This is a genomic window from Candidatus Clostridium helianthi, from assembly GCF_045310795.1.
GTDB lineage: Bacteria > Bacillota > Clostridia > Clostridiales > Clostridiaceae > Clostridium > Clostridium helianthi.
Window position 1 is genome coordinate 57,672 of record NZ_JBJIAB010000005.1, and the last position, 57,671, is coordinate 115,342.

The window sequence follows — 57,671 nt, forward strand, 5'->3', positions numbered from 1 at the left end:
TTGACGGATCACCTATAACCTCATCTGGAATAGTTGGATCAATTATTGTATAAAGCTGAATTCCTTTTTCCAAAGTTTTGGGAACAAAAAGTGAAACAGCATCTTCTATAATAGTTCTTAAATTAAAGCTTATGTTTTCTAGTACTAATTTTTTAGCCTCAATCTTTGAAAAATCCAATATATCATTAATAATATTTAATAAAATATCTGAAGCAGATTTTGCTTCGCGTACAAATTCTTTTTGTTCCAAGGAGAGATTTGACGATTCCAATAATTCTAAAAATCCAAATATTCCATTCATTGGAGTTCTAATTTCATGTGACATATTTGCAAGAAACTGACTCTTTGCTATATTTGCCGATTCAGCCTCTACTTTTGCCTTATATAATTCAGCTTCTGCAATTCTTTGTTCCGTAATATCCTGTGCTGTGCAAACAAGATATTTAATGTTACCATAGTCATCGTTAATAGGTTTACTTTTAACTTGAAGAAGCCTGTCCTCGCCTTTCCAATTCTTAATTTTAAGCTCTTTCTCTGCTGGTTCATCATTCCTAAATAATTCCCAATTATTTTCAGATAACTTATTTGCAGTATTAATATCAAATATGTCATATAGGTCTTTATATTCTAAATCGCTTTTTTTCTTTCCAAAAAATTCTGCATGAGCCTCATTAACAGTAGCATATGAAGTAACATTGCTTAGTGCCCAAATCTGTGAGGCAGCATTATCAAGTAAAATAGTCTGGCCATTAAGAAGTGATTCGTATTCTTTTAATTTTGTAATCCTAGCTTTTATGAATTCTAAAAACTTTGAAATATTATTTAATATTTTTACCTGTTCCGATTGCCATATTATCGATTTCGATAAGGTTTCAAATCCTATAAAACCTATTAATTTGTTTTTATCTTTTAATGGAATTATAAGAGACGATTTTATTCCCTCTATATTAAAAGCTTCTAATTCAAATGTTGCATCAACCGGAAATTCAGTTATATTATTTAAAGCAATAAAATCCTTACTTTTAATTTGACGAATTAACCAAGGAAAAGCGTAAACTACTTCATCCTCTATAATTTCCCTTTTTGGTTTTATTAACTTTTTATTCCATTGACATTCTATTTTCATAAAAGTTGGGTCTTTAGAAAAATGATATATATATATTCTATCTAAATCAAAAAATTCTCCAATTTCCTCTAATGATTTTCTTAATAACTCATTATAATTTATAGAATTCACCTCTAAAAATCTCACATGAATACTATTCATTAATTTTAGGAAATCATTAGAATAAATATTTATTTCATCCTTGTTTTGATTCTTCATGTTATCCTCCTAAAATTAAATTTCACTAGTCTTTGTAATAAAAAGTGTTAATTCTTTCAATAGATCGACTTCATAAGGTTCAGATAGTAAACTTCCCGTTTCATCATACAACACCTTTACTACAGGGCGCATTGGCATTGAGTTGTTTTGTTTTACAACTAACCCCTTTTCATTTGAATTTAGAATAACACCACTTCCTGTAGGAAAAGCTGCTATATTCATAGTAAATTTTTTCACTATTTCTTCATCAAAATAAATATTACTCATACCTATTAGATATTCAATTGCTTCATACACAGTTTTCCGTTCATTTTCTTCTCTGCCGGATATCATATTATCAAACGTATCACAAATAGATACAATTTTTGCCAATTGATTTATTTCATCTCCTTTTAACTGCAAAGGATATCCACTTCCATCATTTCTTTCATGATGCATTAAAACAGCCACTTTAACATATGCATTCCAAACATGCTGATCCCCTAGAAAATCATACCCAATCTTAGGATGCATTAATTCCATATATCTATTGAATTCATTTTTATCTTTAAATCCAGACGAAATTTTTTTATCGTTCATAATTCTTATTTTGCCAATATCATGCAAAAGTGCACCTGCAGCTATATCTTTTAATTTTGACATGCTGTATCCCATATGAGTTCCTATAATTGTAGCTAATACGCATACATTTACGGAATGAGAATATATATTATTATCACTAGCACTTATTTCTGCAACATTTATTAAAACATCTTTATTTGATAGTATATCTTCAATAACTGAGTTGACAGAATTCATAACGCTGTTATTATCAGTTTTTCCTTCACGGCAATATCCATCTATCATTTTTTTTACTGCATGTTTACTCATTTGCCGTGTCTTATCAGAAATACTTTCTTCAATGTCGAGATTTTTTGATATATCATCATCAATATATACCGAATAAATACCAAGTTCCTTAATTTTTTCGATATAATAAGGTTTCAGCCTCACTCCAACGCTAAGTAAAATTCTACCAGATTCATCAAAAATCTGTTTTCCTAGTATTTCATCTCCCTTTAGGCTGGAAACACTAACAACTCTCATATACACCTCCGAATGAAATAATTAAATATAGTTTGCTTACAACACAACTTTTAAAGAAAGCAAACACATACTAAAATCTATTTGGATTTTTATTAACTAGACTTAAAAGAAAAAACTTTCCCAAATAGGTATTCATATTTAAATATTAGCATAATCTTACACATTTGACTACAAAAAAAATATCGCTATTAATCGATTTAATGCCCATGAATACAAACTTCGTACTCATACATTCCGATTCTCAAAACGAGAATAAAATCGTAGGCGAATATATCTTCTTTTTTATTTTCTTTATAAAACATAACTTTCTTATAAAACTTTAATTAAGCGATTTAAAATGCTAGCTGAGCATAATACTTCTTAAATATTGATTGCAGTGTATAATTCGAGTGCATAAAAATAAAGGATGAAGATTACATTGTATCCTCATCCTTTAAAAAATCTTATTGTATTTTTCCACCTTCAACTACAAGGCTATCTTCAAATTCAGCACCATATACTGATTTTAATGTTTCATCATAAGCTTTGTGAACAAAGTTCTCTTTGCCTAAGCTTTCAAGTTCAGTGTTAATCCAATCTCTAAGTTCTGTATTACCTTTAGTAACAGCTGGAGCAATGGTATCTGTACTTCCAAGTGATGGTATACCAACAGAGAATCCAGGATTATCTTTAGCCCATGCAATAACTTCTGTGTTATCACTTAAAATAGCATCACCACGTTTATCTTTTAATGCTTGAAATATTTCTGAATACTGTTCATATTTTACAAGTTCAACGTCTGGATGGTTTTTAGTCATATAAGTTTCAGCAGTTGTTCCCTTAGCTACAATAACCTTCTTGCCTTTAAGTTGATCTTCTGAAGTAATTTTAGCGCCATCTGGTGAAACTACGCCAAGTGATACTTTCATATAAGGATTTGCAAAATCAACTTTTTCTTTTCTTTCATCAGTGACAGTAAAGTTAGCCATAATTATATCAACTTTTTTAGATTCTAAATAAGAAACTCTACTTGCTGCATCCACTAAAACAAATTCAACTTTTGACTCATCTCCAAGTAAATCTTTAGCAAATCTCTTTGCAACATATACATCAAATCCTTGGTTTTTTCCTTCTGAGTCAACATATCCAAATGGAGCTTTATCACTAAATACACCAATCTTTATAGTTCCACGTTTTTTTATGTCTTCTAAAGAGCTAGACGCTGCTTTATTAGAATCACCTTTATTAGTTTGTGCTGAATTACCACAGCCAACAAAACTTCCAACTACTACAGTACTTAAAAGTAAAGCTGCTACTATTTTTTTTATGCTTTTCATATTTTGTCATCCCCCTATTAATAATTAAAATTGAAATATATTTAGAAAGTGCTTAGCACGTTCTGTCTTTGGATTTGTAAAGAATTCTTTTGGTCCCGACTCTTCACATATTTTGCCCTCATCCATAAAGATTATTCTATCTGCCACTGATTGGGCAAATCCCATTTCGTGTGTAACAATTACCATAGTCATACCTTGCTTAGCTAAGCCTAATATAACATCTAGTACTTCCCTTACCATTTCTGGGTCAAGAGATGCTGTTACTTCATCAAAAAGTATTATTTCTGGATTCATACATAATGCCCTAACTATAGCTATTCTTTGCTTTTGGCCCCCTGAAAGTTGACGTGGATATGAATCTTTCCTGTCAAGTAATCCAACCTTATTTAAAAGTTGTTCTGCTTGAGCAAGTGCCTCAGATTTCTCTCTTTTCTGAACCTTTAAAGGACCTAAAAGTATGTTTTCAATAACTGTCATATGAGGAAATAATTCATAGTTTTGAAAAACCATTCCTATTTTCTCGTGAATCTTTTGCCAATCGGCATTTTTATCTGTAAAACTTTGTTCCTTAAATTTAATATCTCCACCTTGAATTTTTTCTAGTCCATTGAGACATCTCAAAAAAGTACTTTTTCCACAGCCTGAAGGTCCTAAGATAACTAGTACTTCTCCTTTGTGGAGACTTAAGTCAATACCTTTTAATATTTCTTTTTCATCGTATTTTTTGTGAACATCCTGTATTTCAAGCAAGACAGGATTATTATTCTTATCCATGTATGTTCCTCCTAATTATTCCACTTTGATTCTAGTCTTTTCGATATTTTTGATAGTGGATAACATATTATAAAGTACAAGAAGAATATAAAACCATAAATCCAGAAAGAAGCAGTAGGAAATTGAAATCTTGAACTTTCAATAATTTGCTGCCCCATCTTAACAACATCTATAACACCTATTAAAACTACAAGCGAAGTAGTTTTAATCATTCTAGTTGCTAAATTGATGGTTCCAGGTATCATTCTTCTTATAGCTTGAGGCATAAGTACATATCTATATATTTGATAATAATTTAAACCTAAAGCCTTCCCTGATTCAATCTGATGTTTTGGTAATGATTGAAGAGATCCTCTTACTATATCTCCCATTTCTGCTGCGCCCCAAAGACTGAATACAATAACAGAAACAACTTCTCCACTAAGGTTTATATTTAATGCTGTAGTAACTCCAAAGTAGAATACAAATAACCAAACCAACGTTGGTATTATTCTAAAAGCTTCTAGGTAAACTCTGTTAATAAAAAGTATCGCCTTCGATTTTGTAGTCCTACTCAAACCTATAAGTATTCCTAGTATAGATCCTATAATAATAGATATAAAAGCAATTTCTGCTGTTACGAACAGGCCTTCAAATAAACGCTTAATATTGTTTTCTTGAAAAATAACACTAATTGCCGAATTCTGCATATCGAACCTTCCTTTCTATCCAAGACATTAGAAATGATAAAGGTAGAATCATGATAAGATAAATCAAAACTAGCAATGATAATGATTCAAAAGTTCTATAGTACATTCCTATTAAATCTTTTGTTAAATTTGTGAGATCCATTATTGATATAGCTCCAAGCACAGAAGTTTCTTTCAATAAAAATATGCAATTTGCACTTATTGAAGGCATACTTACTGAAAAAGCTTGTGGAATTATGACATATCTAATAAGTTGGCCCTTTGAAAGACCAATGCTTATGCCAGATTCAATTTGTGTCTTACTTACAGCCTCAACTCCGCTTCTAAAAGCTTCAGCCATATAGCTACCGCCAAGAAATGCTAAACCAATTATAGCACAAGTAGCTTCTCCCATTTTAAATCCTAATTTAGGCAAACCAAAATACAGAAAAAATATCTGTACAAGTAGTGGAGTATTTCTCGAAAGCTCAATATAAGCTTGTACAATTTTATCCAAAACTCTTACTTTAAAGTATAATATTATTCCGCATAGTAATCCTATTACCAATGATAAAAGTATCCCTACAATAGCTAACTTTAATGTAAGCCATGCAGCTTTCTCATACAAAGGCAAATTAGTCACTACGAAATTCCAGTCAATATTCATTTATTTATCACCTTTTTAATTTTTTTAATTCATACAATTCTTGTAGGAATACTTTTATACTAACAACTATTCCCTAGTTTGTCAATCTTATTCCTTTATATTATTAATTAGTTAATATATAACACGTTATTTTTTGCTTTTATCTTCAAATGAAAACTTTTATTGATATAATTTTAAATTAATCAAGATATTATTGATATTTTGTCAATAATACTACATCAATTTTCCTCTTTTTCAAATAAAAAAAGTGTCCCTATATTTTAGAAACACTTCTTTTAGATATTATAACAATTGAATATTCACTTTATAAACTTAAGTATAACTGATCTCTAAATAAGCTTGTCTAAGTCAATCTGAATTAATTGCTTTCTGGATTTAATTATTAGAATTATTTTTATAGATCACTTTATCACTTATATTAGATTAGTTAAACATTTTCATTTTTCTTTAATTATCAGATTTTCCAAATACCGTAACCTTAACAGTTTTCCTACCCCAATTATCACATTCGCTATCGCTATCAAAATAAACATCAATAGAATTGCCTTTTATAGCACTTCCACTATCTGCAGCTATTGCATATCCATAACCTTCTATATATAAATATGTTCCAAAAGGAATTACGCTTGGATCCACCGCTACTGTACTTATCCCATTTGCATTTCTCTTTGCTATTTTTCCGCTTGCTGTCACACTTCCTGACTCCGCTGTGTACGCTGTTGTTGAGCAGATTATATCTTTATTTTGTGTCGTAGCTGCTTTAGCTAAATTAGCTGAAAAAGCAGTTCCAATACCTAAATAAATACTCAAAGCTACAGAAAAAACGATTGATTTTTTTGCAACTTTTATCCATTGATAACTTTTTGACATCAAATCTCTCCTTTTCAATTTCCAGAATACGTTTTTTATTATACCATAAATTTCATTAGTTGTTAAGTGTAAACGTATAAATTTTATGTCTTTTTTATTACTTTTTAAATTTTTTATATGATTTTTTATTAAAATTAGTTTTAGTTTTACATAATAATTCTAATATTTTTTATTATCTTAAATACATAATCCCAATGATTTATGTATATTTCACAAAATGAAAAAAGGGCTATATTATGTCTCGCCCTTTTTTAGGTATTCTTTATTTTATTAAAAATTTATTAATATTATTATTTAAAATTAGGTTCCGCAATAAGTTCGATACGAGCCACAAGATTTTGGAGGCAATTTTTCATATTCAGATTGATTATCTGAATATGCGTAAGGATTAGATAATACATTTAATAGTTTATTCATAACTGTATAATCGCCTTCTTCAGCAGCCGACAATGCTTCCTCAACTCTATAATTACGTGGTATTACGTAAGGATTTGAATTTTTCATTAACATATTAGAAGACTCTTTAGATTCCTGCTGTCTATTTAATCTTGCCTTCCATAATTCATGCCATTGATCAAATTCTTTAGTCTTAAATAACTCCATATCAGAACATCTATCTAAAGTTAAAGAACTAAATGTATTAGTATAATCTGCTTTATATTTATACATAATACTTAGCAAATTTTCAATAAGTGCTTCATCTTGAGATTCTTTATTGAATATTCCGAGTTTTGATCTCATTCCTCTAATCCAATTATCGTGATATAAATCTGCAAACTTTGAAAGTTCATTTTGTGCAATTTCTACTGATTTTTCATGATTATTATGGATTAGTGGCAATAAGGTTTCAGCAAACCTAGCTAAATTCCATTCAGCTATAGGTGGTTGATTTCCATATGAATATCTTCCTTCTCTATCAATAGAACTAAATACTGTTTCCGGATCATATGTATCCATAAATGCACAAGGTCCGTAATCTATAGTTTCTCCACTAATAGCCATGTTGTCAGTATTCATAACTCCATGAATAAAACCGACTAATTGCCATTTTGATATCAATGAAGCTTGCCGTTTAATAACTTCTTGAAGTAAAAAAATATAAGGATTCTCTAAGTTATCACCATCAGAAAAATGACGTTTAATAGTGTAATCAGCTAGAGCTTTGAGTTCCTCTATAGTTCCCCACTTTGCAGCATACTGAAAGGTAGCAACTCTAATATGGCTTGAAGCTACCCGAGTTAGAATAGCACCTGAGAGCGCGTTTTCTCTAATTACAGGTTCTCCAGTTGTTACTACTGCTAGACTCCGAGTTGTTGGAATTCCAAGGCCTTGCATTGCTTCACTAATAATATATTCACGCAACATTGGTCCAAGTGCGGCTCTTCCATCGCCACCTCTAGAGTATGGTGTTCTGCCTGATCCCTTTAGCTGAATATCAAATCTTTCACCACTTGGCGTAATTTGTTCACCAAGTAATATAGCTCTACCATCACCCAACATATTAAAATAACCAAATTGATGTCCTGCATAAGCCTGAGCAATAGGCAAGCTTCCTTCTTCTATTTTATTTCCAGCAAATATTTCTATACTATCACTATCATGAAGTATTTCTGTCTTCAATCCTAATGATTCTGTAAGCTGCTGATTAAGAATAACTAATTTAGGAGATCTTACTGGTGTTGGATTTTGCTTGCTAAAAAATATTTTAGGTAGATCAGCATAAGTATTCTCTAATTTCCATCCTGCTTCTGATTTTATTTTCATATCTTGCATTATATCTCTCCTTTCTTCTTTTGTTTTTTAGTTCTTTTATTTTATAAGTAAAAACGATATATAACCGAAAGTATTTCTCTTAATTTGTATCATACTTACATAATTATAACCCTTTTTATTATCTGCTTATGTTAAATTATTATACTCTTGTAAATAATCACAGCAATAATACTTTTCACTTTTCAAATAATTGCCGGATACTATTTATGTAATATAAATTCAACTTCTACTAATTATCCTAATAATTAATATAGACAGTAAATCTAATTGAATAAATTTACTGTCTAACAAATATTTATATTATCTAAACTTATTTTTTATCTTTTTGTATTTCAAATTTTTTTATTATTTCTTATATTTATCTTGTTTAAATTGACGTTAAGATTGAGATATAAGACTTCCTGTTACAGAGAATGTTCCATATTTTGTATCAACAGATGCTGACAATAGATTACCATTTAAAATACCTTTAGCAGAATATTTTAACTTAGCCAATAGAATTTTTATTTCTCCAGAAAATTCAAAATTGTTTCCATGAATTCTTCCGTTATTAAATTTGCTTTTAAATCCCATTCCATCGATTACTCCTGTCAAAGATTCACCATTTATTACAAAAGTAATTCTGCCCTGCTGACTACCAAACGGAGCATTTAATACAACATCATATATTTTTGTCAATTTAGCTGCACCCCTTTTTCTTATCTAGATTGTTTATTATATATTAGAATATGATAATTATTCATTAAATTCTTCTATTAAAATATAAATTTAATTTTAATTTCCTAAATTTAAATTAAAATGTACTATTGCAGCTAATTCTATAAGCATATTTCTCCAACAAAAATATTTTACTAATTCTAAAATTTATATTTTTTATACAATAATGTTATCTTACATACTATTTGGATTTGCTAATCATAAACTTCATTACATCAATATATATGTTACAATTTAATTTCTACATTATTATTTTAATTGAGCACTTGGCTTGCTAGAATTTTAAATGTAAGTTTATTATTGCAACGTATATATATTGTTTTTTTAATTTTACAAGCTATGCATGTCCTAAATTGTACTAATGAAAATATTTATATGAAATATATAGGTATACATATATATTTCTAGACTTTGGCTGTGTGATAGTCTCATGGAAATTAAATTTGATTATGAATCGCATTAGATGTGACACCTTTTCTATATTTAAATTCGCTAAAATCTTATGATTTTCAGCTGCCTAATTCCATATTTATATAATATTAATTCTATTTAAAGGCCAAAAATCTTGAATTATTTAGCTTTCACACAGCACTTCGCATCATTAATTATTTTAATCCTAATTAAAATCTCATTACTTCAACTATTTTATGAATTCCTTATACTTTAAATGAAATCTAAATCCAGTTTCATCAAATTTATATTTAGTGTTTTCGATGGGTGATTTACCATAAGCCAAATTCATACCGATAGAATAAAGAGCTTCAGCAAGATCGCTAGGTTCTACAACAACGGTTCCCGACATAAACCCTTTTTTTATCAAATCTTTAGCAGTCGGCATACCGTCGATGCCTACAACTGGAATTGTTTTAGATTTACCGCCTTTGTTGTATCCATATTTCTGCAAAGCTTCAACCGCTCCTATTGCCATCGCATCATTATTTGAAACTATTGCTTCAATTTTGTCACCATATTTAAGAAATAATGACTCCACAGCACTTTGGGCACAATCTTCCATCCACTCACACGATGGAGAAGCAAGTTCCTCTGTTTTTATTCCAGCATCATTAAGCGCTAAAATTGAATATTTTGTCCTTAACGATGTTAGAGGGCTTCCGATTCTACCTTTTAGCATAATATACTGCAATACATCATCCTGATTTTTATCTATTATCCGCTTATTAGCTCTCCATTCATTAACAAGAATGCTCCCTTCCATTGTACCTGATTGTTCAAAATCTGCGCCGACAACAACAAAACGTTTATATGGTTTAACAAAGTTTATTATTTCTTGTACTGGATCAGGATTCAAAATTATAGGAATGTCTTTTTCCATTATTTTGCGCAAAGTACTTTCTACATCTTTTAAATTTGGAGATATTATACTTATAATAAAAAGATCAAAGTCTTGCGAAAGAGCTTTCTCTATGCTTTCATTTTGTTTAGCTTGATTGTCTTTAGCATCAAAAAACGTAAACTTGACTTTGTCTTCATTTTCTTTTTCAATACGTTCTAAATTTTGTTTAAGGAGAGAAATATACATAGCGCTAGAGTTATCTGAAAATACTGCTATTTTAATAGGAGTGTTTTTACTTAAATTGGGGATAGCATATACACTTTTTGTTGAAGTATCTAGTGATGTAATTATTAATAAAGTTAAAATTATAAATATTATTATTTTTTTTAAGATGCTCATTACCGATCCTCCATATTTTTTCGTTAAGTTATAATATTTAAATTTATCATGTGTTTTAATATAAAAAATATTCTTAATTTAAAGTGATTAGATTATAATTATATAAACTTAAAAAGTGCAGTACCAAAATATATTTTTTAGTACTGCACTTTTTTGATTCTACAAACTTATAGTTGCCATTTATTATACTCCAGTTCTAGGAATCCCTCTTACAGGTTTATGTCTTTTCCTATTTTTTGCTGGCATAGATGTATTTGTTGTATTTGTTGAATCATTTTCATCATTATTTGTAATAAATTTATAGTTTGTCATTTTTTCTCACCTCATTTTTAGTTTATACTTTTTCTAATTTTTATATTCATAATCAAAAATGAAATGATATCTAAATATTATCAGAAATATATGTCAGAAAATTCAACATTAATGGCATTTATTAACCTGTTATCATATCTTTGTGATATTTTACTTTCTTCATTAACTATATCCTCTTTAATAGGTAAAGTTATGGTAAACTTACTTCCACACCCAACCTCACTCTCAACTTCTATTTCTCCTTCTAATATAATTACTAACATCTTTACAAGAGCTAATCCAATGCCACTACCTTCTGCTAACCTCGAAAGATTATTTTCAACTTGTCCAAACCTATGGAATATCACTTTATGTTTCTCTTTTGGTATACCAACCCCCGTATCAGTTACAGATATATCTACTGTTTTATTATTGATATTTTCTTTAAACTCAACAGTTATTGAGCCTCCTTCCGGTGTAAATTTTATAGCGTTTGATAATAAATTTAAGATTATACGTTCATATTTTTCATCATCTATTGAAATATTTTTATTGTTAACATTAGTTTTAAAATAAAGATTAATTCTCTTTTGATCCGCATAAACTTTTATTGATTCTGTAATTAATCTTGTTAAAGATACAATATCTAAATATTTCAAATTTAATTTAAACTGATCCGATTTTAATTTTGTAATGTCTAGTAAATTATTCACAAGTCTCAATTGTCTAAATGTATTACGTTTTATACTTCCAATAAGTTTATTCACTGATTCAGGAATTTCACTAATATACACATGTTCAATCAATTGTATAGCTGAATAAATAACATTTATTGGCGTTTTAAATTCATGTGTAATTAAAGTTATAAATTCATCCTTCATTGCTAAATCTTTTTCAAGAAACTCTCTTTGTCTCTTTTCTGATTCATACAACAATTCTTTTTGTTCAGTTATCTTTCGATTTTGCTTTCTTAGCAATAGTTCACGCTCTATTGCATCAACTACAGTAGTTAATGTCATTAAAAAAAATGGATTATGAAGTATAATCGCAGTCATAATACATATACTTCCCAATAAATTACCATCATCTGAATAATGAAATGGAACTCCATAACATGCGCAGTCTTGAAAACATTTATGATAGTGATTGCTTCCTATTAGTTGTATTGGGTGATTTTGCTTAAGTGTTAAACTAACTACATTTGTACCCATTTCCTCTTCTCGAAATTGTATACCTGGTTTAACTCCAAATTGAGACATTGTTTCACTAATAGATTTATCTCCAAGAACATCTAGCAAATATCCATCTTCATCCGTAATTGTTATTAATACAGGTGTACCTTCTAACAATTTTATCATTTTATTACTGAAAAATTTGACAACTTCTAGAATTTCGTCATAAGCATCTCTTTTTTTCCCTAATTCTAATTCAGACATAATATTTTTAGGCATTTTAGGATTATTAGAGTCCAACCCTAACTCAAGACATTTCTTTTTTGATTCTATAATATAACTTGCTTCTTGCTCGCATTCGCATTGAAACATATATTGCTACCCCCTGAAAAAGAAAATCAGTAACTCAAACTATATCGAATACCATCTCACCATCTATAAAATTAAAGATATGCATAAGTTCTAAAAATTCATATACTCTAAAAATATCATATATAGATATTATGTCTTTAGAAATAAATGTTTAGGCTCTATTAAGAACACTTTTTTGAAGTATGCAAATAAATACATCATAAATGTATGCCTTTTCATAAAAAGTGATTAAATAATATATACTCATTAAAATAAACTTCTTCCCTACTTTACTAATAAAAAAACTTTATGTATTGGTAATATTAAATATGTATTAGCGTTATTAACATAGAAACTTATCTTAAATTAAATGGAATTTTGATTCTAACGAAATAAAATTTTATGAGTTACTATGAAATATAGTAAACAAAAAGAAATTAATATACATACATGTATATTAATTCACTTTTTTACACAATTTTCTTATGTAATTATAACACTAACTCTCTTTAACTGGAATAACAATTTTATAAAAATAGAAAACATAATGAATTTATTTTTCTTATCTTTTAATGATTATATCATATACTGTAAAAGAAGCTTATGAAAAGTACAGCACTAAGTTTAAATCTAGTACTGTACTCAAAATATGATATCAATAATATTTACCACACGTTCATTTTATAATCATGATAATTTAACTTTAGAATTTTAATTAGAGTTAATACACTTAACACTCTAAATCTTCAGTTAGTTAATGATAAATCATAATATTTTTTCAGACTCAAATGCTTCCCATGGAATATTAACCTTACCACCTGAATTTATAATCTCATCAATATGAGTTATCATTGGAAAATCACTAAGTTTAACTACTCCTTTTTCTGCTAAGCAACGTACGTATTTCGCAGCACGAGTAGCAATAACTACTGATTCTAACGTAACTCCTTTTAATTGTTCCATAGCTTCCTCAAATGAAAATCCTTGTCCTAATAAAGTTCCTATTCTACGAGTACGTCCACCAAATACAGTTACATATAAGTCGCCACCAAAATATATAATGTTTTCTTCTCCTCCTCCGACTATTTCCAAAAGGCGCTTAGCTTCCTTTATGCTTTGTCCAAAAAGTGCAGCCTGAGAATTGTAATGTTCCTTTCCAGATCCATCAGCTCCAATAGCTAATCCAATAGCTAGTGATACGCCTAAAGCATAAGCATTCTTTAGCGCTACAGCACATTCAACACCTATAATATCTGTAGATAAGCTAATATGATAGTATGAAGTTTCAAATAAACTCTTAAACTTTCTAAGTAAGTTTATGTTATCACCACAAAATACGACTTCAGAATTATCTTTATCGGCAAGTTCATAACTAGTACATGGTCCACCTACAGCGCTAATAGAAAGTTTCTTATTAGACGGAAGTTTACTTAAAAAGTAGTTAGGATAATTTATCATTTTGCCATCCTCTTCAGTAATCATTCCCTTTGTTATTGAAAGAATAGGAATCTCTTCTGGTATAATAGGTAATATATTGTCTGCAAACCAGTCAACACCAAAGCTGCTGACTCCACAAATAATAAGCTCTGCTCCATCTATTGCTTCATTTACATCTTCAATTTGATAGTACTCAATTCCTGTTTCAGGTAATTGACGTTTTAATGTCGAATGAAAACCTGTAGCCTTCGCAGTATTTATGATTTCTCTATCTAATGGTGTACCCACAAGTCTTATCTTATTATTATTTTCTGTTGCTGGGAAAGTTAGTGCAGATGCCATTTGGCCTGCTCCAATAATTGTTATAATGCTCATAACATTACCTCCTAATTTTGAATATTAACTTCTTTTTAATTTCTCAAAACTCATAGAATTTAATTATTTTCCATGAATTTTCAATACTTTTTAACATACAGCTGCTAAATAAGTTCTTATAAACATACAATGGCTAGATAAAATTCTTATAATCATCCAGGGCTTAAATAAAGCTTTCATAAAATTGCATCAACTCTTCACCAATATATTTAATTGATGAGAATACATAATCTGCAGTTATGTCAGATTCTTTATACATAGCTTCTGATGTCTCGCCACTTAATACAAGAATGCTAGGTATTCCTGCATTAACTCCAGTTTTAATGTCAGTGTAAAGCCTGTCTCCTACAATTGCCACTTCTTCTTTTTTAAGGCCATACTTTTCAATGATAGCTTCTACTATATATCCATATGGTTTACCTATAACCACAGGAGAAATACCTGTAGATGCTTCAAACATTCTTATCATAGAGCCAGTATCAGGCATATATTTGCTATCTTCAATTGGACAATTAAAATCTGGATGAGTAGCTATAAATGGTACTCCATCTCTTAGATAATCACAAGCTGTCCATATTTTTTCATAAGTTAGTGTAGTGTCAAACCCAAGAACTACATAATCTGGTTTGTCATTTTTGTCCTTAACTAATATAAAACCTGCCCTTTCAAACTCTGTCATAAGTGGTTCTGTACCCATGAGATATATCTTGTTACCTATGCAGTTTTTCTTCATATACCATATGGTTGCTTCACCGGATGTGTAAATTTGTTCTTCATCAACATAGCAACCAAGTGCTGAAAGCTTTTGCTTATACGTTGATTTGTTTTTCGAAGAGTTATTTGTTAAGAATATAAATTTCTTTTGTTGACTTTTTAAAATGTCTAGAAAGTCTAAAGCTCCATCAATAATTGTATTTCCAAGATAGAAAGTCCCGTCCATATCTAATAAAAAACATTTAATATCTTTTAACTCATTCATTTTTACCTCCACATTAAAACATATAGTTGTCTTATATGTTACTGGACTTATATAATTTATCAGCAATTAAATTAGCAATTTCTTCTGTTAATCCAAGATCATCAATTAAATGCACAACGCCATATCTTGTTCTTATGTCCTTTGCAGCAATAAAAGTCTTAATAAATAAATCCTTGTCTATTCCAAGTTCTTCAGGATGCCATACACATCCACTGTCCTGTAGTATTTTTTTTACGTTCTCAGAACTTGGCACTATAGTATGTCCAATATCAAGAATTTCCTTCCAGTTTGCTGCTATCTTTTCTGCATTTTCTTGTCTCTTATCAGGATTTAATTCAATTGCATCCTTTTTATAATTAATTACATTACCTGCCACTTTACCAAATACGCTTTCAATATTTTGTCTCCATTTATTCATATCGTAGTATCTGAAGCTTTTCTTAGCCATAACACTTTCTATATCTATATCCTTTAATGCTTCAAATAACATAGACATTACAACCGTACCTACTCCAACAAAGTTTCCATGTACCCATTTTTCTTCACTATTTCTTGTATGAAACATTATTTCCCAGCCATGAGCAATATGATGCTCAGAACCTGATGCAGGTCTTGAAGAACCTGACATTCCTATAGTTATTCCAGACAAGACTAGTGCATCTGTTATATTTTTTACTACTTCATGATTCCTTTCTGGAATCCTTGGTGCAGCAGCAACGCACTTATCTACTGCAGCTTGAACCATATCTGCAATAGTCTTACAATAATATTCTCCTGTTAAGAGGTTTGTAATTGACCAGTCTGCAAGAGCAGTATATTTACCTAATACGTCACCAAGTCCTGAACAAAGTAAATACATTGGAGCGTTCTTCATAATGTCAATATCTGCATATATTCCATAAGCATAAGCTGCTTTATGAGATTCTTTGAATCCATCTGTAATTAAAGGCGATACCACAGATGCATAGCCATCCATGGATGGTGCAGTACATACTATGGCATAAGGCACATGTGCTCTGTAAGCTACATACCTGCAGATGTCATTTATAACACCTGAACCTACACCAAGTATAAGTTCTGTATCATCTTCTATTTCTATTAAAACTCTTCCAAGAGCATATACATCAGGTAATAAGTGTTCCTGTGGAAACACATATTTCTTTAATAAAAAATCATTATTTAATGTTTCTTCAACTCTTTTTCCAGCTACATCATATGTGTGTACATCTTGTACAATTAATATTTTTTTATTCTTAAACTCTTTAAGGAATTCTGGGAGTTGTTCTATTATATTACTTCCTATTTTTACAGAATTAATTTCTACACTATGCCTTTTCCCACATTCACACTTAAAATCCATTCCAATCAATTCTTCAACTTTTAAATTTATTACTTCCACTATAACCATCATCCTTTCCTTGTAAATAACCAATGGTGTTAAAGAGTACTAATAAGCACTCTTTAACAAATTAGATTATTTAATCTTATCTGATGTCTAGCCACTGTAACACTCCCATCTTCTATTAAAGTGAGAGATAACAGTGGCACGACCCTAGACTGTGTACCCCTTGAGGGTATAACTTCAACTAACCTTCAGTGGGAGGTTTACCCTCAAGGGGTACCTAGAAAACTCCCTCTGAAGCTAAGTTTCACTTTATAGACTTCCTGTGAATAATTGGAATATCTTAATTACTATCCAGTTTAAGAAATTACCACCCATATCTAAGCTTGAAATAGTTGATGTTCCTGCTGGCATTGTAAACTGAGCCATTTGAGCCATTTGAGTATGGAATCCAGCAATATTTGTTGCCATTAGTAATCCTAATGCCATAACAATTGTACCTGATATAACTGAGTGCACTATATTACCTTTTGCCGCACCAACTATAAAGGCAACATAAAAACATATTGTAGCTAAATCTCCAAAAGGTAGAACTTGATTTCCAGGTAGTATTACTGCTAAGAATAATGTAATAGGAACTAATACAAGTGCTGTTGCAATAACTGCTGGATGTCCAACTGCTACTGCTGCATCCAAACCAATTGTAAGATTTCTATCTTTCCCAAAATTTTTCTTTTGCAAGAATTCTCTAACTGATTCTGAAACTGGAATTAAACCTTCCATAAGTATTCTAACCATTCTAGGCATTAAGAACATGACACCAGCCATTGAAATACCTATTTGCAAGATTTTATCTACACCATAGCCGGCAAGAATTCCAAGTACAATACCAAGAATAAGTCCCATCATCATAGGTTCTCCAAAAACGCCAAATCTTTTTTGAATAGTTTCTGGGTCTGCTTTTAAATTTTTTATCCCCGGAATTCTTTTTACTACACTGACAATAGGAATACCAATTAGACCACATGCAGCAGTTGAGCCGGTTGGTAATGATACTCCCTCAAGTCCAAAGAATTCTTGAACCATTGGAGCTGTCTTATCTGCAATCTTAATAACAGCAACTTCGTATAAAATACCAGCCAAAATAGCAAATAGCCAGTTACCATTAGTTAATACGTACACACTAGCACCAGCTGCAGTAAAGTGCCAATAATTCCATATATCAATATCAACTACATTTGTTGCCTTTGTAGCTAGCATTACTAAATTTACTAACATGGCTATTGGAATCATTATTGCTGCTATAGGAGATGCCCAACTTATTGCAGCAGCAGCTGGCCAGCCTACATCTATTATGCTTAGCTGTAATCCATATCTAGTAACCATTTGTTGTGCTGCGCCACCAAGATTTGTTGTAAGCAATCCGACAACCAAATTTATCCCAACAAAACCAATACCAATTGTAATACCTGATCTAAATGCTTTTTTAAATCCTTGTCCAAATATAATACCGATAATAGTAATTGTTAATGGCAGCATAACAGTTGGTCCTAAGTTTAAAATGTATTGCACTACATTTAATAACATTTTCTTTCCCCCTATATTATCAAATTTTATTTACTTTTATAAATTCTCAATTAAGCTGTTCATATCATAGATTTATATATATGATTTAGTTTTTGAACAAAAAATACTATTAATTAAGATGTTTTATCCTGAGCTTCAAATACATACTTTTATGTGCTATAATAATTAGTAGTCTAATTAATTTTTTTATATAGGTCCACCTTTAAAGTGGCCTATCTTTTTTTATTTCAAAGCATCTATAATTCCTTGATCAACTTTTGCTGGATTAATATTAGTTAGATAGTTCATAGCATTAATTACAGGGAATTTATAATTTCGTGATGAAATTGTAGTTGTTACTAAGAGATCTGCTTGATCTTCATAACCTGCTACCTCTGAAATCTTGCATTGTATAATCCTCGCATTAATGCCATTAGTTTTAATCAAGTCTTCCACCTTTTTACATACAACTGTTGAAGTTGCTATTCCTGTACCACAAGCTACTAATATTAGTTTTTGTTTGTCCATTTTTTTGCCTCCTTAAAATAAAATCATATAATTTAAATAATTGCTCATTACTTATTCGCAATTACAATTAAAGCTTGAAACGATATCATACACCTCGTCGCTATTTTTTGCTTGAAGCATATTTTCGAGAATGCTTTCATTCTGGATTAAAAACATTAATTGCTGTAACATTACTATCTGGCTGTGAGGTTCATTTAAAGCCATAGTAAATACTATATTGACATCTACACTTCCATTTCCATCCATACTATTAAATTTCACGGGATTTTTTAGTGTTGCAATGGCTATTGCTGGTTTCTTAACATGTATGGTATCTGTATGGGGTATTGCAACATTGTATTTTCCAAGTAATAAACCTGTAGGAAATTTACTTTCTCTATTTACTAACCCATTAAAAAAGGAATCTTCTACAAATCCTGCTTCTAATAATATTGGAGATATCTTCTTAAAGACATCCTCTGCTGATTTAGCTTCAAGATTATTTACTACTAAATCTCTTCTTAAAAATTCTTTAATACTTCTAGTCATTTAACTTCCTCCTTTTTTGTAAGTATTTTATACGTTTTCATCCACGATTACATCTTCATAATATTTACAAAGCAATTATCATGCCAAAACTATGCTGAAAAGGTAATAATATATATTTTAAAATCAGCTTTTAATTTATCTTCAAGGTTATTTATTTCTAAATTTCTTCTCAAGAGTTTCTCAATGCTTCAAGTCATTAAACTACCTCCTCTTTTACTATAAATTTTCTTTAATATTTCTAGTGGTCATACTTCTTCTTTACTTGATGTAGTTTTTATACTTTTTTATCTTTGATTACATCTTCACAATATTTCTAAAGCAATCGCCGTGCCAAAACTATGCTGAAAAGGTAATATATATTTAAAAATATAAAGTTACAAGATAAAATTTTTACTTTCTACCTTGTAACTTAAAATAGTTGTTAGATTTTTAATAATATGTCTGAAATCTCTTTCGGAGAATTTGATTTTCTTAATTTATTAGCTACTTCTGTCTTTGATAAGGTATCAAATAATTGTCTAACCACTTTCCCATCATTTTCTTTAAGTGCTAACATAATAACAACGTCTACCATACAATTATAATCCCATAAAATAGGATTATTAAGTTTAAAAATAGCTATAGATGATTTTTCAACGAATTCTGATAGGCCATGAGGTATTCCAAATATTCCTTCAAACAAGGTTCCTCCAAGCATTTCTCGCTTATACACACTCATTGTAAAATTCTCACTAACTTTCCCTTTTGATATAAGAAGATTACACATCTCATCTATTAAATCACTTTTGGTAAAACTATCATTATTAACTTTTATTAATTCCTCATCAATGACATTTATTAAAGGATTAAACTGTTTCTTATTTATTCCGAGGAATTCTTTTAATCTTAATTTACCTGATTCTTTTAAAATATCCTGAAAAGATATAAATGGAATACTTTCTAACTCTGGATCTATAGTTCCGACTATTGCAGCTATATCATGATCTCTACTAATTTTAATTATTTCATCTTGAGCAGTATTTTTATTTATAATTCCAATTGATATGATTCTTAAATTTTTATTTGTATTTCCTAGCACTACATCTTCAAGATACTTTTTTATTTTTAACGCGGTCCCTTCACCTGTTATACATATGGTAATTATAGTTTTAGTATACTTATTTGCGCCTTTAACTTTACCAACGTAATTCTTATCCCCATCAAGAGCTTGGGAGATTTCGTATAAATTACTATTTTCCATTAATGATCTTCTAACTGCTTCCAGTACCATTACAGTATCTACCCTACCAATGACTCTAGTTGGAACTCCAGTTTCTTTTGTTATTATCTCTCCAAATGTAACTAAGGATCCCATATCAACCAATATCAAGCAACCCTTACCTTCATTAACCCTTTTCACTACTTCTATAGCTCTTTCAAGCAAAATTTGAGGATTTTCATCTAGTGACATTTCAATTCCAACTGCAAGATTTGTACCTAATAGCTTATTTGCTACATCAGCCATACCGCAAGCAACATGGCCATGACTTAATACAATAACAGCCACTCTGCTTACATTCTCATCCACCTTAGAAAACGTTTTTAAGTACATGGCGATAAAGCCTATTTCATCTTCTGGAAGTTGAATATCTAAGCTATTATTTATTTCTTTAGTTAATATTTTTGCAATTCTGTATTCATTGTAATATTCCTTCTTTATATAATCTGATTCAGGATTCCTTATTATCCTGCCTTGTTTTAGTCGTTCATAAGTTGAATTCAAATGCATTGCTACACAATAATAAAAATTTTCCTGAATATTTTCCATATATTGTTTTGCAATATTAGTTACTTTTTCAACCACATTTAATATTCTTTCATCTATAATATTTTTTAGTTCTTCCTTTGGAAAAAACATATTTGATTCTATATTTTTTGCAAACTTACTTAGATTGAATTCCACTTTGCTCCAAAGTATTTTATTAATTTCATCTTTACTTAGCCCCTGTTTTTCAAGTTTATAATACTTTTCCTCTATATTACTATATATTCCATCTGGTAACATATATCTATCATCTTTAGACTTCTGAGTTACAACATCATTAGGATTAACAATCAAATCTTCATTAAAAATATCTTCTGAAACTAATTCTCTATCCTTAACACTTAATATTTCGAGAGGAACATGCTTAGGTAAATCTTTTATGTCGATAACAACTTCATTTGAATTATTACTTAAGGAATTACAAAAACCTCTTGCACATGCAACTTGTATATCACTTCGTAGCTGTCCTATGTTCCCTGGACAATTGTATAACAATAACGATCTGATGACTTCATATCGTATGGTAATTTCCTTTCTCACTCTAGCTGATTCTTGTGAAAAAAAACTTTTAATCAGTACATATTTTTCATTAACAGGCCTGTTGTTAATAGATGGAAGTTCAATTATCATTGGAATTCTTCTTCTGAATGTTAGTAGCAAGGATGATTTTGGATCTTCTGTTGTTGCTGCAATTATCATCACATTTGCTGTCCTACTATTTTCAGTTTCACCAAGCCTTCTGTACTTTCCTTTATCCAACAGATAAAACAATATTTCCTGACCTTCGCTTGGTAATCTATGCACTTCATCTAAGAATAGTATCCCATTGTTTGCTTTCTCTACTAAGCCAACCTTATCCGTATTAGCGCCAGTAAAGGCACCTTTACTGTACCCAAACAATTGAGAAAGAAGTAATTGCGGATTATCTACATAATCAGCACAGTTAAAAAGTACAAAGGGTGCATTCTTATCAAAGTGCGAAGAACTAATAGCAAAATTATACATAGCCTCTGCAAAAAAACTTTTTCCAACACCAGAAGCTCCAAGTAAAAGAGTATGGAGACCATGAGGTGGATATAATACTGCTGCTTCTGCTTGACTAATTGCATTTTTTAACGAACCGTGATATCCTATAATATTTCTTAAATAATTAGTATTACTTTTATCGCCATTATTTGAATTATCTATATTGGGACTATTATTAATTTCCGTCCCATCTTTATCAACTGCTGACTTAACTGTTATAAAATTTTTCGATTGCTCTTTATTTAAATTTGATTTTTTAGCAACATTCTGCGGAAAAATTTCTGAAATTATACTTTTTTTAATCTGAGATACTGAATATCTAGAAATATCATATCCAAGAATAGATAGCCTTTTGCATAGCTGCCTATCTGAAATATCTTTATCTTCAATAATTATTTTTTTTATATCACTATATAGGATTGATTCTTTTCTTTGGCGAGAATTATTTATATTTTTTTCTGTTCTAAATTGAGTTATATATTCTCTAGTCGTATTTACTAATTTAGCAATATCACTGTCGGTTAATGGCTTTCTTTTGTCCTCATTTTCAATTAACTCCAGTATTTTATTTTCCAGCAAAATTCTCCCCCCAGTATTAGTTTAATTATATATATATGTTGCAAAAATAATTCTTCATCATAATTCAAAAAATATTGGAAGAATTTTAGCCGTCATTGCAACATATATATTATTTAAAACTCTATAAATAATCGTTAGTAACAATTATATTATAAATCATTTTACTATTTTTTCCACATTATTAAATATGTTTATTTTGCCATAATGTATTGAATTTACGAAAACCCTCTGACTTTAATACAGTATTGTTAAAAAAACTCTGCTTTTTGTATAGTTATATATAATATTAAACTACTCTAGTACCATGTATTTCAACTGCACCTGTATATTCTAAAAGAAAATCTCTATTTTCCTTAGTAATTCCTTTTCCTGGCATTATTGAAATTCTACCGTCTGCATATTTAACTAAATCTTTTAAACATTCTTTTCCAGCCATAGCATTTTCGCATCCGCCCTTAGTAAGTATTCTATCTATTCTTAATTTAATTATTTCATCTAGAGCTATCTTTTTATCCTCAACTTCGTCAAATGCCATATGAAAAGTTATTGTCATAGGCTTTGCCAAGTTAACTAACTCCTCTATTATTTCTTTATCTACCTTAGAATCTTTTACAGCACCAATTACCACCCCGTGAACTCCTAGTTCTTTGCACATCTTTACATCGTATTTCATTATTTCTAGTTCTTCTTTTGTATAAGTAAAGCTTCCTCCACGTGGCCTTATAATAACCATTATTGGTATATCGAGATCCTCAACAATTTTTCTTATTGTTCCGTAACTTGGAGTGGTTCCTCCCTCAATCAAATTATCACAAAGTTCTATTCTATTTGCTCCCCTTTTAGCAGCTAAAATTGCATCATCATAATTCCCCACACATGCTTCAAATATTATCATAACCTACCTCCTATTTTCTTCTTTTAGTTTTTTATAAACTCATAAATCGAATATATATATTCGATGATTGACTAGTAAATTGATTTTTTATTCTACTAGTCTATAAGTAGAACTTGTATATATTTTAACATTTCTCGGTCAATCAAATAAATACATATATGAATTCCTAAAAAAATATTTATAATGAATTTTTACCCAACTTATGAAAACATTTAAATTGGCCTTACCAATTATAGCAATGTATGTTATAATTTTAGTGTAAATACAATTATTTTTATTTAGGGAGGTTATTTTATGGCTTCAATCGAGATTCCATACTCAACAAAATCTTTAAAAATAAACATTGATGATAAAAATCTAAAGGGCATTTTAGTTTCCAAGGCAAATACCTATAAAGCTGATATTTCACAAAATGATATAGTGAATAAAGCTCTTGATAATTGCATAGGTAGTAAATCTTTAGAGGAATTAGTAATTGGTAAAAATAATATGGTTATTATAACTAGTGATCATACACGACCTGTTCCTAGTAAAATTACCATGCCAATTTTATTACAAAGAATAAGAAACGTTAATCCCAACATAAACATAAAAATTCTTATAGCCACAGGTTTTCATAGACCAACAACTAGAGATGAAATGATAAATAAATTCGGACAAACCATAGTTGATAACGAAGAGATTATAAACCATATTTCAACAGATGAAAGCAGTTTAATAAATGTGGGAACACTACCTTCTGGTGGTGAGTTGTTTCTAAATAAATTAGCGATGGAAACCGAGCTCCTAATAGCAGAAGGTTTTATAGAACCACATTTTTTTGCTGGATTTTCTGGCGGAAGAAAAAGCATATTACCTGGAATAGCTTCAGCAAAAACCATAATGGCAAATCACTGTTCTGAATTTATTAACAGCAATCATGCAAGGACTGGAATTATAAAAGATAATCCTATACACAAAGATATGCTCTATGCTGCTGAAAAAGCAAATCTTGCATTTATATTAAATGTAGTTATAGATGAAGATAAAAATATTATAAATGCTTTTGCTGGTGATAGTAAACTTGCCCATGAGGAAGGTTGCAAATTTGTTATGGAGCTTTCTAGTGTAAAAAGCATACAAGCTGATATTGCAATTTCAAGTAATGGGGGATATCCACTAGATCAAAATATATACCAAGCTGTAAAGGGTATGACAGCTGCAGAAGCTACATGTAAGAAAGGCGGAGTAATTATTATGATAGCCGCTTGTAACGATGGACATGGTGGCCAATCTTTTTACGAAACTATAGCAAATTCAAAATCTCCTGAAGAACTTCTTGAACAAATATTAAAAGTTCCTAGAAATGAAACAATACCTGATCAATGGGAGATTCAAATTTTAACACGAATTTTATGTAACTATACTGTGATCGTAGTTACAGATATGTGCGATCCTAATATGATTAAGAGTATGCATATGAAACACGCTTATACTTTTGATGAAGCATTAAGCATTGCATATGACATAAAAGGTAAAGATGCAGATGTTGTAGTCATTCCAAATGGTGTAGGTGTAGTTGTTAAATAATAATCATTAGCTTGTAACACTATTAAAAAGCTGGTATTTTTTGAGCAAAAGTACCAGCTTAACTTAAAATAATGCTTTACTTGCATGCAATTTTTTAAATTCTTTTGCATCAGGAAGTGTCAAGTACGTATATCATAGTATTTTAATATATAGTTACAAGAAAGAATTTAAGAAATATATTACTCTAAAAAGTTCATTATCATTAACAATTTCAGATGCAAGGATTATTTTAAAAAGCTTTCCTATTTATGATTAACTAATGCTACGTATATATGTATCATACGGAAATGGTATTATAATTTCTCCATCAACAACTTTATAATCTGTATTTTCTGTTGGGCTTAAATTTTTAATTAAATTCATTCCAACATTATATAAAACTTCAGCTTCAATCCTTGGATCTTGAATAACAGTTCCAGTCATGATCCCTTTATCAATTAAATTTTTTGCTTCTTGTAATCCATCAATTCCAACAACAGCTATATTTTTTGACTTATTATCTTTGTTATATCCATATTTTTGTAATGCCTCAATAGCTCCTATTGCCATAGCATCATTGTTTGAAATTATTGCTTCAATTCTTCCATTATATTTAAGGAACAGATTATCAATAGAACTTTTAGCTAAATCCTTAGACCAATTAGCATTTACTCTAGCAAGTTCTTGCGTCTTTATTCCAGAATCATTAAGCGTTGATATTGCATATTTACTTCTATCAATGGGCTGTGGATCATCAGATGGACCTTGCAACAAAACATACTGTAATATATTATCACCATTTGTATCTAAACCGCTTTTATTTCTATTCCAATAATCAGCAATAATTTTACCTTGAGCAATGCCAGCTTTCTTCGAGTCAGGAGTTACAAAAACAACCTTATCATATAATTTAGAAGCTTTTGAAGCCACTTCAGGTATAATATTCATTAGTATTAAAGGTTTATTCTTTTGCTTAATCTTGTTAATAACACTTTCTACAGTACTTTCTCTTCTGTCTGGTAAATATAATATAAACAAATCATATTTTGTTTGTAACGCAGCATCTAATAGTTCATCTTGTATTGCTATATTGTTCTTAGGATTTAAAAAAGTAAATTTCACTTTATTTTGATTCTCATTTTCTATATTCTTTAGGCTTTCAATAACTTTCATAGTAAATGGATCATCAGTTACGAAAAATATTACTGCTATATTAGACACTCTACTAGTGTTAGAATCCAAACTTGCTATTGTTTTAACTTGAGTTATAGATATCAATGAAAAAATAGTTAAAGTAAACAATATCATCGCAATTCTTTTATTTAATATTTTCATTATAATACCTCCCATTAGATATAAATACTCAAAATTATATATCTACTCTTGATTAGGTTGCATATAAATATAAAATTTATTCAAATTAATCATTTAGAAATAAAATAATTCTTCATCATGATTCTAAAAATGTTTCAAAAATTTTAGCCGTAATTATGGCTTGTGAACTGTGCATTGTGAATTGCAACATATATATAGCCATATCCTATAATGAATGGTACTAATAAAAGAATTCATTATAAAATATGGCCAAAACTTTTAGATAATATTATTTATACATATACTCTCTAGTCCAATGTAAATTATTATTTACTCCTTTGCCAAATAGAAATTGGTGTATATGAACATTTCCACTATTAAAAGATGCTGCACAGGCATTTAAATATAATCTCCACATTCTTATAAATGTTTCATCCTTAGTTTTTCTTATTTCAGGTAAAGCATTTTCAAAATTACTTGCCCAATGTTCTAGCGTTTTTTCATAATGCAATCTAATATTTTCTACATCAATTACATTGAAATTTTTATCTGACATTGAGCAGATCAATTCTGAAACAGATGGAACGTATCCACCTGGAAAAATATACTTATCTATCCAAGTATTATTCCCACCTTCTGTCACTGATGTTATGCAATGAAGTAAAGATAATCCCTTATCATTTAATAATCTATCTATAGTATTAAAATATTCAGTAATATGATCTTTTCCTACATGTTCCAGCATACCTACACTAACTATCTTATCAAATTGCCTATCTTTAAATTCCCTATAATCAACAAGCTGAACATCAACTAGATTGTTCAGATTCTCATTATCTATTTTTTCTTTGACTTTTGCAAATTGCTCAGAACTTAAAGTTATTCCAGTAGCTTTCACATTATATTCCTTAGCTGCAGAAATAATTAATTCACCCCATCCACATCCTATATCAAGTAAAGTTTCTCCTTCTTTTAAGTCCAATTTATTAAGGATGTGTAGCACCTTATTCTTTTGTGCTTGTGTCAGTGAATCACTAGGTGTCTTGAAATACGCACATGAATATGTCATTGTATCGTCTAACCATAGTTTATAAAAATCATTGCCTATATCATAATGAAACTCAATATTTTCTTTACTATGTTTGATATTATTTGAAGCTTTTCTTAGAAGCTTTGAATACATGTTACTATTATTCAAAAAGCTATCCTTATTATTATATATAGACTCTATAGCTTTTTTAACACTTCCCTCTATATCTACTTTCTTAGTCATATACCCTTCTCCAAATGCTAATGATGGATTTTTAATAATATCAGCTTTGGAAATTGGTTCATTAAAAATAATTTTGAAAACTGGTTCTCCTTCTAAATATTTTTCAGTAGTTCCATCCCAAAATTTTATTTCTACAGGATCGCTAAACAGATTCTTAAATAATGTTTTATAAAATATCTTATCAATATCCATGCTCTTCCTCCTAAAAACAAAAATGAAACAGCTAGTAATTCTATATCTAGTTTATAATTAAATAGTCTAAAATATCAATAATTCCACTTATTTTCATTAGCCCTTCCCTTTAAATTTACTTATATGGTATGCATTACTATTGTTTTTAGTACCAATTATCTAAACACATGCTAAACAACCAGAGCATCCTTTGAAATTTAAACTTAAGGAAATAGATTTTAAAAGAGTTCCTTCATTTCAATAAATATATTTTTATATCTTTCTTTATTTATTGAATCTTTCTTAAATTCAATTGCTGTCTGTGGACATAAGTGAATACATGCTAGACATTGTTCACATCGGTGTTTCCACGAAGGTTTTGTTTCTATAATTTCTATATTTTCAGCCGGACATACCTTAGAACAAATGCCACAGCCTATACATTTCTCGCTAACCCAGAAATTTTCGTCAATATTATTTGGATTAAAATCTCTATACATCTTTTCTTCTTTATCTCTGTTTTTTATGACAGGAATATTATTTTCATAGTTATTATTAATCATTCTTGCAATATCAATTGTTATCTTTGATTGATTATTCATTCGATTAATGAAGTCTTCTTTCGGATGAGGATAATACATAAACCACATATTTCCAGGCATTTCAACACTAAAATTTGCTGAAAGCGATTTTCCTTTACGTCTTAATATAGCATCAATTTGCTCAAAGGTTAATGCTGCATAGCTTCCAAAATTAGCTACTGCAAAAAAGTATTTACCTGAATTAACCTCTAAGTTTTTTATAAATTTTGCAACTATTTTAGGAAGCCCTCTATAGTAAACAGGAAAAACAAATCCTACCCTTTTAGACGTTACTTCATTTATATTCATATTACGTTTGCATATACGTACCAATCGACAATTGGTGATATTTTCACTTAAATCTTTAGCTATCTTAAGCGAATTTCCTGTTCCAGTAAAATAATAAATAGTTGTCTCCATTTTTAAATCTCCTTAATAAATATTTCATAACTTGAATTTTACACCCTAAATATTCATCTGTGCAAATTAAGAAGCTATCCATTTTTAGCATACGGATAGATCTTATATCTATGTCATATTTTAGTAAAATACTTCTAATTTTTATGATTTCATAATTTCAGTTTCTTTTTTAATAAATCTATGCTCAAACTCTAATGCTTCCATTGGTTTTCCTATTAAGTAGCCTTGAATATAATCACAATTAAGTTCATTTAAAATTCTAAATTGTTCCTGTGTTTCAATTCCTTCTGCAATAATCTTAAGACTCAAGCTGTGCCCTAAATTTATTATTGATCTAACAATCATTACGCTTTTATAGTCTTTCTCTAAATTAGCTATAAGGGACTTATCAATTTTTATCATATCAATAGGTAATCTATTGACATAACTAAGAGATGAATAGCCTGTACCAAAATCATCTAAAGATACTCTAATTCCTATTTTTTTTAATTCTTCTAGTATTCCTGTAATTGTACCAAAGTCCTCCATAGCCTCATCTTCAGTAATTTCCATATTTAAGCACCTTGCTGGAAGCGAGTAATGATTCAATATACTTTGAACCATTGATACGAACTCAGATTGCTTTAATTGTGAATAAGAAACATTAACTGAAATACTAAATTCATTGCCTCCAAGCTCATGCCATATTTCACATTGCTTGCAGGCATTTTCTAATACCCAATTATCAATTGGTATTATTTCACCTACACTTTTTGCAATTGGAATAAACTCTGCAGGAGAAATGATTTTATCACCTTGCTTCCATCTGATAAGAGCTTCTGAATATAGAACTTTCATTGACCTTAAACTTATAATTGGTTGATAGTAAATTATAAATTCATTGTTTTTCATGGCTTTATTTAATTTCTCTTTGATATCGATTTTATCAAGAAATTCATCATTTATTTTTGATGAATATAAAGCATAATTATAACCACCATTTTTCTTAACTTCATACATGGCTATGTCTGCTTTTCTAATTAAAGTATCTGTATCCTTGCCATGTTCAGGAAATATACTTATGCCAATACTGGCTCCGACACTTAAAGCTTCCCCATTATAAATAAAAGGAGTTTTCAATGCTTTTTGAATCCTCTCAGCAATTTCTTTAACATAAGTAGTGGATTTTATATTAGTTGCTATAATTACAAATTCATCTCCACCAATTCTGCTGATTATATCATTATCACTTATTATACCTTTTAATGTGTCTGCAACATTTTTGAGAACTTTGTCACCAAGTTGATGCCCATAATTATCATTTATACTTTTAAATCCATCTAAATCTATGAAAAGCATCGCGAAACCATTATTTTCAATTTCTATAAGCAAATTAAGCTTTTCTAACATCATTTTTCTGTTAGGAAGTTCTGTAAGAGGATCATAATATACAAAATGACGAATTTTCTCCTCAGCCCTTATTTTATCTTGAATTTGATTTTTAAGCATAATATTGGCTTCTTCTAGTTTTAAATTGCAGCTCTTTTCCATTTCTAATATTTTTTTTCTTTCCGAAATATCGTGTAGTAATATCAATATACCTAATATATCTCTATATTCATCATATATAATTGTGCCGGATAATTCGCAGGTAATGTTATTTCCATATTTCGTTTCCAAGTTAACTTCTATATTTTTTGCATAAGCATTTTTAATTATGGCACTTAAGTCAAAATCAACATTACTAAGTAATTCACTAAATATTTTTCCTTCGACTTCTTCAATTTTATAATTAGTTACACTTAATGATGCATTATTACAATTTTGAATAATAAAGTTCTCATTTAAAATAAATATTGGCTCGTTTACACTGTTAAAAATATATTCTGATATATATTTTGGAGTAGTCAACATCATTCTGTGCCTGTTTATTGCATAGTAGATCCCTCCTAAAGCTATAACTCCTGTTAATACTGCTGATGGAAAAATAGTTACTCCGAGTAAAGGCAAAATAAAATCTGTAATTATGCCTATAATGATACTCATTGTACAAGTTATCAAAATAATTTTAGTTTGCTTTTTTACTCTATTTATCTTAGAATATTTACCTCTCAGATACAGCACTATAACACCTGCAATATCTATTACTATCGCCCATATTATATATAAAATTTGAGGGAACAACTCTGGAGCCACATCAATCCAACCATAATATTCTTTATTCATTGCTGAATATGGTTCTACTATAACATTTCCAATAAATAATATAGTAGTTGGAACATATGCTAAAAATTTTATTATTGAAATATATTCAAAATCATCTGTATTATTGAGCAAATATGCAAAGTATAGCCAAAGTCCATTAAAAAAACAATACCCTAGAACCGAAGAATTTCTCCAAAAAAATGCTACATTGATGTTGTCGGATGTCAACATCATTGCATATCCACCTGACCAAAGTACAAAGCAAATACAAATATATAAAAATATCTGATTTGTCTTGGATTTCTTATCTATCCTATAGCCGTATATTCCTAAAAATAAATAAAAAACGCAACATAAAAATAATAATATAAATAACGTAGTCTTAATAGTACCCCACCTCCAGCATAAAACACAAAAAAGTTCAGATTTATATAATTAATAATCTATACTATACTTTAACACCTAAAAACATTAATTCCATATTTCAACATTCTTTCACATAATATAATTCTAGTATTGATCTTTTAACTATTCAATGTTTTTATTAATGTATCTAAACTTAAAATTAAATATATAATTAATTTTAAAAAATTATTATTACTTATTTTAATTCTACTTACTTAATACTATTTTAAGCGCTTCTTTATTGTGCAGGCTATAAAATAATAACAACTATATATACGAAATAATTATATTATATTTTTTGAATAGGCGCTTTTTCTTAATTCATTTTAGAAATTTTAGTAAATTTATAATCTGCGTTTTATAATAATATGAAGTATATTTAATAATATTCTGATTTTAAAATTACTTTACTATGTTAATTTTATTATTTATAAGGATACACGATTTTTACAAGAAAATCTGTTTCCATACTATATATTTCTGCTACTACTAAAAGTTATTCATATATTTGACTTAGTTATAATTTCATAAAGAATAAAAAAAGTCAGATTAAGTTCTCAACCTAATCTGACTTTTTTACTCTTTATGAACGCTTTCTAATAATATGTATAAATTAGCTTAATAAGAACATATCATTAGTAATCTGCTCTATTCAAAATATCTATCTAACAATCCTTTGAAAGCTTTTCCATGTCTAGCTTCATCCTTGCACATTTCATGAACTGTATCATGTATTGCATCTAAGTTTAATTTCTTAGCAAGTGTTGCTAAATCCTTCTTACCTTGACATGCACCATGTTCTGCGTCAACTCTAGCTTGTAAGTTAGCTTTTGTATCTGCTACTACTACTTCACCAAGTAATTCAGCAAATCTAGCAGCATGTTCTGCTTCTTCAAATGCTATTCTCTTATATGCTTCTGCAACTTCTGGATACCCTTCTCTATCAGCTTGTCTTGACATAGCTAAATACATTCCAACTTCTGTGCATTCTCCAATAAAGTTCGCCTGTAATCCATCGATCACTTCTTTCTCAACACCTTTAGCAACTCCAATTACATGTTCATCAGCAAAAGCTAAGTCCCCACTTTGCTCTATGAACTTTTCTGATCCTACACCACATACTGGACATTTTTCTGGTGCTGCTTCTCCTTCATGAATATAACCACACACTGTACAAACAAATTTTTTCATAAATTCTCTCTCCTCACTATCATTTCAATAAATATTTATTAGGTTAATTACCTTATTATATATATTTCAACATCTATATCCTTTTTCCTTCTATTCTTTCTTACTTTTATACCCTTTATTTCTACATTTTTATACACAATATGCATTTTTTATCTTTTTCCTCTATAAAGAATTGGACTAGATCCAAAGGAATACCCTTCATTATATAGTTTGTTTTCTAGCTTAATTAGTTCTTCAGCCAAAATTGTATTTGATCTTAGATCTGTTGGCTCTTTCACTATATCAAGTTCTATACCTTTATATTTTCTGTAGTAGCTATAATTTTTCCATAACCATGCCTTTATTCTACTTAAATTTGATGGCTTTCTAATAATATCAAGGATCAGTTGTCTGTATTTTTCAATATCTTCTTTTTGAGTATCGTTTAAATTTGATAACTTATTTCCTAAACTTCTAGCCGCCTTCTCATCTAATTCTTGACATAAAAATTTTAGAGCATGCCATACATTATAAAGTTGATTTTTATTCTCTATTTCTACTTCTCTTGCCCAAACAAAAGCGTTTAATCTTCTTCTTATATCCCACCTTTTTATTGGGCTTTCTAAATCATCTGCACATACTAAAAAGAATCCTTCTTTAAGCAACATCGCCCCTAATACTCCAGGTGGGTTTCCAAGTCTTTTGTCCTTAAGAGTAGTCCTATATACTCCGCAACTTGGACTACCCTCCTTGTACATATAAATATATATATCCTCACTCTTCAATAATTCTAAACAAAAGTTACATGCTTTTATAAGCTTTTCTGTAACATCTTCACCAGTTTTATTTTTAATCTTTGCCTTGCCTTCTAAAACATCTTGTCCACTACCACCCTTTATACTTATAGGTGTTCTAGGTACCCCTAATCCAGCAAGACATTCAGGGCACATAGGATAAAATACAAATTGCTCATTTTCCCTACCAAAATTTTTTACATAATCAAATCCTTTACCATTATATCTTACTTTTGCTCCAAAGCAGCATTCACTTATACCTACTTTTAATTTTTTCTTCAGTACTTTCTCCATATAACACCTCTTTAAACCCATTAATCGTTTTTGTATAAAACACTCTCATACTCTTTATTTTTATCAAATTCCTTTTCTGCAAAAACACATACTGGTATTATCTTCTTATTTTCTTCTATCGCAAAATCTACAACTTTCCTTATTAAAAGTTTGCCTGCTCCTTTGCCCTTCAACTTTTCACCTACAAAAGTATGCTCAATTTTTATTATATCCTTACTAGTATCACTTAATATTACTTCTGCTAACGTATTTTCTTCCGTTTCTCCGATATAGAATTTATTCAATCCCTTTTTAATATCAAACATAATACAAAACACCATCCTCTCCATAATTTTATTCATTTTACAAAACCCTTTAGTAATTCCTTATATATCCACAGTGCTATTATATCATACCCAAATATCATTTTAATGTCGAATTTTTATACTTTTTTTAATTTAATTCACCATTTACTTTTTTCCACTGAAAAAATAAGGAGCTATCTTTGATAACCCCTTATTCCTCGTACTATATTCAAAATAATGTTAATATATTTGTCTAAAAGCAACATTATACAAAATTCCATACATCATTTATTTGCATACCTAAAATTTGTTAAAACAATTGAATCACGTTTCCATTACGTCCACAGCACTTCTTATACTTCTTTCCGCTTTGACATGGGCATGGATCATTTCTTCCAACCTCTTTTTTGCTTTCAATTGTTTTATTATTTCCTGATTTTTCATTTATAGTTGCACCTTTATATTTCCATAATGGTATATTATTAATAAATTTATTAACAATGTTAAATACCCTAATTTCATCTTCCTTGTCAAGTTTTGCATCTATTCCATTAATTATATCTTCAAGTATTTCTTCAGAATTTCTATATTGTATATCCAAGGCCAACATATTCATAGTTCCAGCAGCATCATTTTTATCAACTAAAAACATAGATGAAAATTCTTTTGAAAACTTCCTCCCAATACTACTTCTTTCCAAATAATCTTCGTTAGACATGGAGATTAGATCATCTTTACTAATCATAGAATAATCCAAATTGTTGTCTATATTATTTAATATTTCTTCATAATCCTCTATTTCTACATTAACGAATATAATTTTTCCATCATCATCAATTGTACCATAATATTCATTATTATAATAAAAAGATCCTTCTTCTAATATAGATAACAATATTTGCTCTTCTACATTGTCATATCTTTTCATTAATCCTTTAACATCTTCAAAACAAAGAACACCATATAACTTAATCATACCTCTAAAGATATTCATGATTTCACTATTTTTCTTCATTAACTTTCTAAACTCTAAAGTATCACTTTGCTTAACAATTGCCTGCATTACTTCGGGCATTAATAAGATTGGTTTTCTATCTTTTAAGCAAGGAAATACCATCCCTTGATTCATAAAAAAAGCATGTTTATCCGCATAGTTTTCTGCTTCATTATCAGAAATCGAAATTATTCCATTATTCTTAATGTATTTTAATAATATTCTATACATATCATCATTAATCACATGCATTTTATTTCTAATATAATTCTCATATTCATCGATATATCTTTCAATTACCTGATTCTTATTTAAATTATATGATAATTTAAGACCAATGTTTTCTGCTAGACTACAAATTTCCTTTTTAGGATATGGCTTGATCAATTCTTCTAGATCAAAAGAATATGTCTCCTTAAAAAACGTATGTATAAAACTATTTGTAAATTTATTATGATGTTTTAAAAAATCATTCTCTATCATTTGTTCAGAATAATCAAAATCTGAGAAAGCATCATTGTTATGTATAGGCTTTTTATTGCTAACTTTGTATTTCTTATTATTTCCAGGCAAGTATTCTTTTTCTGCATCTTTATTTCCTATATACCCACAAACCCCATCTCTTGGAGAATTATTAAACTTACCTTCTTCTGGATTATTTCTAGCAATAACTTCTACCTGGCTAAATTCACTTGGAACCTGTATTATATCTACAACTTCTAAAGTCAAATAAGTAGTTGAGCCAAAATCATATTCATATTCGAACTTTTTATTAATATTTAATACATCTTTTAAATAAAAATTCATCTCATATTGTTCATCACTATTATCATGATATATTTCTTCATCAATATGAAACGCACTTAAATGTCCACAACACTCTACCCATATATCTCTTATAAATTTGTCCAAATGCTGAAGTTGCAACTTTGCATCTATAGAAACATAAATACAATATAAACTAGGATTATACTTATCTTTCATGGATATTATGAATTGTTCTCTTACCTCTTTAGCCTGATTCATTTTTTCTTCAATTGATTTTTTCATTACTGAACAACTCTTTGCATGTCTTTTAATTGTTCTTTCAGTTAATTCCTTATTACAATAATAACATCTACCTTGCACGACTAAATCTCCTCTTAAATAATATAATTACTATATAAAATTCCAACATGCACAATTATATACTAACATTATGTTTGTCTGCAAATTTTTTAATTAATAGCTGGTTGAATTTTTATTAGCTATATCCTTGGCATACATGTCACAGAGGGAATTTTCAAAATGGTTAGAATGTGCCTTTACCCACTGAAATTCAATATATTTTCCATTACAAGCCTTATCAAAAGCAAGCCATTTTTCTATATTCTTAGCTGGTTCTCCATTAATAGTTTTAAAGTCATTCAACTTCCATATAGGTAACCATTCTGTGAGTCCTTTTCTTACATACTGGCTATCAGTTATTATTCTTATCTTTTCAACATCTTTTAATAATTCAAGGGCTTTTATAGCTGCTTCGAGTTCAGCTTGGCTGCTTCCTATGTCTTTCACTTTTTCTGTATATAAATTATAATTTCCTTTCAAATCTTCTATTATAAAAGCAAATCCACCATGATTTTTCTTCTCAAAATAACTAGCATCTGTATAGATCTTATAGATTCTTTCCTCAGCCTTACTTTCTTCTATTGCATAACTATCATAATTACTGTTTCGTTTATCTAAGACTAATATTTTACTCCTATCATTAAAAGCAGCTACATCTTTATCTTCTCTTATAACTACTTTTACATTAAACCCTACATAATATGTATCTGGACGCTTATTATGGAGCATTTTCCTAAATTGGTATTCCTGACCTTTAAAAAAATCACTTAAGTTGTTATTATCTATAAAATGTAGTTCTTTTTTTAAAGGATTGAATTCTACTAAGGAGTCCTCAGTACCATTACTGACTTTAATTTTATAGTTATTATTTTCTTCATCTATTATTTCTAGTGTAAAAAGCATCATTTTCATAAAAATTACTCCTTAAAACAAATATCTCATTATATATATCACAATTAGGTTTCTACATTGTAGCCTTGACTAAGGATTTGACTTACTAAAGCTTTAAATATATATTTATCGTTGTAACATGTATTTTATCATAGGTACAGTAAATTCAAAATCATCGTTCATTTTAATAATAACTTCTTTATATTTTCTTTTATATCATAAAACTTACTGATGTATACATCATTATAACAAAATTAAAGCTGAAATTTTCTATATCACCTAAAATTTCAGCTAATAAGTATTAATTTAATCTAAGCATTTACGTATAATTTAAACTTTTGCTAGCGGAAGTGAAATTGTCACTGTTGTTCCCTTCCCATATTCACTATCAATTTTAAGAATGCCATTATGCATACCTATAATATTATTAGAAATGACTAATCCAAGCCCTGCGCCAATGGATTTAGGATCGATTTTATAGAATGATTCCATAACATGATTTATATCCTGTTTTTTAATTCCAATACCTGTATCGCTAATTTTAATTAAAATACACTCTTTGCTAACTGATTGAATTACGTAGATTTTACTATTTTTATATGAGAACTTAATTGCGTTATCTAATACATTTAGTATGACTTGCCTCAATCTATCACCATCTGCTATAATAATTGCTGGGTGCGTTTCAACCACTAATTTAATTTCCTTTTTTTCTGCTTTCTTTTGAAGCTGGAACGTCACTTCACGAATAATTTTGTCCATCTTGACATCAGATAATATTAGTTTAATTCTATCTGACTGGTATCTTGAAAAATCTAAAAGATTCTCCACCAGGCTAATAAGCCGATCTGATTCATCATTAATAATTCCCAAACCAAATTTAAATTCATCATCCGATAATTCATTTGGATCTCGCATAGTTTCAATCCATCCCTTAATTCCTGTCAAAGGTGTCCTAAGCTCATGAGAAATTGATGATATAAAATCATTCTTTAAACGATCAGTTTTTAATATTTCATCGCCCATATAGTTAAGCGTTTTTGCTATTTCTCCAAGTTCATTTGGATAAGTATCCTTAATCTTTTCCTTGTATTTTCCATCTGCTATTTTCTTTGTAAAATTGATAATATCATTTAACGGTTCTACAATTATATTCCCTAAACGCAAACTTACAAAAAACACAATAACAGCAATAAAAATGCAGATAATAATTCCATAAATTAAGAGATTAATAATTAAAGCATTTACTTGTGCTAATGATGTTGTATATCGCAAAATTCCTAATACTTGCCCGTCAAAAACAAGAGGCGTATATACTGCCATAATTTTCTGACCTGAATATGAATTTTTCTCAATTTTATATGTAGTTTTCAAATCTAGCACATCAGAATCTATCGAATAAGTTCTATCTTCATAAAAACCTGTAGATGATTGGATTAATTCACCATTTCTTTTTAATAGTTGTAGTTCAGATCCATTAATCTGATAATTTTTAATAATTTCATCACTGAATTCCGCCAAGCTTTTATTAGTAAAATCAGTTTCTCTTGCTAACACAGAAGGAATCGCCTCTGCTTGACTCTGAAATGTATTAGCAATTCCCTGATAATAATATTGTCTTATTCCAATTCCAAAACCTATCATTACAAGACTTAAGGTAAGTAAACTAATGATCATAAAGTAAACAATAATCCTTCGCTTCATAGTTTTACTCCTTCCACAAGTACCCATACCCCCAATCCGTGCGTAAATACTCTGGAGCTGATGGATCATTCTCTATTTTCCTTCGTATACGTCTTATATTTACATCGACAACTTTTTCATCACCAACATAATTTATTCCCCAAACTTCATCCAAAATATCATTTCGTGTAAATACCTTATTCTTATTATTTATTAAAAATTGAAGCAAGCAATATTCTGTTGGAGTTACTTTGATATCCTTTCCAAGTCGAGATACTTTTTTATTTATTACATCAAGCTCAAATGGTCCTGATTTAATAACTGAACTTTCTTTCTTTGAATATACATGATTCAACCTTCGTGCTAATGAAATAATTCTTGCCTCTAGCTCAACCATGCTAAATGGTTTTAGTAAGTAATCGTCAGCCCCTTCTACAAGCCCTTTTACTCTATCTTCTTCCTGAGATCGTGCCGTTAGCATAATAATTCCAACAGATTGACTTATATCTCTAATTTTCTGACATACCTCAAATCCATCAATTCCTGGGAGCATTAAATCTAATAAGACAATATCAATCTTTCTATTATTAAAAATAGATAAGGCCTCTTCTCCATTCTCAGCTTCTAGAACTTCGTACTTTTTCTTTCTTAAATTTAGGCATATAAAACTTCTAATAGACAGTTCATCCTCAACGACAAGAATTGTTTCCATATTTTCCTCCATTAAAATTCATCTTTAAGTAAATGAAAATTTTCCTTTAAAATAGGCTGTTCTTCTTTAATATCATCATAAAATATAATATCCTTCGTTTCTCCAAGCTTGGTTTTGTTCTCACCATATGAACTTTTGCTTATCCATTTTACTTCAAATAAATTATCCTGACTTTCATTATCTATAAGTCTAACACTTTGATCAAGCTTTTGAATTGTAACTTTACCATGCCACTTGGAGGGAATTGTAATATAGAAATGCTGTACACTATCTGTATATCTTTCTTCTACAATTTCATGTGTTCCATCTTCTCTATAATCAGAGTAAGTATAAATAAAAGGGATTTCTGCCATCGCTGCATCTTCAAAACCTTTAGGAATATACATTCCTCCAACATCTATAATACCGTCATTCTTTATATCTCTGCTATATAATGGGTAAGCCTTAAATAAAATACCATCATTTTCATCTCCAATTTTAATAAATCTTCCTCTATCGCAAGTAACAATTTCAGTTAACATTGAATGGGCCCCTAATGCACTATCAATGAATAACGCATTATTCCCATCTGCTAATTTTCCACTAACGACATTTTCAATTACACCCTCAGGATTTAGACCCACAAATGTGTGAGATTTCAATTGATTATTTTCATAATTAAACATTTCTGCTGTTTTTGATTTGCCTATTTCTCCATCAATTATTATAACATCAGGTTTATTATCTTCATTGCAATCCGATATATCTATCCATTCGTAAGTACGATTAACTTTATTAACTAATTCTTTTCCATTCAATTCATATATAAATAACTGTTTACTTGGTTCAGAATCTGATACTGAAACACCTAAAATCACTTCTTTTTTCACATCTCCATCAAGATCTTTAAGACTAAAATAATCAATAATATTAAAACTAGTAGCTACATCAAGTATTTTATTCCATTTTTCATTTTCTTCCTTAAGCACTAATAGATGAACTTGTCTATTTTCTTTCATATCCCTATATAATACAAACGCTTCATTTTTACCATCTTTATCAACATCATCTATAAAAATACTTTGTTTTTCTTGTGAATTCTTAGGGACTAAGAATTCACTGCCAGGCGTTAAAATTTCTTTTAGCTCTTTATTAATTTCGTTTTCTTGCACACTTGCAAGCATGGGGGCTTGAATTAAGCTAGTTGCGTTTACAACATTCCCACAGCCTGTTATAATACTCCCTAAAGAAATAATCAGTATTATAACTCTTGCATATTTTCTCATAACATATACACCCCATTTTTCATTCTGTTATTATTTAGTGTTACCTTATCTATAATATATAATTACTTCATATCCATAATTTTTAGCTCTTATGTTAACTATACGTTTTTATTGTATTTTTCATTAAATGCCTGTGCTTCAATGCTTGCCTTGTAGCATTATCCTATAATTTTAAAATAAGAAAGTTGTTTTCAATTTACTAAAAATCATTTTTTTAAATATATATCGCATAGGTTTGTCCTGTGTTTGCATCATAATTTACAGATAAAAATATATTGTTATACTTAAAATGTGCGTCTCCATTTTTATCACTGACTGGATTCCCAAAAACTTCTTTAAATCTACTTATCTTATCACCAATCTTTACACCATTTAAATTCAAGTCATTTCTTATAATAAAGATTTGCTCTACCTTATCATTATTTTTCTGATCAAACCAAACTCTAATACCGGCTTTTTTAAATTCCACTCCACCTTCTCCGATAGAACTTGGCTTTTCATTTAATGTGCTTATAAGTTTTTCTTTACTCAAATCTAATAGATTCATATATTCTGTAAAATTATTCTTTCCATTATCCGACTTTGAGGCATCCATAGACTTGCTATCTTCAATTATTTTTACTGAATCATTTTTCTTTTTTACTTGTGAAGCTACTATTTCTTTATTATCCTCATTATTACTAGATTTTTCAATACTAACTACTTCTTCTGATATCTTTTCACCTTCTGTTTGATTGCTATTTTCTGAAACTTTCTCAACTGACACTTCTTTATTTTCAAGATCTATTTCAGACGACTTTTTAGGACTACATCCAACTATGCTTGCAGAACTTATAATGATAACACCTATTATGGCCGCTGAAAACAATAGTTTAAATCTCTTTTCAATTTTATTTATCATAATTATTCTCCTAACTAATTTTTGTTATTTTTTGTATATAATTAATCTACTTAGAAGCTCAAAAAATATATACTTTAGTATTTTCTGTATCTTACCTAAAGTATAAAATGTTTTTAAACTAAAAGCGTTACAAAAAAGTTACAATATTATGGTGAAAACTTTCATTAAATTACTTTATTCATTGGTAAAAAAATTCTATTGCAATAATATTAATTGATTATAATAAATAATTTTTCGTTTTGAGGCATATAAAAAAAGCCATCCTTTAAGGATAGCTTTTCTTTTAAACTGGTTTGCTTGCTTTTTGAGTAAAACCTTTAATTATTAAGAATATCTTGTGTGAATTCATTTAAGTCTACATCTCCATAAATCCCATCGATAACACCTTTATCTGTATATTGATGTCCTGCTCTAGAATTCCATATACTATTAGCTGGTAAATTAAATGGGCTCTTATAATAGTTTGCTTCCCATAATGTATATTTAGATAATCTGCTATCTAAATTATTTTTTATAAAATCTGAATATGTATATATACAAATGTCCATATTACTTAATTTCTTAAATTCATCTATGAACCTTAATGCATAACCCATGACATCAAATCCATCTTTTTCTATATCTAAAGCTGGCTTCAAGTCATTCTTCTTATCTTTTATGCTATTGTAAAAATTACGTGCTTGAGTCTCAGGAGAGCTTGTCCCAACTAAAAAGTGATAAAAACCTGTCTTTAATCCTGCATTTTGAGCTCCATTATAACTAATTCCTAAATAATTATCAACATAGGTTGTCCCTTCTGTGGCTTTTATGTATACACATTGGATTCCTGAAGCTTTAACTTTTTTAAAATCTATGTCCCCATTGTAGTGACTAATATCTATCCCTTTTAGTAAAGTATTAGAATTATTATTGACTGGATTTCCTGGCCCTATCTTCTTGCCATCAGAACCAATTTTATAACCATCTATTGTAGAATTTGTAACTAAAGCCCCAGATGATTTATCTAAATAATAAGTATCACTTCCAGAATTTATCCATCCTGTTGACATTGCTCCACTAGATTTTAAATAATACCACTTTCCATCAATATTAACCCATCCTTTAGCCATTGCACCAGTATCATATAAATAATACCAAGTTCCATTATCTTTAATCCATCCTGTTGCCATACTTCCGCTACTGCTAGAGTAATACCAATTATCACCTGATTTATACCATCCTGTAGCCATGGCGCCACTACTATAAAACATATAAATTTTATTATCTATTTTATTTAGTCCTGTCACCATTGCCCCTGAACCGTTTAAGAAATACCAAACATTATTTAATTTACTCCAACCAGTAACCATACTGCCTGATTGATCTAAATAATACCATATGCCATTAACATTAAACCATCCTGTTACCATTCTTCCATCGTATTTTAAATAATACCACTTGTTATCTGGTTTTATCCACCCAGTTGCTCTTGTACTATCGGATTTATAGTAATACCAGTATCCATTCTCTTTTTTCCACCCAATAGTTGATGTTATATTAACTTTTCCATCATCACTATTTTCAATATCTTGGGTACTATATTTATAAATAATATTTAATTCATTAGGCTTATTTTCAGGTATACCTGGATTAGGAATTTCTTCTGATGGCTTGTTAACAGCATTGCTAGATATTATTGTTGAATCAGCAGTTGCAGCTTGTACATTTAATACTTGTCCAAAACTTATACTAATTAAAAAAACTAGTATAAACGAAGTAAGTTTCTTTCTAATATTCACATGGATCAGTCTCCTTTTAATTCTCACTAAGTACTTAGTTATTTTTTAATCCGCTTCAAATCAACTCATCTAAAATTATACAATTAATGTCATTTTCAATCAATTGATTTACTATGGATATGGAGGGAAATAATAGAAGTTACATTCTTATGTAACTCTCTAATTTCTTCTTTTAATAAATCATCATTGGAATTATACTCGCTATTTATCATCTAGTGGCATAAATAAAATTTACTATAGGAAAAAATTAATAAATCTAACCTATACAACATAGATTTATAATAAGAGTGGAATAAAAAACTATTATGCTTTTTTATTCTACAAAAAAATGTATTATACTGGATAATAATTATTATTTATTAATAAAATGTTGCAATTTTCCGAATATTCCAATATAATTAATGTAACATATAGGTAAGGAGTGATGTTAAATGAAAAAAATACTCTCTAAGGCTTTTGCTAAGAAAATTATCGAATTTTTGATATATGGTCCAGGGTATAAAGCTCCTGAATATGCATATGTTCGTGTAACTCCTCCATCTTCTAACAGAGATATTTACGAAGATAAATTGAGGCGATAAAATTATATTTTTAATATATACAACTTATTAATAGTAAATATTTACGTGTGCATATAGAAAAAATAACTAGTAGAATTTAATCTGCTAGTTATTTTTTGTTAACAATTTCTAATAAACCTTTGAAATATAATTGGTTTAGTTTCTTACTCACTTTTTTATTATGTTTCATATTTAATTTTCATAAACTTTCCTTTTTAACTTTAAAACAATTTATACTTAAAACCATAAATATCAAAAAAATGTTTTATTTTAATATTAAAAACCTCTCTTTAAAAAACTACAATCTTTTTCTTAATCCTTACCAATTTTTATTATTCTTGAAAAGTATGAAAATATTTAGTACTATAAAATTATTATAATGAAACATATTTAATAATGAATCTATATTTATTGAGAGGAGAAGTGGTGTTAGATGGAATTTAATTTAACTGAAGGTACTTCATATATCAAAGAGTTTAAAGTTACAGAAAATGAAACAGCTATAAAAATGGGATCAGGTGATCTAGAAGTCTATGCAACCCCTGCTATGATTGCTCTAATGGAAAATGCATCAAAAAGTTTAGTAATAGAGGAACTTCCAAGTGGCTATACTACAGTGGGAATTGATATGAGTGTCAAACATATTAAATCATCTCCAATTGGCGCAAATATAAAATGCAAAGCTACTCTTACAAAAGTAGATGGAAAAAAATTATTTTTTGATGTGGAAGCAAGTGATGACCAAGGTACTATCGGAAAAGGTTCTCATATAAGGTTTATTGTAAACTCAGAAGATTTTATGAGAAAAACTAAAAATTGCTAAATAAATGATAATAACTATATTTAAAGAGACTCTCTCTTTAAATATAGTTATTGCTTTAAAATTGATTTAAATTCAACTTACTCCGATACTTTTCCATAAATATTTAAAATTAGTTTTGAATAATAAATTTATATCGATATTTTGATTCATTGCCCAAAGTACCATAGAACTTTGCAACATCGACACAATACTCTTTGATGTTGATAGAGAATCAATTTCTGGCAAAATCTCGCCTAATTCCTTTCCTTCTTCTACAACATTGTCTATTCCTTCTAATAATATATGGTTAAAATCATTTACTAGATTTCTATTTTCATAACTTTTTAATCCTTCAATTGTTATAAATGTGACAGCAATATAATTAAATCTATTTATATTTAGAATCTTTTTTAAATATGGTATTATTCCACAATATTTTATAAAAATTGTTTTCAGCTTTTTTTTTGTGGATTCATTACATAAATTGGTAGCGCCTATAATTTCATCAAAGTATGGAGAACAAAATTCTTCTATCACTTTATATATAAGCTCATCTTTACTTTTAAAATACTTATAAAAAGCACTTTTATTTATGTTAATTTGTTTAAAAATATCTCTAATAGATACTTCAAAAAAACCATTTTCCATAAATAATTTGATAGATGACTTTAAAATTTTTTCTTTAATTTCCACCCTAAAATTCTCCCTTTTTTATTTAACATTTTCCACCATTAATAAAAAAAACAAACTAAATATTATAATCTAAACTTAGTTTGTACTGTCTTAATTCCACTGAACTTTTATATATTATAATAATTCATACTAATTACTTTTATTAATATGGTAATTAGTATGAATATATTCTTGAAGTCTTTAGCTCTCTAAAGATCTGAAATTTAAATTAATATGTTTTATTTTAACCATCAGATTTGTAACTAATCTAATATTTATTTAAGTATTATAAATGTTCTTTATATTAATTCTATTGTGCTCCTGAAAATGCTATCCAAGGTTTTTGAATTTCTTGCTTTAGCGTGTTATAAGCATCAATTTGGCTTCTTAATTGAATATTTAGATCTTCACTGCTCAAAACTTGGGAATTATAAGCAGATTCAGTTATCATTCCTAAGTCATATTTAAGTTTTGCATCACTAAGGTTCTTGTTGCTTAATTCTATATTTTGCTTAATATAATTAATATTATCTTGTGCTGTAATAAGATTTGTATAAAGTGTTCTTAGTTGATTTTTAAAGTTCTTTTTGTCCTCATCTATACTTGTTTGTTCTTGATCTACACTAAGTCTATTACCTAAATAAGTTAAACGTGCCGATATGGCATTTGCATATGCACTTTTAGCAGCTTGATATTTATTGTAATCTGTGAGATAAGCTTCAATATTTCCGTTATAATCACTTAATTTAGGTTCTTGAGCTTCATCTGTTATTTTTTTTGCATCACTTACATCGCCGTCACTTATTTTATTATCGGAATCATAATAATGATCTTTCTTAAGCTTAAGTATTTGTTCCCTATATTTTAAATAGTTATCTATAACTTTATCTAGGTAAGTATCTATAGATCCATCTATTTTTAATGTTTCATAAGGAATATCTTGTTCCAAAGTATATTGTGTTACATCCTTACCTGTCAATACTTTAAAGCTATATTCAGCGTCCTTTAATGTATTTTCACTTGTTTTCTGTGTTATTTGTAAATTTTGAATTTCAAGTTCAGTTGATTTCAAATCACTTGATGTTACCATTCCTAGACTGCTTTTGAGTTTTGCATCGTTTAATGTCTTGTTTTTAATTTGCAATTCTTTTCCGGCTTTATCTATTTTCAATTGACTTGTAACGATATTATTATATGCTTTAGTAACTTTTTGAATTAAAGCATCTTGATCAAAATCCCTTTGCTGCCTAGCTTTATTTGCATTAGCCTCTCTAGTATCATCATTAAAGTCTTCATCATCTCCGCTAACATCTTTATAATCATCCAAGTCTTCATTTATGTCATTAGTTTTATCTTGGTAAGTTATTTTACTAGTATCAAGTTGTAATACCTCGCTTATACTAATTGCCTCTTTTATAGCTTCATCTAAAGTAAGCAGTTGCTTTCCGTTTACGATTTGTGAATTTGTTGCAGTGCTTGTACTAGTAGTTGTTTGTTGAGTTGAATCTGCTGCAAGTGCTGGTACAACGCTACCACTCATAACACTAATCCCTATTGCAAATGCTATTATCTTATTTATATTTTTTCTCATGTATAAATCTCCTCTTCATTAATATTTATTTTAATATAAATTCGAATTCTCTTTTTATTTACTAGATTATTTTTCTGTTGTAGCTTTATTTTACTACAATTTTATTGTTTAGTAAATGTAGTCATAATTTAGGATTTACTCCTGAACTTTGTATTTAAACTAATACACTTTATATATGGATCATACTAAAACTTAATTTTAGTATGATCTTATTAATATTAGTTATTTCTTTGTTATATGCTTACATTTGACTCACTATCAATTGGAGTTGATTTTTTTCTACGAATTTTTTTTGCAAATCTCCTCTGTAATCCATCAAGTATTGTATAAACTATTGGAACTACAAATAATGTTAATATTGTTGAAGTGATTAATCCTCCAATTACTGCTTGTGCCATCGGCTTACGCATTTCAGTACCTGCTCCTGTAGCTATTGCTGTAGGAATCATACCAAATATCATAGCTAAAGTAGTCATAACTATAGGGCGCAATCTTACAAGCCCAGCTTGGACTAATGCTTCATTTCGAGGCATTCCCTCCTTAATCCTTTCTTTCGCAGCATCAACCAGCAAGATACCATTTTTAGCAACGAGTCCCATAAGCATTATGATACCTATCATGGCTATCATACTTAATTGACTTCCACCAGCAAATAATCCTATTATTGCTCCAATCATAGCAAGTGGTAAAGCAAACATTATAGCTATAGGATCAACAAAACTTTCAAATTGAGCTGCCATAACCAAATATAGTAGAAGAACTGATAAAACTGCATTTTGCACTAAACTATCCATACTCTTCTGCATGCTTCCCATTGATCCTCCAACAGATAATGAAACTCCTGGTGGCAATTCACTTTTTATCTTAGCTAAATATTTATCTTTGAAAGTACCTGTAGCCAAACTTTTTACATTACAAGAAAGTTCAACTTGTGCCTGTTTATTGTATCTGTGTAATGTTGAAGAAGTTGTCCCAACAACTTTTTTAGTTACATCCGTTATAGGAACCAGCTTATTATTTGAACCAGAAACATAAATTCCATCTAGGTTATTAAGATTTTTACGCTCACCATCTTGTAACATTACCTTAACATCATATCTATCTTTTCCACCATCATATTTAGTTACAGTTGACCCATTAAATAATGTAGCCAAAGTGCTTGCAACATCTGAACTATTAACGCCTAAATCGGCTGCCTTATCACGATCTACAGTCATCTTTACTTCCGGTGTACCTGAGTTAGTATTAACACCTACATCGCTTGCCTGAGGATCCTTAGCAATCTCTGCTTTCATTTTTTCTGCAAAAGCTTGAACTTTTGCTCTATCACTACCAACAAGGTCATACGTTACATCTTTAGAAGAGCCTCCGCCTCCTCCACCCATAGATGCGGCTGATGCTGTAACCTCCATTCCAGGTAGTACCTTTAGATCGGTTCCAAGTTTTTGTGCCATATCTCTTGAGGTGATCTTACGCTGTTTCTTATCTACCAATGTAATGTTAACTGTTGCTTTGCTATTAGTAACTGTTGAGTATAAATATTGAACTTCTGGATTCTTCTTAATTATCTCTTCAATCTGTTTAGTCTCTTGACTTGCAGTATCTAACGTTATGCCAGAATCAAAGTTAGCACTAACAGTTATCTGTCCTTTATCAGTTATAGGTATCATAGTAAAACCTAATGATGGAATAAGGGCAAGACTTGCTATAAACATAACCCCACAAACAGCTAAAACTATTAATCTTTTATGAAGAAGATAAGCTAATAAATGTGAATATTTTTCAGCTAATGTATCAAATTTACTATTAAACCCCTTGAAAAACTTACCAACAAATGTTTTACTCTCTCTTCTTTCTGAGTTAAGCATTCTAGAAGACATCATCGGTACAAGAGTAAATGATACAAATAATGAAACCGCCATACTAAAAACAATTGTAAGTGAGAATTCTATGAAAAACTTTCCAATAATTCCTTCTATCATTGCTAAAGGTAAAAATACAGCGATAACAGCTAAAGTTGTTGCAATTACTGCAAATCCGATTTCTGACGTAGCATCTTTAGCTGCTTCAATTGGACGTTTTCCCATATGCAAATGTCGTACAATGTTTTCTATAACAACTATAGAGTCATCAATTAAAAGTCCTACTGCCAGTGATAATGCCATTAGAGACATAGTGTTTAGTGTAAAGTTCATCTCTTTCATACATACAAACGTAGTTATTATAGATATTGGAAGAGATGATGCACTTATAAGTGTACTTTCCCATTCATTTAAGAACAAGAATACAATAACAACTGCTAATATACATCCCTCTATGATAGTATTCATAACATCATCTACTGTATCTCGTATAGATGTTGAATTATCACTAACAATATCAGCATGCATGCCCTTAGGTAGTGAAGCTTTAACTTGTTCTAATGCTGCTTTAGCGTCTTTAGCAACTTCTACCGTATTAGCACCAGATTGCTTAACTATATCAATACCAATTGATGGATTGCCTTGATAATAAGCCTGACTTTTTCTCTCTTCAATCCCATTTTCAACTGTTGCAATATCCCTTATCCTAATTTCTGTGCCATTTTTATTAGATACTAAAATATTCTTAAAATCTTCTACTTTTTGTATTTTACTAGTTGTTGTAATAGATATCTCATTATCTCCATCTGTAACTTTTCCAGTGGATTGATCAATATTATCATTTCTAATACTATTTACTACAGCACTTGATGTAAGGCCATATTGTAATAATTTATTATTATCTAGCTTTATGTGAATTTCCCTTGTATCCTCACCAGATACATTTATTGCTCCAACACCAGATACTGTATATAACTTTGTTTTTAAAGTATTATCTACAAAGTCTGCCATTTCTTGATTATCACTTGAACCATAAACAGCTATAGATATGATTGATGTTGCTGACATATCAAAATTTGAGACAACTGGATCATTGATATCAGTTGGTAACTGTCCTCGAGCACTTGAAATCTTATCTCTAACTTCTTGTGCAGCAACCTTACTATCTTTGCTCAAGTCAAATTCTATAACAGTTTGTGACATTCCTGAGCTTACACTTGAAGTTATATTTTGAACTCCAGAAATTTGTTGTACTGAATCTTCTACTTTTTTTGTTATTTTACTTTCAATTTCTTCCGGTGTTGCCCCATTCTCTGTAACAACTACTGAAACATATGGTAAATCAGCGTTTGGCATATCATTAAGTGCTAATTTTTTGTAAGATACAAACCCCAATATAGTAAGGACAATCATTATAACTGATATAAATACGGGTCTTTTAATGCTAATATTTGCTATATTCATTTATTATCCCTCCTATTTAGTTGTTGCATCGTCTGCACTGCCATCTTGTTCAGAAGCTGCTTTATCTGAATTATTATCTTCCTTTATAGCTGCGTCTACTTCACTACCATCTTGAATAGTACTTGTATTTGTGCAAATTACTTGATCTCCATCTTTAATGCCATCTGTTATTTCAACACTGTTTTGATTTGTTTCTCCAATAGTTACTTTTTGTTTTTTAGCTGTTCCATTATCATTTATGAAAACAGAATAATCCCCTTCATTACCAACTAAAGCATTAATTGGAACAGTTAAAACCTGTGTTTTTTGATCACTAATAAGCTGAGCCTTTGCAAATATACCAGGCAGTAATGATTTATCACTATTATCTATTTTTATTTTACAATTAAATACTCTAGTTGTAGCATCTGCAGCTGAATCTATAGTTTGAACAGTTCCATTATAAGTTTTATCACTTCCATCTACTGTAATTGTTGCAGCTTGACCTATCTGTACTCCTCCTATTTTTTCTTGCGGTACTTGTATTGTTGCATATACAGAGGATATATCATTAACCTTTGCAAGAGCTGCTCCCTGAGATGCCATCTGCCCTACATTTAAAACTTTATCGCTTATTACGCCACTTATAGGAGCTTTAATCACTGTGTTAGCTAAATCGCTTTGAGCCTTTTGCAAATTTACTTTTTGTGCTTCTAAACTTGCTTTTGAACTTTCAATGCTTGCTTTTGCCGATTCAATACTTGCTAATCCTGAACTATAATCTGCTTTAGAAGTGTTTAGAGCTTTTTCAGATGACTCAAGATCTGTTTTTGATATAGCACCTCCATCAAAAAGTGTCTTTTGCCTGTCATAATTACGCTGTGCATCATCCATAAGAATTTGCAATTTTTGCAGCGTTACCTGCGATGAATTTAGTTGCTGTTGTGTTGAATTTAGTTGTTGCTCACTAACTTGCACCTGAGCTTGTGCGGTTTTTATACTATTTTGTATATCTTGGTCATCTAGCGTAGCTATAGTATCACCAGCATTCACATATTGTCCATTTTCAACAGACACATTGACAACCTTCGCTGCTATCTTACTAGTTATAATCCCTTGCTGATAGGCTTCTAAGGTTGCTTTATATGAATCCCCTAAACTTTTTTCCTCTGATTTCACTACCAGCGCTTCAACAGCTGTTTTACTAGCTGCAACAGCAGTGGTTGCTTGTTTTTTAGCTGTGAATAACTTAGTTTTAGCTACTGCAGCACAACCTATTACAGCTATAACAATTACAGCATATATAACTATTTTTTTTACATTTTTCATGTTTCACACTCCTAATCCGTAAACATATAGTTTATTTTGTTAATTTATATATTATAAATTTAATTTTTCTTTGCACCAATTCCACCCATAATAAAATTTATCAGCTTTTCATTTTCCTCTCTTCTTTGTTCTACTGAATAATAATTTTCATGACAAGTCCGATGACAATGTAATGCCACCATTCCTCCTATAACATTTGTAGCAAAATCAATGTCTATGCCTGTATCCATTACCTCCCCCTCTTCGATACCTTGCTTTAGAATATTGTATGTAATATTTTTTCCATTTCTTTTTATATCTTTTATAAAATTTTCAAGATCACGTTTTGCTTCAGGATTTAATTCTGAAATCTCATTTGTTATATAATAACTTATCCTTCCAGCCCTTTCTATAATAGCATGCTCAGTTAATTCTATAAGCTTTCCTAGCTTTTTAAGAAATGATTCTTCTTGTGATATCTTCTGGTTTGCATTTATAGTGAAATTTCTATGGTCGTACTTCAAAGCTTGTACAAATAAATCATCTTTACTTCTAAAGTATTCATATATTGTACCCTTACCTATCTGTGCCTTGTCTGCAATATCCTGCATATTAGTTCCCGAAAAACCTTTTTTAAAAAATATGTCTATTGCAGCGGCAAGAATTTCATTTTCCTTATTTTTCAATCTTGCCAAAAAAATCACCTCACTTATAAAAATACTGTATTACAATAAATTACTGACTCATTATATTCACACTTTATTTAAATGACCGACCAGACAGTCAATGATTCACATGCAAATAAATCATTGAAACATTTTATATGTACATGAAAATAATACCATACTTTTAATTTTTATACTTTGTTTGTAACCTAAAAAATATCTTAATTTTTATGATTTACAAAACATATCAGCCTAAAATTGTTTGGATTATTATTTATCTATAGCTATCATTTGCTACTTATGTTATTTTAATATGGAGTGTATCATAGAATTATTAACTGAATTTAAACTTTTCTATTTATTTCAAATTTAATTATTACAGTAAATATTTTATATATAATTAAATACTTGAATTGATATATAAATATGATACTTTTAAACATAGATAAAAAAAAGTATAATTAGTGCATACGAGGGAGGTATCCAAATGTTTCATATTTTGATTGTAGAAGACGACAAAGAGTTAAGAGAATTATTTTCAACTGTTTTACTTAAAAATGGCTATAAAACTACTAGTGCGAAAGATGGAATCGAAGCGCTTAATGTTTTGGATAAGGAATATATTGATTTAATTATTTCTGATATCATGATGCCAAATATGGATGGTTTTGAACTAATAAAATCTATTCGTGATGCTCAATTTAATCTACCTATATTAATGATTACAGCTAAGGAAAGCTTTCAGGATAAGCAACGTGGTTTTCTTCTTGGAATTGATGACTACATGGTTAAACCAATTGATGTTAACGAAATGGTGTTAAGAGTAGGTGCATTACTTAGAAGAGCTCAGATTATTAGTGAAAGAAAGCAAATCGTTGGTGATACCATGCTTGAATATGATTCCTTATCAGTATATCAAAATGGTGAGGCAACAGTCCTTCCACAAAAGGAATTTTATATTCTATATAAGCTTATTTCATATCCTAATCGCATATTCACAAGACAAGAACTTATGGATGAATTTTGGGGGCTTGATTCTGAAACTGATATAAGAACAGTAGATGTACATATTAACCGTTTGCGTGATCGCTTTAAAAATAACATAGATTTTGATATCTTGACTGTAAGAGGACTCGGATATAAGGTGGTAAAAAATTATGAATGATAAACCAAATTTAAAATTAGGCTTAGTCTTTTCATTTATTATTTTTTCAATAATGTTTGTATCATCAGTGCTTACTGCAATTTTAGCCATAATCTTTCATCCAAATTTCTCTTCGGAAGCTAATAAGTTTCTTTGGCCAATTATCGATCTATCTATAATTAGTATAATAGTTGGGACAACCATATCAGCTATAATAGGTAAAAAAATATTAGCTCCACTAGTAAAATTTAGCGAAGCAATTATGGAAGTCGGAAAAGGTAATTTTAATATCAAATTAGATGAAGATAAGTATTACTACGTTGAAGAGCTAAAAAAAATGTCTCAGAACTTTAATATTATGGTAGACGAGCTAAACAACATAGAAACCTTTCGAAGCGACTTTATTGCTAATGTATCGCATGAATTTAAGACTCCCCTTGCATCTATTGAAGGTTACACAACTTTGCTACAGGATAACAATCTAAGTAAAGAAGAAAAGTCTAAATATACAGATAAAATATTAAATAATACAAAAAGGCTATCAAGCTTAGTTGGCAGCATATTACAGATTTCAAGATTAGAGAATCAAGATATAATAGCAGAAAGAAGTAAATTCAAATTAGATGAGCAGCTAAGACAAACTCTATTGCTTTTAGAATCCAAATGGTCAAATAAAAATATTGACTTAGATATAGATTTAGACTCAATTACTTTTCATGGAAATGAAGAACTGTTGATGCAAGTATGGATAAACATACTTAGTAATGCAATAAAATTCACACCTGAAAATGGTACTATTAGATGCACTTTAAAGAAAGATAAAAACTGGATTACAACAAGCATTTCAGATAATGGCATAGGTATGAACGAAGATACACAAAAGCATATCTTTGATAAGTTTTATCAAGGCGATAAATCACATTCTTCTGAAGGTAATGGTTTGGGATTAGCACTAGTAAAAAGAATTGTTGACTTATGTGGTGGAGAAATAGAGGTATATAGTCAATGTAAAAAAGGATCTACTTTTGTAATCAAGTTACCATGTTAATTCTTAATTTCTATAAACACAAAAAGGCTATCTTAATGAATAGATAGCCTTAAATTATATCTGATTAGTTTTTAAAAAAATCCAATTTAGTTTTATACAGTTAGTCTAATTTTGCTTGACGATTTTTATTTTTCAACTTTCATCCGTATCATAAAAAGCATTACATGCAATTAATACAATGCAAACCAAAATAACTACCGCCAACATACTTATCCCCTTCTAACTAAATATATAATCCTTTATATTATTATATATTAATTATGTATATCTTGTGCTTGTAATCGTTTGTTGTTATAAATTAAATTTATAAACCCTGTTGTAGTGTAATTATTTCACAATCACTCATTTATTTGTCAAGCAATATACTCTTAATAACTGCAATGGATTCCCTAGCATATGTTGAAGGTACAAAATACCAAGGCATAGTGCTGGAATAATTATCAAAATTTTTATAACCATTCTTCTTTGCTAAAATACTGCTTCTAAAAGCATGAAAGTCTGTTGTCACTATTTTTACTTTAATGTCACTTATTGATCTGCTGCTAAATTCTTCAATCTTTTCTTTAGAATATTTTAAATTTTCATTAGTATCTCTTGATTTATCCTCTAATATTATCTTGTTTTTTTCTATCCCTTTAGCCTGTAAATATTCACTCATGGCCTGTGCCTCTGATGTACTTTCATCTGCACCTTGTCCTCCGGATAAAACGATATACTGAGCTAAATTTTCTTTCATACATTTTATAGCAATATCAAGTCTTTCCCGAAGTATTAAATTAGGAACTCCTCCATTATCAAGTCCTGCGCCAAGTACAATAATATAATCGTCACTATTTCGATTATACTTTGGATAATTTATTATTAAAGCTTCTATTATTATAAAACAAATAAATATGATGCAAGATGATATTTTTATGTATCTAAATATCTTATAAAAAAACATATTCTTTTTCATTATCTTTTTAGAAAAGTAATATACTAAAATTATAATTCCTAAAACTATAATTGGAAAACCAAACGCAATCCATAATTCCGATAACATATATCTAATTTTCATTAGACTCATCTCCTCCAGGTTAATCATCTATACATAATTTAATTAATCTTAAACTTCTTATAAATATTATATCTGTAACTGAGAAAGATAAAATACGCTTATATAAATCTTATACAATATATAATAATATTGTAATATTGTTGTCATATATATGAATAATTTCATACTTAGAAATTATTTTCCTAAACAAATTTATAATTACTTTATGATGAAAAATCCTCATATACTTTTTATTAGTAGTTTATAGAGGTAATAAATTCATCAATGAATAGCCTTAGATTCTACTAAAGCTATTCATTGATGAATTTTATAAATTTTTCCTTTTTCATAAAAATTGACGCATATATACTTGAAACTGCAAAAAATATATTAATTATTGGTACAATACTAATAACAAGTATGGTTATCAATAGACCTCTTTTTTCCTTGTTACCAAAAATATTAATATTATTCTTGTTTAAAATTAGCCTAAATAATAGCAATATTAAGGATAAACAACTTAACTTTATTGATATAGTATATAAATATAACATATTATTCAACTCCTTTGAGTATATGTTTAATCACCTTATTTTACATTTTATACCATATTGTAAAGTAATTCCATACAAATTTTCTGCCATCTATCTCATTTTATTTTCATTATTTTTCAGAATCTCATCTATGCTTCCTATTTCTTTTATTCTCTTTTATTTTCCATAGATTTCATTTGAATATAGATTCATATACAATAAAAAAGCTAGTAGAATAAATAGTAATTAACTATATTCTACTAGCTTTCATTTAGGATGGATGGTAATTGAAGAACTGAGTTAAAACATTAAGTATCTATTTCTAGAGACTTTGTTCGTAACTCTCTATCATTCTCTTAACCATTTCTCCGCCAACACTACCATTTTGTCTTGAAGAAAGGTTCCCTTTATCAATGTTTTCATAGTCATTTAACCCAATTTCTGAAGCTACCTCAGTTTTTAATCTGTTTAAACCTACTTTTGCCTCTGGAACTAAAGTTTTATTTCTTGAAGCCATCTTAATCTACCTCCCTTAATCTATGATTTTGTTTGGCATTAATATATTAACCACTCTTACAAATTTTAATCTATGCAAATACTTGTAAAAAAATTATTAAAATTCTCCTTTGTATTAATTTTCCAGAATATCCCTTCAGTTAAATTCAATAATTTATTAAGTATATTTTACTATAAATTTATAAAACTAATACTGATATGGAGGTGTTAAATTATGAGCAGAAGGCCTTTAGTTCCAGAAGCTAGAGCAAAACTAGATAAGCTAAAAATAGAATTTGAAAATGAACTTGGCATAGAACTTAATGATAATTATAAAGGAAATAAGTCATCAAGGTTAAATGGTCGTGTAGGTGGACCAATTGGAGGATTGATGACAAAAAAAATGATAGAGGAATATGAGAAAAATTTAATTGGCAAGTAATCTCCTCTTCAAAACCATAAATGACTAGTTACTAAAATTGTGTAACTAGTCAAAATAGCATATCTATTTTCTTTTTTATTTAAGCTTGTATTAATACTTATATATACATTACTCAATTCTTCTATTTGAGTTTATATTTTAATGTAATATTCTATATATACTAAACATAACAATTATAAAAATATTAACCTTACATATTAGTGTAGAAAATTATTCAGTAACTATTACATCGAACGAAGTCTTGATTCCATTAACATTTATTGTAATAGTAGTTTTTCCTGCTTTGTATGCAATAACTGTTGGATGAATCTCTTTGAAAAATCCATCCTCCAAACTTAAATTTATTCCTGAAACGGCAATATTATCATCTTCACTATTAGACATTACTATTAAATTAGGAAATGATGAACTTTTGTCATCTACACTACTTACTTTTATCATTCCTAAATCTATAGCTTGATTAGTTCTACAATATAAAGTGTTTTCCTTAATAGTTGCCTTTGGTTTAGTATTGTCTAATTTATAACCTGTTCCATCTTC

Annotated in this window: 48 protein-coding genes (2 of these 48 cut by a window edge); 6 read left to right on the top strand and 42 right to left on the bottom strand. The window is 29.2% G+C overall.

The features are described from left to right. From ACJDTP_RS05825 to ACJDTP_RS05920, 20 genes are all read right to left on the bottom strand, one after another. On the bottom strand, positions 1 to 1,324 hold the 5' portion of the coding sequence (locus ACJDTP_RS05825) for a response regulator (RefSeq protein ID WP_406760735.1). Its footprint begins 1,532 nt before the window's first position; only the first 1,324 of its 2,856 coding nucleotides appear in the window; its start codon is at positions 1,322 to 1,324; its stop codon lies off the left edge, out of view. 15 nt (positions 1,325 to 1,339) lie between these two features. After that, positions 1,340 to 2,410: an HD-GYP domain-containing protein gene (locus ACJDTP_RS05830; protein ID WP_077842957.1), complete on the bottom strand. Its 1,071-nt coding sequence runs from the start codon at positions 2,408 to 2,410 to the stop codon at positions 1,340 to 1,342. A gap of 443 nt (positions 2,411 to 2,853) precedes the next feature. Beyond that, positions 2,854 to 3,726, bottom strand: a complete 873-nt coding sequence (locus tag ACJDTP_RS05835; RefSeq protein WP_077842956.1) for a cysteine ABC transporter substrate-binding protein — start codon at positions 3,724 to 3,726, stop codon at positions 2,854 to 2,856. 24 nt (positions 3,727 to 3,750) lie between these two features. Continuing rightward, a complete protein-coding gene (locus tag ACJDTP_RS05840) occupies positions 3,751 to 4,500 on the bottom strand; it encodes an amino acid ABC transporter ATP-binding protein (RefSeq protein ID WP_017211656.1) in 750 nt (249 codons plus the stop codon). An 11-nt stretch (positions 4,501 to 4,511) separates the two neighbouring features. Beyond that, positions 4,512 to 5,189: an amino acid ABC transporter permease gene (locus ACJDTP_RS05845; protein WP_012058722.1), complete on the bottom strand. Its 678-nt coding sequence runs from the start codon at positions 5,187 to 5,189 to the stop codon at positions 4,512 to 4,514. Next, positions 5,170 to 5,835, bottom strand: a complete 666-nt coding sequence (locus ACJDTP_RS05850) for an amino acid ABC transporter permease (protein ID WP_012058721.1) — start codon at positions 5,833 to 5,835, stop codon at positions 5,170 to 5,172. The genes ACJDTP_RS05845 and ACJDTP_RS05850 overlap by 20 nt, the downstream gene beginning before the upstream one ends. A gap of 447 nt (positions 5,836 to 6,282) precedes the next feature. After that, a complete protein-coding gene (locus tag ACJDTP_RS05855; protein ID WP_077842954.1) occupies positions 6,283 to 6,705 on the bottom strand; it encodes a 3D domain-containing protein in 423 nt (140 codons plus the stop codon). Between the two features lie 300 nt (positions 6,706 to 7,005). After that, complete coding sequence (locus ACJDTP_RS05860) at positions 7,006 to 8,478, bottom strand: protein adenylyltransferase SelO (protein WP_406760736.1); 1,473 nt, start codon at positions 8,476 to 8,478, stop codon at positions 7,006 to 7,008. Between the two features lie 378 nt (positions 8,479 to 8,856). Further along, positions 8,857 to 9,156: a hypothetical protein gene (locus ACJDTP_RS05865; protein WP_077839247.1), complete on the bottom strand. Its 300-nt coding sequence runs from the start codon at positions 9,154 to 9,156 to the stop codon at positions 8,857 to 8,859. A gap of 679 nt (positions 9,157 to 9,835) precedes the next feature. Beyond that, a complete protein-coding gene (locus tag ACJDTP_RS05870) occupies positions 9,836 to 10,888 on the bottom strand; it encodes a galactose ABC transporter substrate-binding protein (RefSeq protein ID WP_406760737.1) in 1,053 nt (350 codons plus the stop codon). 183 nt (positions 10,889 to 11,071) lie between these two features. Beyond that, a complete protein-coding gene (locus ACJDTP_RS05875) occupies positions 11,072 to 11,200 on the bottom strand; it encodes a hypothetical protein (RefSeq protein ID WP_264647034.1) in 129 nt (42 codons plus the stop codon). 80 nt (positions 11,201 to 11,280) lie between these two features. After that, entirely contained in the window at positions 11,281 to 12,723 is a 1,443-nt protein-coding gene (locus ACJDTP_RS05880; RefSeq protein WP_077839245.1) for an ATP-binding protein, read from the bottom strand. A 744-nt stretch (positions 12,724 to 13,467) separates the two neighbouring features. Next, complete coding sequence (locus ACJDTP_RS05885; RefSeq protein ID WP_168981472.1) at positions 13,468 to 14,514, bottom strand: glycerol-3-phosphate dehydrogenase; 1,047 nt, start codon at positions 14,512 to 14,514, stop codon at positions 13,468 to 13,470. A gap of 163 nt (positions 14,515 to 14,677) precedes the next feature. Next, the gene (locus ACJDTP_RS05890) at positions 14,678 to 15,493 is read right to left on the bottom strand and encodes an HAD-IIA family hydrolase (RefSeq protein ID WP_173707784.1); all 816 of its coding nucleotides are present in this window, start codon (positions 15,491 to 15,493) and stop codon (positions 14,678 to 14,680) included. A gap of 31 nt (positions 15,494 to 15,524) precedes the next feature. Further along, positions 15,525 to 16,901 (bottom strand): sn-glycerol-1-phosphate dehydrogenase, encoded by a 1,377-nt coding sequence (locus tag ACJDTP_RS05895; RefSeq protein WP_406760738.1) that lies wholly within the window; start codon positions 16,899 to 16,901, stop codon positions 15,525 to 15,527. A 246-nt stretch (positions 16,902 to 17,147) separates the two neighbouring features. Then, entirely contained in the window at positions 17,148 to 18,422 is a 1,275-nt protein-coding gene (locus ACJDTP_RS05900) for a PTS galactitol transporter subunit IIC (protein WP_077839241.1), read from the bottom strand. 222 nt (positions 18,423 to 18,644) lie between these two features. Beyond that, entirely contained in the window at positions 18,645 to 18,929 is a 285-nt protein-coding gene (locus ACJDTP_RS05905; RefSeq protein ID WP_077842946.1) for a PTS sugar transporter subunit IIB, read from the bottom strand. A gap of 51 nt (positions 18,930 to 18,980) precedes the next feature. Then, positions 18,981 to 19,457 carry a PTS sugar transporter subunit IIA gene (locus ACJDTP_RS05910; RefSeq protein ID WP_077841046.1) on the bottom strand — a complete coding sequence of 159 codons (477 nt, stop codon included), beginning with the start codon at positions 19,455 to 19,457 and terminating at the stop codon, positions 18,981 to 18,983. A gap of 421 nt (positions 19,458 to 19,878) precedes the next feature. Further along, positions 19,879 to 22,866: a sigma 54-interacting transcriptional regulator gene (locus ACJDTP_RS05915; RefSeq protein ID WP_078115563.1), complete on the bottom strand. Its 2,988-nt coding sequence runs from the start codon at positions 22,864 to 22,866 to the stop codon at positions 19,879 to 19,881. 286 nt (positions 22,867 to 23,152) lie between these two features. Next, entirely contained in the window at positions 23,153 to 23,761 is a 609-nt protein-coding gene (locus ACJDTP_RS05920) for a copper homeostasis protein CutC (RefSeq protein ID WP_171771430.1), read from the bottom strand. 294 nt (positions 23,762 to 24,055) lie between these two features. Between ACJDTP_RS05920 and larA the strand changes: the two genes are divergently transcribed. Further along, complete coding sequence (gene larA, locus ACJDTP_RS05925; protein ID WP_078115565.1) at positions 24,056 to 25,330, top strand: nickel-dependent lactate racemase; 1,275 nt, start codon at positions 24,056 to 24,058, stop codon at positions 25,328 to 25,330. A 252-nt stretch (positions 25,331 to 25,582) separates the two neighbouring features. On the opposite strand, the gene ACJDTP_RS05930 is transcribed toward larA, so the two are convergent. The 14 genes from ACJDTP_RS05930 to ACJDTP_RS05995 form a co-directional block, all read right to left on the bottom strand. Beyond that, the gene (locus ACJDTP_RS05930; protein ID WP_406760739.1) at positions 25,583 to 26,644 is read right to left on the bottom strand and encodes a galactose ABC transporter substrate-binding protein; all 1,062 of its coding nucleotides are present in this window, start codon (positions 26,642 to 26,644) and stop codon (positions 25,583 to 25,585) included. Positions 26,645 to 26,912: 268 nt separating this feature from the next. Then, positions 26,913 to 28,088 carry a class I SAM-dependent methyltransferase gene (locus ACJDTP_RS05935; RefSeq protein WP_406760740.1) on the bottom strand — a complete coding sequence of 392 codons (1,176 nt, stop codon included), beginning with the start codon at positions 28,086 to 28,088 and terminating at the stop codon, positions 26,913 to 26,915. 218 nt (positions 28,089 to 28,306) lie between these two features. Beyond that, positions 28,307 to 29,068, bottom strand: coding sequence for an EFR1 family ferrodoxin (locus tag ACJDTP_RS05940; RefSeq protein WP_077842940.1), 762 nt, complete (start codon positions 29,066 to 29,068; stop codon positions 28,307 to 28,309). 141 nt (positions 29,069 to 29,209) lie between these two features. Beyond that, positions 29,210 to 31,639 carry an EAL domain-containing protein gene (locus ACJDTP_RS05945; protein WP_406760801.1) on the bottom strand — a complete coding sequence of 810 codons (2,430 nt, stop codon included), beginning with the start codon at positions 31,637 to 31,639 and terminating at the stop codon, positions 29,210 to 29,212. A gap of 666 nt (positions 31,640 to 32,305) precedes the next feature. Beyond that, positions 32,306 to 32,848: an NADH peroxidase gene (locus tag ACJDTP_RS05950; protein ID WP_065417240.1), complete on the bottom strand. Its 543-nt coding sequence runs from the start codon at positions 32,846 to 32,848 to the stop codon at positions 32,306 to 32,308. A 149-nt stretch (positions 32,849 to 32,997) separates the two neighbouring features. Continuing rightward, positions 32,998 to 33,915 carry a 2-thiouracil desulfurase family protein gene (locus ACJDTP_RS05955; protein ID WP_078115571.1) on the bottom strand — a complete coding sequence of 306 codons (918 nt, stop codon included), beginning with the start codon at positions 33,913 to 33,915 and terminating at the stop codon, positions 32,998 to 33,000. Between the two features lie 20 nt (positions 33,916 to 33,935). Next, positions 33,936 to 34,220 (bottom strand): GNAT family N-acetyltransferase, encoded by a 285-nt coding sequence (locus ACJDTP_RS05960; protein ID WP_078115768.1) that lies wholly within the window; start codon positions 34,218 to 34,220, stop codon positions 33,936 to 33,938. Positions 34,221 to 34,509: 289 nt separating this feature from the next. After that, entirely contained in the window at positions 34,510 to 36,321 is a 1,812-nt protein-coding gene (locus tag ACJDTP_RS05965) for an SEC-C metal-binding domain-containing protein (protein WP_078115572.1), read from the bottom strand. A 93-nt stretch (positions 36,322 to 36,414) separates the two neighbouring features. After that, positions 36,415 to 37,212, bottom strand: a complete 798-nt coding sequence (locus ACJDTP_RS05970; protein WP_077842935.1) for a ribonuclease H family protein — start codon at positions 37,210 to 37,212, stop codon at positions 36,415 to 36,417. Positions 37,213 to 37,521: 309 nt separating this feature from the next. After that, positions 37,522 to 38,895, bottom strand: a complete 1,374-nt coding sequence (locus ACJDTP_RS05975) for a sensor histidine kinase (protein ID WP_406760741.1) — start codon at positions 38,893 to 38,895, stop codon at positions 37,522 to 37,524. Positions 38,896 to 38,899: 4 nt separating this feature from the next. Continuing rightward, a complete protein-coding gene (locus tag ACJDTP_RS05980; protein WP_161222892.1) occupies positions 38,900 to 39,586 on the bottom strand; it encodes a response regulator transcription factor in 687 nt (228 codons plus the stop codon). Between the two features lie 11 nt (positions 39,587 to 39,597). Continuing rightward, complete coding sequence (locus tag ACJDTP_RS05985; protein ID WP_406760742.1) at positions 39,598 to 40,851, bottom strand: hypothetical protein; 1,254 nt, start codon at positions 40,849 to 40,851, stop codon at positions 39,598 to 39,600. A gap of 214 nt (positions 40,852 to 41,065) precedes the next feature. Further along, entirely contained in the window at positions 41,066 to 41,752 is a 687-nt protein-coding gene (locus tag ACJDTP_RS05990) for a hypothetical protein (protein ID WP_078115576.1), read from the bottom strand. Positions 41,753 to 42,069: 317 nt separating this feature from the next. After that, positions 42,070 to 43,530 (bottom strand): GH25 family lysozyme, encoded by a 1,461-nt coding sequence (locus tag ACJDTP_RS05995; protein WP_406760743.1) that lies wholly within the window; start codon positions 43,528 to 43,530, stop codon positions 42,070 to 42,072. Between the two features lie 431 nt (positions 43,531 to 43,961). Between ACJDTP_RS05995 and ACJDTP_RS06000 the strand changes: the two genes are divergently transcribed. Together ACJDTP_RS06000 and ACJDTP_RS06005 are read left to right on the top strand one after the other, a co-directional pair. Next, on the top strand, positions 43,962 to 44,111 hold the full coding sequence (locus ACJDTP_RS06000; protein WP_171771423.1) for a hypothetical protein: 150 nt from the start codon (positions 43,962 to 43,964) through the stop codon (positions 44,109 to 44,111). A 412-nt stretch (positions 44,112 to 44,523) separates the two neighbouring features. Continuing rightward, the gene (locus tag ACJDTP_RS06005) at positions 44,524 to 44,913 is read left to right on the top strand and encodes a thioesterase family protein (protein ID WP_078115578.1); all 390 of its coding nucleotides are present in this window, start codon (positions 44,524 to 44,526) and stop codon (positions 44,911 to 44,913) included. Between the two features lie 72 nt (positions 44,914 to 44,985). Here the strand turns inward: ACJDTP_RS06005 and ACJDTP_RS06010 are convergent, their stop codons facing one another. The 5 genes from ACJDTP_RS06010 to ACJDTP_RS06030 form a co-directional block, all read right to left on the bottom strand. After that, positions 44,986 to 45,585, bottom strand: coding sequence for a TetR/AcrR family transcriptional regulator (locus ACJDTP_RS06010; RefSeq protein ID WP_206490915.1), 600 nt, complete (start codon positions 45,583 to 45,585; stop codon positions 44,986 to 44,988). 289 nt (positions 45,586 to 45,874) lie between these two features. Beyond that, positions 45,875 to 47,155, bottom strand: coding sequence for a TolC family protein (locus ACJDTP_RS06015; protein WP_406760744.1), 1,281 nt, complete (start codon positions 47,153 to 47,155; stop codon positions 45,875 to 45,877). 233 nt (positions 47,156 to 47,388) lie between these two features. Next, a complete protein-coding gene (locus ACJDTP_RS06020) occupies positions 47,389 to 50,481 on the bottom strand; it encodes an efflux RND transporter permease subunit (RefSeq protein WP_406760745.1) in 3,093 nt (1,030 codons plus the stop codon). 12 nt (positions 50,482 to 50,493) lie between these two features. After that, the gene (locus ACJDTP_RS06025) at positions 50,494 to 51,789 is read right to left on the bottom strand and encodes an efflux RND transporter periplasmic adaptor subunit (RefSeq protein ID WP_406760746.1); all 1,296 of its coding nucleotides are present in this window, start codon (positions 51,787 to 51,789) and stop codon (positions 50,494 to 50,496) included. Positions 51,790 to 51,848: 59 nt separating this feature from the next. Further along, positions 51,849 to 52,463: a TetR/AcrR family transcriptional regulator gene (locus ACJDTP_RS06030; protein WP_161223769.1), complete on the bottom strand. Its 615-nt coding sequence runs from the start codon at positions 52,461 to 52,463 to the stop codon at positions 51,849 to 51,851. A 457-nt stretch (positions 52,464 to 52,920) separates the two neighbouring features. Between ACJDTP_RS06030 and ACJDTP_RS06035 the strand changes: the two genes are divergently transcribed. Together ACJDTP_RS06035 and ACJDTP_RS06040 are read left to right on the top strand one after the other, a co-directional pair. Further along, positions 52,921 to 53,598: a response regulator transcription factor gene (locus ACJDTP_RS06035; RefSeq protein ID WP_077842923.1), complete on the top strand. Its 678-nt coding sequence runs from the start codon at positions 52,921 to 52,923 to the stop codon at positions 53,596 to 53,598. Next, positions 53,591 to 54,625, top strand: a complete 1,035-nt coding sequence (locus tag ACJDTP_RS06040) for a HAMP domain-containing sensor histidine kinase (RefSeq protein ID WP_077842922.1) — start codon at positions 53,591 to 53,593, stop codon at positions 54,623 to 54,625. The genes ACJDTP_RS06035 and ACJDTP_RS06040 overlap by 8 nt, the downstream gene beginning before the upstream one ends. Before the next feature lie 346 nt (positions 54,626 to 54,971). On the opposite strand, the gene ACJDTP_RS06045 is transcribed toward ACJDTP_RS06040, so the two are convergent. Together ACJDTP_RS06045 and ACJDTP_RS06050 are read right to left on the bottom strand one after the other, a co-directional pair. Continuing rightward, a complete protein-coding gene (locus tag ACJDTP_RS06045; RefSeq protein WP_406760747.1) occupies positions 54,972 to 55,682 on the bottom strand; it encodes a YdcF family protein in 711 nt (236 codons plus the stop codon). Positions 55,683 to 56,516: 834 nt separating this feature from the next. Beyond that, complete coding sequence (locus ACJDTP_RS06050; RefSeq protein ID WP_077839924.1) at positions 56,517 to 56,711, bottom strand: alpha/beta-type small acid-soluble spore protein; 195 nt, start codon at positions 56,709 to 56,711, stop codon at positions 56,517 to 56,519. 213 nt (positions 56,712 to 56,924) lie between these two features. Here ACJDTP_RS06050 and ACJDTP_RS06055 point away from each other — a divergent pair, with 213 nt between their 5' ends. Then, the gene (locus ACJDTP_RS06055; RefSeq protein WP_406760748.1) at positions 56,925 to 57,131 is read left to right on the top strand and encodes an alpha/beta-type small acid-soluble spore protein; all 207 of its coding nucleotides are present in this window, start codon (positions 56,925 to 56,927) and stop codon (positions 57,129 to 57,131) included. A 210-nt stretch (positions 57,132 to 57,341) separates the two neighbouring features. Here the strand turns inward: ACJDTP_RS06055 and ACJDTP_RS06060 are convergent, their stop codons facing one another. Continuing rightward, positions 57,342 to 57,671: the end of a PspC-like choline-binding domain-containing protein gene (locus ACJDTP_RS06060; RefSeq protein WP_103699134.1), read on the bottom strand. 729 nt of this gene lie beyond the right edge of the window; only the last 330 of its 1,059 coding nucleotides appear in the window; its start codon lies beyond the right edge, outside the window; it ends in the stop codon at positions 57,342 to 57,344.

Coding starts and splice junctions, on each gene's coding strand:
- ACJDTP_RS05830 (WP_077842957.1), bottom strand. CDS start 2,410: ATGAGAGTTGTTAGTGTTTCCAGCCTAAAGGGAGATGAAATACTAGGA.
- ACJDTP_RS05835 (WP_077842956.1), bottom strand. CDS start 3,726: ATGAAAAGCATAAAAAAAATAGTAGCAGCTTTACTTTTAAGTACTGTA.
- ACJDTP_RS05840 (WP_017211656.1), bottom strand. CDS start 4,500: ATGGATAAGAATAATAATCCTGTCTTGCTTGAAATACAGGATGTTCAC.
- ACJDTP_RS05845 (WP_012058722.1), bottom strand. CDS start 5,189: ATGCAGAATTCGGCAATTAGTGTTATTTTTCAAGAAAACAATATTAAG.
- ACJDTP_RS05850 (WP_012058721.1), bottom strand. CDS start 5,835: ATGAATATTGACTGGAATTTCGTAGTGACTAATTTGCCTTTGTATGAG.
- ACJDTP_RS05855 (WP_077842954.1), bottom strand. CDS start 6,705: ATGTCAAAAAGTTATCAATGGATAAAAGTTGCAAAAAAATCAATCGTT.
- ACJDTP_RS05860 (WP_406760736.1), bottom strand. CDS start 8,478: ATGCAAGATATGAAAATAAAATCAGAAGCAGGATGGAAATTAGAGAAT.
- ACJDTP_RS05870 (WP_406760737.1), bottom strand. CDS start 10,888: ATGAGCATCTTAAAAAAAATAATAATATTTATAATTTTAACTTTATTA.
- ACJDTP_RS05875 (WP_264647034.1), bottom strand. CDS start 11,200: ATGACAAACTATAAATTTATTACAAATAATGATGAAAATGATTCAACA.
- ACJDTP_RS05880 (WP_077839245.1), bottom strand. CDS start 12,723: ATGTTTCAATGCGAATGCGAGCAAGAAGCAAGTTATATTATAGAATCA.
- ACJDTP_RS05885 (WP_168981472.1), bottom strand. CDS start 14,514: ATGAGCATTATAACAATTATTGGAGCAGGCCAAATGGCATCTGCACTA.
- ACJDTP_RS05890 (WP_173707784.1), bottom strand. CDS start 15,493: ATGAATGAGTTAAAAGATATTAAATGTTTTTTATTAGATATGGACGGG.
- ACJDTP_RS05895 (WP_406760738.1), bottom strand. CDS start 16,901: ATGGTTATAGTGGAAGTAATAAATTTAAAAGTTGAAGAATTGATTGGA.
- ACJDTP_RS05900 (WP_077839241.1), bottom strand. CDS start 18,422: ATGTTATTAAATGTAGTGCAATACATTTTAAACTTAGGACCAACTGTT.
- ACJDTP_RS05905 (WP_077842946.1), bottom strand. CDS start 18,929: ATGGACAAACAAAAACTAATATTAGTAGCTTGTGGTACAGGAATAGCA.
- ACJDTP_RS05910 (WP_077841046.1), bottom strand. CDS start 19,457: ATGACTAGAAGTATTAAAGAATTTTTAAGAAGAGATTTAGTAGTAAAT.
- ACJDTP_RS05920 (WP_171771430.1), bottom strand. CDS start 23,761: ATGATAATATTTGAAGCATGTGTGGGGAATTATGATGATGCAATTTTA.
- larA (WP_078115565.1), top strand. CDS start 24,056: ATGGCTTCAATCGAGATTCCATACTCAACAAAATCTTTAAAAATAAAC.
- ACJDTP_RS05930 (WP_406760739.1), bottom strand. CDS start 26,644: ATGAAAATATTAAATAAAAGAATTGCGATGATATTGTTTACTTTAACT.
- ACJDTP_RS05935 (WP_406760740.1), bottom strand. CDS start 28,088: ATGGATATTGATAAGATATTTTATAAAACATTATTTAAGAATCTGTTT.
- ACJDTP_RS05940 (WP_077842940.1), bottom strand. CDS start 29,068: ATGGAGACAACTATTTATTATTTTACTGGAACAGGAAATTCGCTTAAG.
- ACJDTP_RS05950 (WP_065417240.1), bottom strand. CDS start 32,848: ATGAAAAAATTTGTTTGTACAGTGTGTGGTTATATTCATGAAGGAGAA.
- ACJDTP_RS05955 (WP_078115571.1), bottom strand. CDS start 33,915: ATGGAGAAAGTACTGAAGAAAAAATTAAAAGTAGGTATAAGTGAATGC.
- ACJDTP_RS05960 (WP_078115768.1), bottom strand. CDS start 34,220: ATGTTTGATATTAAAAAGGGATTGAATAAATTCTATATCGGAGAAACG.
- ACJDTP_RS05970 (WP_077842935.1), bottom strand. CDS start 37,212: ATGAAAATGATGCTTTTTACACTAGAAATAATAGATGAAGAAAATAAT.
- ACJDTP_RS05975 (WP_406760741.1), bottom strand. CDS start 38,895: ATGAAGCGAAGGATTATTGTTTACTTTATGATCATTAGTTTACTTACC.
- ACJDTP_RS05980 (WP_161222892.1), bottom strand. CDS start 39,586: ATGGAAACAATTCTTGTCGTTGAGGATGAACTGTCTATTAGAAGTTTT.
- ACJDTP_RS05985 (WP_406760742.1), bottom strand. CDS start 40,851: ATGAGAAAATATGCAAGAGTTATAATACTGATTATTTCTTTAGGGAGT.
- ACJDTP_RS05990 (WP_078115576.1), bottom strand. CDS start 41,752: ATGATAAATAAAATTGAAAAGAGATTTAAACTATTGTTTTCAGCGGCC.
- ACJDTP_RS06000 (WP_171771423.1), top strand. CDS start 43,962: ATGAAAAAAATACTCTCTAAGGCTTTTGCTAAGAAAATTATCGAATTT.
- ACJDTP_RS06005 (WP_078115578.1), top strand. CDS start 44,524: ATGGAATTTAATTTAACTGAAGGTACTTCATATATCAAAGAGTTTAAA.
- ACJDTP_RS06015 (WP_406760744.1), bottom strand. CDS start 47,155: ATGAGAAAAAATATAAATAAGATAATAGCATTTGCAATAGGGATTAGT.
- ACJDTP_RS06020 (WP_406760745.1), bottom strand. CDS start 50,481: ATGAATATAGCAAATATTAGCATTAAAAGACCCGTATTTATATCAGTT.
- ACJDTP_RS06025 (WP_406760746.1), bottom strand. CDS start 51,789: ATGAAAAATGTAAAAAAAATAGTTATATATGCTGTAATTGTTATAGCT.
- ACJDTP_RS06035 (WP_077842923.1), top strand. CDS start 52,921: ATGTTTCATATTTTGATTGTAGAAGACGACAAAGAGTTAAGAGAATTA.
- ACJDTP_RS06040 (WP_077842922.1), top strand. CDS start 53,591: ATGAATGATAAACCAAATTTAAAATTAGGCTTAGTCTTTTCATTTATT.
- ACJDTP_RS06045 (WP_406760747.1), bottom strand. CDS start 55,682: ATGAAAATTAGATATATGTTATCGGAATTATGGATTGCGTTTGGTTTT.
- ACJDTP_RS06050 (WP_077839924.1), bottom strand. CDS start 56,711: ATGGCTTCAAGAAATAAAACTTTAGTTCCAGAGGCAAAAGTAGGTTTA.
- ACJDTP_RS06055 (WP_406760748.1), top strand. CDS start 56,925: ATGAGCAGAAGGCCTTTAGTTCCAGAAGCTAGAGCAAAACTAGATAAG.